Annotated in this window: 53 protein-coding genes, 1 pseudogene and 1 riboswitch (2 of these 55 running past the window's edge); of the genes and pseudogenes, 47 read left to right on the forward strand and 7 right to left on the reverse strand. The window is 38.1% G+C overall.

The window, feature by feature from the left end; all coding sequences use genetic code 11:
• The 11 genes from OLM56_RS05945 to OLM56_RS05995 form a co-directional block, all read left to right on the forward strand.
• A protein-coding gene (locus OLM56_RS05945; protein ID WP_264528662.1) for a T9SS-dependent choice-of-anchor J family protein crosses the window boundary here: on the forward strand, positions 1 to 601 show its 3' portion. Its footprint begins 299 nt before the window's first position; 601 of the gene's 900 nt are visible here — the last part of the coding sequence; its start codon lies off the left edge, out of view; its stop codon occupies positions 599 to 601.
• 261 nt (positions 602 to 862) lie between these two features.
• Positions 863 to 1,771: a T9SS-dependent choice-of-anchor J family protein gene (locus OLM56_RS05950; RefSeq protein WP_264528663.1), complete on the forward strand. Its 909-nt coding sequence runs from the start codon at positions 863 to 865 to the stop codon at positions 1,769 to 1,771.
• 470 nt (positions 1,772 to 2,241) lie between these two features.
• The gene (locus OLM56_RS05955; protein ID WP_264528664.1) at positions 2,242 to 3,198 is read left to right on the forward strand and encodes a T9SS-dependent choice-of-anchor J family protein; all 957 of its coding nucleotides are present in this window, start codon (positions 2,242 to 2,244) and stop codon (positions 3,196 to 3,198) included.
• A gap of 565 nt (positions 3,199 to 3,763) precedes the next feature.
• Positions 3,764 to 4,186: an OsmC family protein gene (locus tag OLM56_RS05960; protein WP_147406610.1), complete on the forward strand. Its 423-nt coding sequence runs from the start codon at positions 3,764 to 3,766 to the stop codon at positions 4,184 to 4,186.
• A 105-nt stretch (positions 4,187 to 4,291) separates the two neighbouring features.
• Complete coding sequence (locus OLM56_RS05965) at positions 4,292 to 4,819, forward strand: hypothetical protein (RefSeq protein ID WP_264528665.1); 528 nt, start codon at positions 4,292 to 4,294, stop codon at positions 4,817 to 4,819.
• Positions 4,820 to 4,885: 66 nt separating this feature from the next.
• Positions 4,886 to 4,989: riboswitch (SAM riboswitch) on the forward strand.
• A gap of 165 nt (positions 4,990 to 5,154) precedes the next feature.
• Positions 5,155 to 6,153: a homocysteine S-methyltransferase family protein gene (locus tag OLM56_RS05970; protein ID WP_264528666.1), complete on the forward strand. Its 999-nt coding sequence runs from the start codon at positions 5,155 to 5,157 to the stop codon at positions 6,151 to 6,153.
• A 27-nt stretch (positions 6,154 to 6,180) separates the two neighbouring features.
• On the forward strand, positions 6,181 to 8,865 hold the full coding sequence (gene metH / locus OLM56_RS05975) for a methionine synthase (protein WP_264528667.1): 2,685 nt from the start codon (positions 6,181 to 6,183) through the stop codon (positions 8,863 to 8,865).
• Between the two features lie 80 nt (positions 8,866 to 8,945).
• Positions 8,946 to 9,902, forward strand: coding sequence for a methylenetetrahydrofolate reductase [NAD(P)H] (gene metF, locus OLM56_RS05980; RefSeq protein WP_121376120.1), 957 nt, complete (start codon positions 8,946 to 8,948; stop codon positions 9,900 to 9,902).
• 60 nt (positions 9,903 to 9,962) lie between these two features.
• On the forward strand, positions 9,963 to 11,066 hold the full coding sequence (locus OLM56_RS05985) for an acyloxyacyl hydrolase (protein ID WP_319800579.1): 1,104 nt from the start codon (positions 9,963 to 9,965) through the stop codon (positions 11,064 to 11,066).
• A 15-nt stretch (positions 11,067 to 11,081) separates the two neighbouring features.
• Positions 11,082 to 12,170, forward strand: a complete 1,089-nt coding sequence (locus OLM56_RS05990; RefSeq protein ID WP_264528669.1) for an acyloxyacyl hydrolase — start codon at positions 11,082 to 11,084, stop codon at positions 12,168 to 12,170.
• Positions 12,171 to 12,180: 10 nt separating this feature from the next.
• Positions 12,181 to 12,930: a head GIN domain-containing protein gene (locus OLM56_RS05995; RefSeq protein ID WP_264528670.1), complete on the forward strand. Its 750-nt coding sequence runs from the start codon at positions 12,181 to 12,183 to the stop codon at positions 12,928 to 12,930.
• A gap of 1 nt (position 12,931) precedes the next feature.
• On the opposite strand, the gene gldA is transcribed toward OLM56_RS05995, so the two are convergent.
• On the reverse strand, positions 12,932 to 13,828 hold the full coding sequence (gene gldA, locus OLM56_RS06000) for a gliding motility-associated ABC transporter ATP-binding subunit GldA (protein WP_182493448.1): 897 nt from the start codon (positions 13,826 to 13,828) through the stop codon (positions 12,932 to 12,934).
• A gap of 331 nt (positions 13,829 to 14,159) precedes the next feature.
• On the opposite strand from gldA, the gene OLM56_RS06005 reads away from it, so the two are divergent.
• The 13 genes and pseudogenes from OLM56_RS06005 (at position 14,160) to OLM56_RS06065 (ending at position 30,313) form a co-directional block, all read left to right on the forward strand.
• The gene (locus OLM56_RS06005) at positions 14,160 to 14,990 is read left to right on the forward strand and encodes a prephenate dehydratase (RefSeq protein ID WP_264528671.1); all 831 of its coding nucleotides are present in this window, start codon (positions 14,160 to 14,162) and stop codon (positions 14,988 to 14,990) included.
• Between the two features lie 10 nt (positions 14,991 to 15,000).
• Positions 15,001 to 16,170: a pyridoxal phosphate-dependent aminotransferase gene (locus OLM56_RS06010; protein ID WP_264528672.1), complete on the forward strand. Its 1,170-nt coding sequence runs from the start codon at positions 15,001 to 15,003 to the stop codon at positions 16,168 to 16,170.
• A 56-nt stretch (positions 16,171 to 16,226) separates the two neighbouring features.
• A pseudogene (locus OLM56_RS06015) lies at positions 16,227 to 17,308 on the forward strand (chorismate mutase).
• A 139-nt stretch (positions 17,309 to 17,447) separates the two neighbouring features.
• The gene (gene rsgA / locus OLM56_RS06020; RefSeq protein WP_121376127.1) at positions 17,448 to 18,431 is read left to right on the forward strand and encodes a ribosome small subunit-dependent GTPase A; all 984 of its coding nucleotides are present in this window, start codon (positions 17,448 to 17,450) and stop codon (positions 18,429 to 18,431) included.
• A gap of 87 nt (positions 18,432 to 18,518) precedes the next feature.
• Entirely contained in the window at positions 18,519 to 18,971 is a 453-nt protein-coding gene (gene dtd, locus OLM56_RS06025) for a D-aminoacyl-tRNA deacylase (protein WP_264528673.1), read from the forward strand.
• A gap of 50 nt (positions 18,972 to 19,021) precedes the next feature.
• Positions 19,022 to 20,932, forward strand: a complete 1,911-nt coding sequence (locus tag OLM56_RS06030; RefSeq protein WP_264528674.1) for a DUF3857 domain-containing transglutaminase family protein — start codon at positions 19,022 to 19,024, stop codon at positions 20,930 to 20,932.
• 12 nt (positions 20,933 to 20,944) lie between these two features.
• Positions 20,945 to 22,894, forward strand: coding sequence for a DUF3857 domain-containing protein (locus OLM56_RS06035; RefSeq protein ID WP_264528675.1), 1,950 nt, complete (start codon positions 20,945 to 20,947; stop codon positions 22,892 to 22,894).
• Positions 22,895 to 22,896: 2 nt separating this feature from the next.
• Complete coding sequence (locus tag OLM56_RS06040) at positions 22,897 to 23,223, forward strand: nucleotide pyrophosphohydrolase (protein ID WP_121376131.1); 327 nt, start codon at positions 22,897 to 22,899, stop codon at positions 23,221 to 23,223.
• A 56-nt stretch (positions 23,224 to 23,279) separates the two neighbouring features.
• Positions 23,280 to 25,226 carry a DUF3857 and transglutaminase domain-containing protein gene (locus OLM56_RS06045; protein WP_264528676.1) on the forward strand — a complete coding sequence of 649 codons (1,947 nt, stop codon included), beginning with the start codon at positions 23,280 to 23,282 and terminating at the stop codon, positions 25,224 to 25,226.
• A 42-nt stretch (positions 25,227 to 25,268) separates the two neighbouring features.
• Positions 25,269 to 26,498, forward strand: coding sequence for a 3-phosphoshikimate 1-carboxyvinyltransferase (aroA, locus tag OLM56_RS06050; RefSeq protein ID WP_264528677.1), 1,230 nt, complete (start codon positions 25,269 to 25,271; stop codon positions 26,496 to 26,498).
• Positions 26,499 to 26,675: 177 nt separating this feature from the next.
• Positions 26,676 to 27,725 carry a tRNA preQ1(34) S-adenosylmethionine ribosyltransferase-isomerase QueA gene (gene queA / locus OLM56_RS06055; RefSeq protein ID WP_121376134.1) on the forward strand — a complete coding sequence of 350 codons (1,050 nt, stop codon included), beginning with the start codon at positions 26,676 to 26,678 and terminating at the stop codon, positions 27,723 to 27,725.
• Between the two features lie 154 nt (positions 27,726 to 27,879).
• Positions 27,880 to 29,160, forward strand: coding sequence for a kynureninase (kynU, locus tag OLM56_RS06060; RefSeq protein WP_264528678.1), 1,281 nt, complete (start codon positions 27,880 to 27,882; stop codon positions 29,158 to 29,160).
• 61 nt (positions 29,161 to 29,221) lie between these two features.
• A complete protein-coding gene (locus OLM56_RS06065) occupies positions 29,222 to 30,313 on the forward strand; it encodes an agmatinase family protein (protein WP_264528679.1) in 1,092 nt (363 codons plus the stop codon).
• A gap of 48 nt (positions 30,314 to 30,361) precedes the next feature.
• On the opposite strand, the gene OLM56_RS06070 is transcribed toward OLM56_RS06065, so the two are convergent.
• Positions 30,362 to 31,009, reverse strand: coding sequence for an NAD(P)-dependent oxidoreductase (locus OLM56_RS06070; protein ID WP_264528680.1), 648 nt, complete (start codon positions 31,007 to 31,009; stop codon positions 30,362 to 30,364).
• 244 nt (positions 31,010 to 31,253) lie between these two features.
• On the opposite strand from OLM56_RS06070, the gene OLM56_RS06075 reads away from it, so the two are divergent.
• The 12 genes from OLM56_RS06075 (at position 31,254) to OLM56_RS06130 (ending at position 43,386) form a co-directional block, all read left to right on the forward strand.
• Positions 31,254 to 31,754, forward strand: a complete 501-nt coding sequence (locus tag OLM56_RS06075; RefSeq protein ID WP_413614435.1) for a Crp/Fnr family transcriptional regulator — start codon at positions 31,254 to 31,256, stop codon at positions 31,752 to 31,754.
• A 51-nt stretch (positions 31,755 to 31,805) separates the two neighbouring features.
• The gene (locus tag OLM56_RS06080; protein WP_264528681.1) at positions 31,806 to 32,360 is read left to right on the forward strand and encodes a DinB family protein; all 555 of its coding nucleotides are present in this window, start codon (positions 31,806 to 31,808) and stop codon (positions 32,358 to 32,360) included.
• A gap of 161 nt (positions 32,361 to 32,521) precedes the next feature.
• Positions 32,522 to 33,241, forward strand: coding sequence for a DUF4377 domain-containing protein (locus OLM56_RS06085; RefSeq protein ID WP_264528682.1), 720 nt, complete (start codon positions 32,522 to 32,524; stop codon positions 33,239 to 33,241).
• 240 nt (positions 33,242 to 33,481) lie between these two features.
• Entirely contained in the window at positions 33,482 to 34,720 is a 1,239-nt protein-coding gene (locus tag OLM56_RS06090) for a hypothetical protein (RefSeq protein WP_264528683.1), read from the forward strand.
• Between the two features lie 166 nt (positions 34,721 to 34,886).
• The gene (locus OLM56_RS06095) at positions 34,887 to 35,456 is read left to right on the forward strand and encodes a helix-turn-helix domain-containing protein (protein WP_121376142.1); all 570 of its coding nucleotides are present in this window, start codon (positions 34,887 to 34,889) and stop codon (positions 35,454 to 35,456) included.
• An 87-nt stretch (positions 35,457 to 35,543) separates the two neighbouring features.
• A complete protein-coding gene (locus OLM56_RS06100) occupies positions 35,544 to 37,043 on the forward strand; it encodes a class A beta-lactamase-related serine hydrolase (protein ID WP_264528684.1) in 1,500 nt (499 codons plus the stop codon).
• 240 nt (positions 37,044 to 37,283) lie between these two features.
• A complete protein-coding gene (lepB, locus tag OLM56_RS06105; RefSeq protein WP_264528685.1) occupies positions 37,284 to 37,964 on the forward strand; it encodes a signal peptidase I in 681 nt (226 codons plus the stop codon).
• 206 nt (positions 37,965 to 38,170) lie between these two features.
• On the forward strand, positions 38,171 to 38,443 hold the full coding sequence (locus OLM56_RS06110; RefSeq protein WP_264528686.1) for a hypothetical protein: 273 nt from the start codon (positions 38,171 to 38,173) through the stop codon (positions 38,441 to 38,443).
• Positions 38,444 to 39,114: 671 nt separating this feature from the next.
• On the forward strand, positions 39,115 to 42,168 hold the full coding sequence (locus tag OLM56_RS06115; RefSeq protein ID WP_264528687.1) for a S8 family peptidase: 3,054 nt from the start codon (positions 39,115 to 39,117) through the stop codon (positions 42,166 to 42,168).
• A gap of 72 nt (positions 42,169 to 42,240) precedes the next feature.
• Positions 42,241 to 42,687, forward strand: a complete 447-nt coding sequence (locus OLM56_RS06120; RefSeq protein WP_264528688.1) for a protease complex subunit PrcB family protein — start codon at positions 42,241 to 42,243, stop codon at positions 42,685 to 42,687.
• A 31-nt stretch (positions 42,688 to 42,718) separates the two neighbouring features.
• Positions 42,719 to 43,099: a hypothetical protein gene (locus tag OLM56_RS06125; protein WP_264528689.1), complete on the forward strand. Its 381-nt coding sequence runs from the start codon at positions 42,719 to 42,721 to the stop codon at positions 43,097 to 43,099.
• Positions 43,100 to 43,191: 92 nt separating this feature from the next.
• A complete protein-coding gene (locus OLM56_RS06130; protein ID WP_182493469.1) occupies positions 43,192 to 43,386 on the forward strand; it encodes a hypothetical protein in 195 nt (64 codons plus the stop codon).
• A 52-nt stretch (positions 43,387 to 43,438) separates the two neighbouring features.
• On the opposite strand, the gene OLM56_RS06135 is transcribed toward OLM56_RS06130, so the two are convergent.
• Positions 43,439 to 44,317 (reverse strand): T9SS type A sorting domain-containing protein, encoded by an 879-nt coding sequence (locus tag OLM56_RS06135; RefSeq protein ID WP_182493470.1) that lies wholly within the window; start codon positions 44,315 to 44,317, stop codon positions 43,439 to 43,441.
• A 300-nt stretch (positions 44,318 to 44,617) separates the two neighbouring features.
• Here OLM56_RS06135 and OLM56_RS06140 point away from each other — a divergent pair, with 300 nt between their 5' ends.
• On the forward strand, positions 44,618 to 45,961 hold the full coding sequence (locus OLM56_RS06140; protein ID WP_264528690.1) for an FAD-dependent oxidoreductase: 1,344 nt from the start codon (positions 44,618 to 44,620) through the stop codon (positions 45,959 to 45,961).
• Between the two features lie 75 nt (positions 45,962 to 46,036).
• Here OLM56_RS06140 and OLM56_RS06145 read toward each other — a convergent pair whose 3' ends face one another.
• Genes OLM56_RS06145 through OLM56_RS06160 form a run of 4 tightly spaced genes read right to left on the reverse strand, consistent with a single transcriptional unit; the run spans position 46,037 to position 49,602 of the window.
• Positions 46,037 to 47,305: an NAD(P)/FAD-dependent oxidoreductase gene (locus OLM56_RS06145; RefSeq protein ID WP_264528691.1), complete on the reverse strand. Its 1,269-nt coding sequence runs from the start codon at positions 47,303 to 47,305 to the stop codon at positions 46,037 to 46,039.
• A 41-nt stretch (positions 47,306 to 47,346) separates the two neighbouring features.
• Positions 47,347 to 47,709 carry a cupin domain-containing protein gene (locus OLM56_RS06150; protein ID WP_264528692.1) on the reverse strand — a complete coding sequence of 121 codons (363 nt, stop codon included), beginning with the start codon at positions 47,707 to 47,709 and terminating at the stop codon, positions 47,347 to 47,349.
• Entirely contained in the window at positions 47,709 to 48,077 is a 369-nt protein-coding gene (locus tag OLM56_RS06155) for a DMT family protein (protein ID WP_121376152.1), read from the reverse strand. The genes OLM56_RS06150 and OLM56_RS06155 overlap by 1 nt, the downstream gene beginning before the upstream one ends.
• Before the next feature lies 1 nt (position 48,078).
• Positions 48,079 to 49,602 carry a DUF853 domain-containing protein gene (locus tag OLM56_RS06160; RefSeq protein ID WP_264528693.1) on the reverse strand — a complete coding sequence of 508 codons (1,524 nt, stop codon included), beginning with the start codon at positions 49,600 to 49,602 and terminating at the stop codon, positions 48,079 to 48,081.
• A 449-nt stretch (positions 49,603 to 50,051) separates the two neighbouring features.
• Here OLM56_RS06160 and OLM56_RS06165 point away from each other — a divergent pair, with 449 nt between their 5' ends.
• The 10 genes from OLM56_RS06165 to OLM56_RS06215 form a co-directional block, all read left to right on the forward strand.
• Entirely contained in the window at positions 50,052 to 50,882 is an 831-nt protein-coding gene (locus OLM56_RS06165; RefSeq protein WP_121376154.1) for a MotA/TolQ/ExbB proton channel family protein, read from the forward strand.
• 79 nt (positions 50,883 to 50,961) lie between these two features.
• Positions 50,962 to 51,576: an ExbD/TolR family protein gene (locus tag OLM56_RS06170; protein WP_121376155.1), complete on the forward strand. Its 615-nt coding sequence runs from the start codon at positions 50,962 to 50,964 to the stop codon at positions 51,574 to 51,576.
• 22 nt (positions 51,577 to 51,598) lie between these two features.
• Positions 51,599 to 52,171 (forward strand): ExbD/TolR family protein, encoded by a 573-nt coding sequence (locus OLM56_RS06175; RefSeq protein ID WP_121376156.1) that lies wholly within the window; start codon positions 51,599 to 51,601, stop codon positions 52,169 to 52,171.
• 32 nt (positions 52,172 to 52,203) lie between these two features.
• Positions 52,204 to 53,022 (forward strand): energy transducer TonB, encoded by an 819-nt coding sequence (locus OLM56_RS06180; protein ID WP_121376157.1) that lies wholly within the window; start codon positions 52,204 to 52,206, stop codon positions 53,020 to 53,022.
• Between the two features lie 258 nt (positions 53,023 to 53,280).
• Positions 53,281 to 54,198, forward strand: coding sequence for a PstS family phosphate ABC transporter substrate-binding protein (locus tag OLM56_RS06190; RefSeq protein WP_264528694.1), 918 nt, complete (start codon positions 53,281 to 53,283; stop codon positions 54,196 to 54,198).
• A gap of 20 nt (positions 54,199 to 54,218) precedes the next feature.
• Complete coding sequence (locus OLM56_RS06195; RefSeq protein ID WP_264528695.1) at positions 54,219 to 55,922, forward strand: tetratricopeptide repeat protein; 1,704 nt, start codon at positions 54,219 to 54,221, stop codon at positions 55,920 to 55,922.
• 157 nt (positions 55,923 to 56,079) lie between these two features.
• Positions 56,080 to 56,712: a 7-carboxy-7-deazaguanine synthase QueE gene (locus OLM56_RS06200; protein WP_121376161.1), complete on the forward strand. Its 633-nt coding sequence runs from the start codon at positions 56,080 to 56,082 to the stop codon at positions 56,710 to 56,712.
• Positions 56,713 to 56,715: 3 nt separating this feature from the next.
• A complete protein-coding gene (locus tag OLM56_RS06205; protein WP_264528696.1) occupies positions 56,716 to 57,117 on the forward strand; it encodes an energy transducer TonB in 402 nt (133 codons plus the stop codon).
• 27 nt (positions 57,118 to 57,144) lie between these two features.
• The gene (locus OLM56_RS06210; RefSeq protein ID WP_121376163.1) at positions 57,145 to 57,549 is read left to right on the forward strand and encodes a DUF2059 domain-containing protein; all 405 of its coding nucleotides are present in this window, start codon (positions 57,145 to 57,147) and stop codon (positions 57,547 to 57,549) included.
• A gap of 66 nt (positions 57,550 to 57,615) precedes the next feature.
• On the forward strand, positions 57,616 to 57,671 hold the 5' portion of the coding sequence (locus tag OLM56_RS06215; RefSeq protein ID WP_264528697.1) for an aminotransferase class V-fold PLP-dependent enzyme. The gene runs 1,102 nt beyond the window's last position; 56 of the gene's 1,158 nt are visible here — the first part of the coding sequence; it begins with the start codon at positions 57,616 to 57,618; its stop codon lies off the right edge, out of view.

Consider the following 57,671-nt stretch of genomic DNA (forward strand, 5'->3'; position numbering starts at 1 on the left):
TGATATAGTGACATTTTACAGTAGAGCAGGCGGAACAGGTGTTGGTACAGTTTACGCTGACCGTTTGGAATTAAGACTTAGTACAAATGGTGCAGCTACAGTAAATCCAACAGGCGGATCTGCAGGTCTTGGCGACTTTACTACCTTGGCGTTAACAATTAACCCTACTCTAACACCGACAGGTTACCCTTTCACTTGGACACAATATTCTTATACTGTATCTGGCTTAACAGGAGTTGTACCATGTAAATTGGCGTTTAGATATTTTGTTACAAATGGTGGCCCAGATGGTGCAAATTCGAATATCATTGGAGTGGATGCTTTATCTATTGACAGAGCTTTGAGTACAGATGATTTCTTTTCGAACAATTTCTCAATGTATCCAAATCCGTCAACCGGTTTGGTAAATTTGGCTAGCAAAAATAATGTTGCCATTAATACTATACAAATTACAGATTTGAACGGACGCGTTGTTAGAAATATTAATGCAAACAGTGTTTCAGAAACTCAAATCAATATTTCTGATTTGACTACCGGGCTGTACTTCTTAAATATTCAAACTGATTTAGGTTCAGGTACTTCAAAGATTGTGAAAAACTAGATTGTTATAAAACTGTATAAAAAGAAGCCGACTAATCAAAGTCGGCTTCTTTTGTTTAATAAATATCTCTTTTGTTGTAGAATTTGTTATTTTTTTATATATTGGTCGAGTATTAACTAAATAGTAATGAGGATGGGCTTATTGGAAGCGAAGAAAATGTGAATTTTTTACTTGTGAAAACCTGCTTTTTCCAAGTGGGTTTTTTTATGCTTCGAATTATCAAAACGTACTTTATTACTAACTTGTTAATGCTTTAATTTTATGAAAAAAACGTTACTTTGTTTTTTGTTTTTATCTTCAATGGGTCTGAGCGCCCAAATTACACTTTTTGAAGATGGCTTTGAAACCTACCCTAATTTTGTTATCGAAAATATTGGCTCATGGACGCTTACCGATGTTGATGGAGGCGAAACTTGGGGTATTGATGTCGGTGACGAGGAAGATCCAATCCCGGTAGAATTTGAAAATTCTGGATATACAGGTGCATTTATAGTTTTTAATAGTCTGGCAACTGACCCTCTAGTCGGTACAGCTTGGGCTGCCCATACTGGAGATAAAGTGATTGCGTGCTTTAACTCGATGCCTCCTATAGCTCCAAATAATGATTGGTTAATATCTCCTAGAATTCAATTAGGAGCGACTGGAAATTCATTGACATTCTGGGCAAAATCTGCAGCATCAGCCTATCCAAATGAGCGTTTTAAGATCGGGATTTCTACAACTGGTACAGCAGTAGCTAATTTCACAGTGATTTCAACCGGCGCATATATCCAGACAACTGCTACATGGACACAATACACCTACAATCTAGATGCATATGCAGGACAAAATGTATACATCTCTCTCAATTGTATCTCTAACGATCAATTTGCTTTATTGATTGACGATTATAAAGTGACGGCTGCTACATTGTCTACAAATGATTTCTTTGCTACTAATTTTTCTGTATATCCAAACCCATCAACTGGTTTGGTAAACTTGGCTAGCAAAAACAATACGGCAATCAATACGATCCAAATCACAGATTTAAACGGACGTGTTGTGAGAAATATCAATACTAAGGGCGTTTCAGAAACTCAAATCAATATATCAGACCTGACTGCTGGAATGTACTTTTTAAATGTCCAAACCGATTCGGGTTCAGGGACTACAAAAATTATAAGAAGCTAAATTATAGCAGTTTTATAGTTTTATAAAAATCAAACCCACTTCCTTTAGGAGTGGGTTTTTAGTTGAAGCAAGAGCCTGTTTTTCGTGATGCTTTATAGAAATTATTTTTTTCAGTTTGAATTTATAAATTCTATATAGAACTCTAGTAATTCGAAACTAAAAGAACTTTTCCATACAGAACTTCCGCATGCCTTTGTAAATTGCGAGCTACGATGAAACGCTCTTGCTTCGTATAGTGAATCGTTTTCAGGTTGTTTTATAAAAAGTAAGCTTAATCAGTTGTTTTCGGATGTTATAAAAATCCAACCAAGTGATGGTTTGAATAAGTGGTTTATTCCATTTGTGATTTAAAGTTAAATCTACCTGTATATAGGTATTTTTTATTTGTAAAATTGTTAAATGGAGTATTTTATTACAAAACAAATTAAAAAGCATTTATATTTGCCGGCGTATTAACTTTTTAATTTATTATGAAAAAAACTTTACTTTCTCTTTTTATGCTGACAGCTTTGTCTGCAGCAAATGCACAAAATGTTTTCTCTTATGGTTTTGATGGTACTACAGAATCATTAGATGCAGCAGGTTGGATAAGAACGAATCAGAGTACTCCAGCTACGACAACTTTATGGACAAATGCTGATTATGAAGGACCACTTGAAAACCCAATCTTTGGAAGTGATTCTCCTGTTGGACATGCAGGAGGTACAAATTCATTTGCACTTGTTAACTATACAAGTACAGGAACTATAAATCCAGTAACTGGAGCTGCTTCTGGATCTGGAAACATCAGCAACTGGTTAATAACTCCGGTTATAACAGTACAAAATGGTGATATAGTAAGTTTCTACACAAGAAAAGGAACAGATGGAACGGAAGATTATCCGGATAGATTAGAGCTTAGAATGAGTTCTGCAACTACACATACAACACCTACTGGAGGAGCTACAAATGTAGGTTCATTTACAACTGTTGGTGTTACAGTTAACCCAACTTTAGTATCTGGATTTGTTTATCCAAAAACATGGACACAGTATACTTTCACAGTAAGTGGTTTGGCAGCTCCGACTGCAGTTAAATTTGCATTCAGATATTTCGTAAATAATGGAGGCGCTGCAGGGGCGAATTCTGATATTATCGGAATTGATACTTTCTCTGTTGACAGAACATTAAGTACAAACGATTTCTTTGCTTCTAATTTTGCTGTTTATCCAAATCCATCAAACGGCTTGGTAAACTTGGCTAGCAAAAATAATATGGCAATCAATGCTATTCAAATTACAGATTTGAACGGACGTGTAGTTAGAAATATCAATACAAATGGTGTTTCTGAAACTCAAATCAACATTTCTGATTTGACTACAGGATTGTATTTCTTAAATGTTCAAACTGATTCTGGATCAGGAACAACAAAAATCGTAAAAAACTAATTACTAGTAGTTTATATTTGAAAAACCCGCTTTGTGAAAAGCGGGTTTTTTTATGTAGAAAAATAAAATAAATGTTAAAGTTTATTTTTTTGTATTGCTAATTGAAAAATAGTTCTCAAGTTTGCATCATCAAAAAGAAATAAAAATGAAAACTATTATTTGTCATATGTACTGTAAGATGTGGAAAAATTCCGCAGAGCGTACTATTGCCAAATTTTAAGTTTCTTAAAATATAAAGCAAAAAAACCTCTGCATTTCGCAGAGGTTTTTTTTTGGAACAAAACAAGATTTATAAAAGATACGATTGAAATTCTTATTAACTAACTCAAATAAATTTCAATCCTCCTCCTCGAATTTTTGAGGAGGAACAAAAAATTAAAAAGATGAACACGACAATGATGATTTGCTGTAAAAAACATATGTGGATTTATTGCCACCTCAAACTCCATTGCCAAAAGCGAACGACTTAATCTCTGTTTATATTCAAGTGTAAAGTCCTTTTGGTAAGCCAGCCAAAAGGACTTTTTGTTTTTTATCAAATATTATCAATCTCAATAAAAAAATTATGAAAGCAATAAATGTTTTAGGATACTCCAGAAATAACGAACAATTCGTTGTAAAGACACAGAATTCTGATGTAAGAATCAGCAACAATAAAAAATTTCCAGAACTCGAAGGACCTAGTCCGTTTGAATATATTCTTGCCGGTTTTGCAGGATGCGTCAATGCGGTTAGTCAAAAAGTAGCCGAAGAATTAGGCATAAACCTAAAATCGCTACAGGTAGAAATCACGGGAACCATAAGCCAAGAAGAAAGAGTCGGTTTCAGCAAAATTGAAATCGTACTGAAACCAACGACTGATGCTTCGCTGCAAGTGCTCCAAAAATGGTTAAAATTAGTACAGCAGAAAAGTCCGGTTTATGACAACTTGGTCAATACAACTCCGGTCGAATTGATTTTGTACAAAGAATATAATTATGCCGCATAAAGCATAAATCACAAAATTGTTTAGTTTGTTTTATTTGTTTGTTGAAAAGGCTGCTTTTGATTGCCAGTCAAAAGCAGCTCTTTTTAAACCTAAAGCCTCAAAATCATGTCAGTTAAAAAAATAAATATTATTCTTTTCGGAATAGAAACCGTCGGAAGTTCTTTGATAAACCAAATACTTGCCAGCCAAAAAGCACCTTTGGAAAACAGAAAATTTGAATTAAGATTGCCGATAATAACCAATTCTACAGTAGCTTTTTTTGAAAAACCAACTGTAAAAAATTCTTGGGAAGCCAATTTTATTCAGTTTGCAATTCCCTTTAAGGTAGAAGATATCATCAGTTTTGTTCAAGAAAATGCACTTGAAAATCTTATCGCTGTCGATACCACCGAAACCGACGATTTGCTTCCTGAATATTTCGAATTATTGCAAAACGACTTCGATGTTATCAGTACGAATCCAGTCATAGAAAAGCTTCCTGCGGATTTTAATGCATCTATAAATGCTAGCCTGAAGAAATTCGGAAAAGAATTTTTCTTCATAAATCCAATAAAAAAAGAAGCTGTTTCTGAAACCCTACTTAAGAAAATCATCCAAATTGCAGAAAAACAGGATTTGAAGTTAGCAGTATAATTTCCTTTCGGCTATTGCAAAAACCAAACATATTGCATTACTTTGCAGTGTTCATACAAATATTGACAGTTATCACGAAAGGCAGAGGGATTAGACCCGGTGAAGCCTTAGCAACCCTTTAAGCTTTAAAGAAGGTGCTACATTCTACCACGAAAGTGGATAGATAACACACAGAAAAACCTCGGTTTTCTCTCCCTTTTCCTGACAACATATTGATATTTAATTTTTAAGAAGCAAATGGCTTTGGTTTTTTCAATACTCCATTTCCTGCTTTCTGAAAAATAATGAACTTTTGGATTCAACAGAATCGTTGCATAACCATTAGTATCGAAAAAATGTCAGACATACACAAAGCTATTAAAGAAAGAATCCTCGTTCTCGACGGAGCAATGGGAACCATGCTTCAGCGCTACAATTTCTCTGAAGAAGATTTCCGTGGCGAAAGATTTAAAAATTTTCCACATCCCCTGAAAGGCAATAATGATTTACTGTCATTGACCCAACCCCAAGCCATTCGCGATGTACACCGTCAGTATTTTGAAGCAGGCGCGGATATTGTCGAAACCAATACGTTTTCAGGAACTACAATTGGCATGGCCGATTATCATCTCGAAGATCTCGTCTATGAATTAAACTACGAATCGGCAAAACTAGCTCGCGAAGTAGCCGATGAGTTTACTAAAAAAGACCCAAGCAAGCCTCGTTTTGTTGCAGGCTCTATTGGTCCGACCAACAGGACAGCCAGTATGTCACCCGATGTAAACGACCCAGGGTATAGAGCCGTTACTTTCGACGATTTGAGAATTGCCTACAAACAACAAGTCGAAGCATTGATTGACGGAGGCTCAGACATCTTGTTGGTAGAAACGATCTTCGATACTCTAAATGCCAAAGCGGCCTTATTTGCTATCGAAGAAGTCAAAGAAGAAAGAAATCTTGATATTCCGATTATGGTTTCTGGAACAATTACAGATGCTTCTGGAAGAACGCTTTCGGGCCAAACAGTCGAAGCCTTTCTGATTTCAATCTCACATATTCCTTTATTAAGCGTCGGATTTAACTGTGCTTTGGGTGCGGATCAATTGAAGCCTTACTTGCAGAGATTGTCGCACAATACGTCGTTTAATATTTCAGCCCATCCCAATGCAGGATTGCCGAATGCTTTTGGACAATACGACCAAACTCCAGAAGAAATGCAGGTTTTGATTCGGGAATATCTCCAAGATAATCTCATCAATATAATAGGAGGATGCTGTGGTACCAATCCAGAGCACATCCGCCTGATTGCAGAAGCCGCAAAAGAATATGCACCAAGAATTGTAGAACCAGTTTAAAAAGCTACAGCTAAAGAAAAACAGAAAATGGCAGATGTTGATTGTAAGAAACACCTAAAATTATCAGGCCTTGAGCCTTTAATTATAACTCCCGAAAGTATTTTCGTGAACGTGGGCGAACGGACAAACGTTACCGGTTCTCGAAAATTCTTGCGTCTCATAAAAGAAGAAAAGTACGAAGAAGCTTTAGATATTGCCAGAGCCCAAGTAGAAGGCGGTGCCCAAATCATCGATATCAATATGGATGAAGGAATGCTTGATGGTGTTCATGCCATGACGACTTTCCTGAACCTGATTGCTGCAGAACCCGATATTTCTCGAGTTCCTGTGATGATTGATAGCTCTAAATGGGAAATCATCGAAGCAGGCTTGAAAGTCGCACAAGGAAAAAGCGTCGTCAATTCGATCAGTCTAAAAGAAGGCGAAGACAATTTTATCCGTCAGGCAAAATTGATAAAAAAGTATGGCGCTGCGGTAATCGTAATGGCCTTTGATGAAGTCGGTCAAGCCGATACTTACGAGAGAAGGATTGAAATCTGCAAGCGTTCCTACGATGTTTTAGTAGACCAAGTTGGTTTTCCAGCAGAAGATATCATTTTCGATCCTAATATTTTTCCCGTGGCGACAGGCATGGAAGAACACCGCCAAAACGCTGTGGATTTTTTCCGAGCTACAAAATGGATCAAAGAGAATCTTCAGTATGCAAGTGTCAGTGGAGGCGTGAGTAATGTTTCTTTTTCTTTCCGAGGAAATGACCGTGTTCGCGAAGCCATGCATTCTGCCTTTTTATATCATGCCGTAAATAACGGAATGACGATGGGAATCGTAAACCCAGAAATGCTGGAAATTTACGACCAGATACCAAAAGATTTATTAGAGCATGTCGAAGATGTCTTGCTTGACAGAAGAGATGATGCAACGGAAAGACTTTTATCTTTTGCCGAAAACATAAAAGGAGATACCAAAGAAGTAACAGAAAAACAAGCCCAAGAATGGCGCTCGCTCCCAATTCAGGAGAGGCTTACGCATGCTTTAGTAAGAGGAATAGATGAATTTATTGAGGCCGATATCGAAGAAGCAAGACAGCTTGCGGCAAAACCGATAGAAGTCATTGAAATCAATTTGATGGCCGGAATGAATGTCGTTGGAGATTTATTCGGAAGCGGAAAAATGTTCCTGCCCCAAGTAGTCAAATCAGCAAGAGTTATGAAAAAAGCAGTTGCGTATCTGCTACCTTATATAGAAGCTGAAAAAGATGGGACTTCAAGTTCTGCTGGAAAAGTACTGATGGCAACAGTTAAGGGCGACGTTCATGATATAGGAAAAAATATCGTAGCGGTGGTTCTGGGATGTAATAATTATGAAATTATCGACCTTGGAGTCATGGTGTCGCCAGAAAAAATCATCCAGACTGCCATTGAAGAAAAAGTAGATATTATTGGCCTAAGCGGCTTGATTACGCCTTCCTTGGATGAAATGGTCTATTTGGCAAAACAGATGGACAAATTAAATATCAATATTCCAATCATGATTGGCGGAGCGACAACTTCGCGCGCGCATACGGCCGTGAAAATTGCTCCTGAATACAGAGAAACCGTTGTCCATGTAAACGATGCATCGCGAGCGGTTACAGTTGCTGGGAATCTAATCAATAAAAATACCAACCAAGAATATTTCAAAAGCCTTCGTTCAGAATATGACGAATTGCGTGAAGGCTATCTGAACAGAAGCCGCGACAAAAACTTCCTTGATATTGAAGAAGCCAGAAAAAATAAATTGAAACTGGATTGGGACAATTTCTCTCCAACTAAACCTAATTTTATTGGGGCAAAGACCATCGAAATAAAGCTGGACGAATTAGTTGATTATATCGACTGGACGCCTTTTTTCAGAACTTGGGATTTGCATGGGAAATATCCAAATATTTTGACCGATGAGATAGTTGGGGAACAAGCTACTATTTTATTTTCTGATGCTCAAAAAATGCTAAAGCAGATGTTGTCAGAAAGCTGGCTCGAAGCAAAAGGAATCTATGGGATTTTTCCAGCGAACCAAATTAATGACGACGATATCGAATTATTTGATGAAAATGGAAAACACTTGCAGACTTTCTTGACCCTAAGACAGCAATCGGCAAAAACAAAAGGAGCTCCAAACATTGCATTAGCCGATTTTATTGTGCCGAAGGATTCTGGAAAGACTGATTATATGGGCGCTTTTTGCGTAACGACAGGTTTTGGGGTAGATGAAAAAGCAGCTGAATTTGAGAAAAATCTCGACGATTATAATTCGATCATGGTTAAAGCTTTAGGAGATCGTTTTGCTGAGGCTTTTGCGGAATATTTGCACGAGAAAATCAGAAAAGAAATATGGGGCTACGCTTCGGATGAGGTTTTAAGCAATGAAGAATTGATCAAGGAAAGCTACAAAGGAATACGCCCTGCACCCGGATATCCGGCTTGCCCTGACCATTTAGAAAAACCTACGATTTGGAAATTACTAAATGTAGAAGAAAAGATAGGCGTGACCTTGACCGAAAGTATGGCCATGTGGCCGGCTTCTTCGGTTTCTGGATATTATTTCGGAAATCCGGAGAGCAAGTATTTCGGTCTTGGAAAAATCAAGAAAGACCAAGTCGAAGATTATGCCAAACGCCGAAACGTTTCGTATGAATATGCCGAAAAATGGCTTAACCCAAATATTGCAGATTAGAGAAATTTTGGATGTCTGATTTAGGATTTTAGATTTCAGCTCACCTAAATCAAAAATCCTAAATCCTAAATTATAAATTGATGAAAGTAACCGAACATATAGAAAAAGCGAACGGAAAATCTTTATTTTCCTTTGAAATATTGCCTCCATTAAAAGGCCAAAATATCCAATCCATTTTTGACAGTATTGATCCTTTGATGGAATTCAATCCGCCGTTTATTGATGTGACCTACCATCGTGAAGAATACGAATACAAAGAACTGCCTAGCGGTTTGTTAGAGAAAAAGATTGTCAAAAAACGCCCTGGAACGGTCGGTATTTGTTCGGCAATTCAAAACAAATACCAAGTTGATGCGATTCCGCATATTCTTTGTGGTGGTTTTACGAAAGAAGACACCGAAAACTTCTTGATTGATTTGGATTTTCTCGGAATCCAGAACGTAGTGGCTTTGCGTGGTGATGCCGTTAAAAATGAGACCTATTTCAAGCCAGAAAAAGAAGGAAACCATTATGCTACAGAATTGGTAACACAGATTTCGAACCTGAATAACGGAATTTACTTAGATGACGAATTGCAGAATTCTTCTGCGACCAACTTCTGCATCGGAGTGGCTGGCTATCCAGAAAAACACATGGAAGCACCCAGCTTGGACAGCGATATTTATTTCTTGAAACAAAAAATAAAGAATGGAGCTTCCTATATTATTACGCAGATGTTTTTTGACAATAAAAAGTTTTTCGATTTTGTCGCGAAATGCAGAAAAGAAGGCATTACGGTTCCAATTATTCCGGGACTAAAGCCAATTTCTACAAAAAAGCAATTGAACTTGGTACCGCACCGTTTTAAGGTTGATATTCCTGATGAACTGATCATGTCTATCGTTCGTGCCAGCGATTCAGAAGCTGTAAAACAAATAGGAATTGAATGGTGCATCAACCAAAGCAAGGAACTAATCAAAGAAGGAATTCCTGTTCTCCATTATTATTCTATGGGAAAAGCGGAGAATATCAAGGCAATAGCAAGAGAGGTTTTTTAACATAAGCTTGTAAGCTTACTTTTATTAGTTATTTTTGGCAATGCTAATCCGAAACAAATAGTGTTGCCAAAAAAACTTAATTTTCTAATTCTCCTCATTTCAACCCTCGCTTTCTCACAAGAGCAGAACGGAAAATTTACGATTGATGCTAATTATTTCTACGGTAATATTTTGCCTCACAACAATACGATCAGGCATTTGATTACAGAACATCCCGAGGGAATCTTAATCAGTTTCAATAAAAAAACGTTTGGAGAAAAAGAATGGCAGTCGGCATATAACTTCCCGGATTACGGTGCTTCCTTTCACTATGAGAATACCAAAAATAAAACTTTAGGAGACTTATACGGATTGTATGGTCATTATAGCTTCTATTTTTTTAACCGAAATCTGATGTTCCGAATAGGGCAGGGAGTTGCTTATAACACAAATCCTTATGACAGAGATACCAACTTCCGCAATCTGGCATATGGTTCAAATTGGATGCCTTCAACCTATTTATTGCTGAATTATAAAAAAGAAAATCTATTCAAGAATATCGGCATTCAAGCCGGGATTAGCTTTTTTCATCATTCAAATGCAAACCTAGCATCGCCAAATACAAGTACGAATACCTTGGCTATGAATCTGGGAGTTAATTATTCTTTTGAAAAAAGCGAACAAAATCAGCGATATACAAGAGTTTATGATACGATTATAAATTATAGACAGCCAATCAAATTCAATATTGCCTTCCGAACCGGATTTAATGAAAGTGATATTATCGGAAGCGGAACATTCCCTTTTTATGTGCTATCTGCTTATGCAGACAAGCGTCTTTCCAGAAAAAGCGCTGTACAATTCGGAACCGATTTTTTCATAATGAAATATCTGGAAGAATATATCAAATTTAAATCAGTCGCGTATCCAAACGAACACGTAGATTCCAATACAGATTATAGAAGAATAGGACTTTACATCGGACATGAGCTTTTTATAAATGATTTATCCGTTGAAGCTCAGGTTGGCTATTACGTTTATTCCCCATTTCATTACTTAGGCCCATTTTACCAGAGAATTGGCTTGAAATATTATATTAGCAATACCATTTTCACATCAATGACATTAAAAACACATGCTGCAAAAGCCGAAGCAGTAGAATTTGGTGTCGGTGTAAGATTATAAATAAATTATAACAGAATGAACAAATTTCTTTTTCTGATTTGTCTTTTGCCCGTGTTGAGCTTTTCACAGGAAAATAACAGCAGATATACTTTTGATATTAATAATTTCTACGGAAAAATTTTAAATCATACCGAAGAAATATCGCAATTTACAGACCATAGTCCCGAAGGATTTCTTATTAGCATCAACAGAAAAACATACGGCGAAAAAGCATGGCAGTCTCGTTATAATTACCCAGATTATGGCCTTTCGTTCGAATATCAAAATATGAAAAATGAGGAGTTAGGTTACTTTTATGGATTGTACGGGCATTATAATTTTTATTTTTTCAAAAGGAATTTGATGCTGAGAATTGCACAAGGAGTTGCGTACAATACCAATCCATACGATGTAAATACCAATCCGGAAAACTTGGCCTATGGAACGCATTGGATGCCGGCGACTTATTTTATGCTGAATTATAAGAAAGAAAGAATTTGGAATGGATTAGGACTTCAAGCGGGAGTTACATTCTTTCATCATTCGAATGCGAATTTGAGATCTCCTAACAAAGGGACAAATACAGTAGCTCTAAATATTGGAGCTGTTTATAATTTTGATAGCAAAGAATCCTTAAATTATATACCAAATAAAGATTCTATTAAATTTACGGAACCGATACGATATAATCTTGCTTTTAGAACAGGATTTAATGAAAGCGATTTGGTAGGAAGTGGACAATATCCGTTTTATGTATTTTCTGCCTATGCAGATAAAAGACTGAATCGAAAAAGCGCCATCCATATTGGAGTTGATTTTTTTGTGATGAAATATTTAAAAGAAACAGTAAAGAGGATTGCGGCAGATCCAACTCTTTCTGTGAGTCCAGATACAGATTATCGAAAAGCAGGAATTTTTGTAGGACATGAATTGTTTCTCAATAAACTATCTTTAGAAACACAATTTGGCTATTATGCTTATGCACCATTAGATTATCTTGATCCTATTTATCAAAGATTGGGACTTAAGTATTATCTTATGGACGAGATTTTTATGGGAGTTGCCTTAAAGACTCATGCAGCAAAAGCTGAAGCTCTTGAATTTGGAATAGGAGTCCGTTTATAAATTAATCGCAATGAAAACAAAAATGCTTAAAACAATATTCTTCCTATTTATAATGGCATTTTTCTCATGCGATTCAGAGAACGCAAGCGACTGTTTCCAGACATCTGGCTCACCGATTGAAAAAGAATTTAGCATTGAAGATTTTAAGAAAATTAATATTTCTGAAGGAATCGAATTGATCATAAAACAAGGAACGGAAACGAAAGTAGTTGTAAGAACAGGTGAAAACCTAATAAGTGGCATTACGGCCGAAGTTTCGAATAATGAACTTTTTCTCCGAAATTCAAACGGTTGCAATTGGGTCAGAGATTACAATACGACAAAAGTGTATGTCACGACTCCTACATTGGTAAATGTATATTCTTCTTCCCAATTTGGAGTAAAATCAGATGGCGTGTTAAGTTTTCCGAACCTGTCATTACAATCTGGAATGTTTGGAAACACAGCTTCGGGAACCTTTGAACTTGAGGTCAACTGTGTCAATCTGAATATAGAAGACAATAAATCGTCCTATTTTGCTATTTCAGGATTCACTGATGCTTTGAATGTAGCCTTTTATGATGGCGATGCAAGATTTGACGGTTCAGACTTAAGAGCTAAAGAAGTTTCTTTTTTTCACAGAAGCTCAAATAATATGATCATAAATCCGATAAATAAAATTTCAGGAACCATTTACAGTACAGGAAATGTTGTCTTGAAAAATGTGCCTCCGATTATCGAAGTTACGCAATTATACCAAGGTCATTTGGTTTATCCTTGATCTATTCTTTGGTAACGTCTCTAAAAATAGCTTCTAGATTTTTGTTCTTCAGGTTCAGCTGTAGCGTTTTTAATCCATTATCATGAGCAAAATCAAAGATAGCAGGACGCATGTCTTTAGAGGTGGAGAAAGTCAGTTCCCAAATCTTATCATTTGTATTGGTCAGAGCAATTAGATTTGGAATTGTTCTCAACAACTGTTCTTCTACTTTGTGATCAAATTCAACCTCGATAACCTGTTCTTTTTCATCTTTCAGGTTGTTTAGTTTTTTATCGGTGACGATCTTTCCGTGGTTGATAATGATTACACGGTCGCAAATCGCTTCCACTTCCTGCATGATATGTGTAGATAGAAAAACCGTTTTGTCTTTCCCTATATTTTTGATCAATTCTCGGATTTCTACCAACTGATTCGGATCAAGACCTGTCGTCGGTTCGTCCAAAATCAACACATCTGGATTGTGAAGCAAGGCAGTTGCCAAGCCCACACGCTGGCGGTATCCTTTAGACAATTGTCCTATTTTTTTGTGGCTTTCAGGAGTCAGTCCCGTCATTGCAATTACTTCTTCAATTCTGGATTTTGCCACTTTATAAACATCTGCATTAAAAGCTAAATATTCACGTACATATAAATCAAGATATAACGGATTGTGCTCTGGTAAATAACCAACCGATTTCTGTACTTCTTTCTGAGCACTTGAAACATCATTTCCGTTTACCGAAGCCTTTCCTTCATCAGCAGTGATAAAAGTGGTCAGAATTTTCATCAACGTAGATTTTCCAGCACCATTCGGGCCTAAAAAACCGACAATTTCGCCTTTTTGGATAGAAAAGGAAATATTATCCAAGGCTTTTTGGTTTCCGTAATTTTTTGAGATGGAAGTAACTTCGATTGACATGATTCTTGATTTTGAACAAAAGTAATAAAATGAATAATTAAAACGTATATATGTTATCCGAATTGCATAGCAAGTAAATTAATCGACAATTCAAACGTTGTAGTTAAAAATATTCCTAAAAAACGACTGTTTTATGTAAAGCGTAAAATAAATTTTTCTACTTTAGCCGAATAACAAAACAAAAAATGCAAAACAACCGTTTTTATTTTAGCAATTCTTTTTATTTCTGGAAACAGAAACGGGATTGTCGTGTTGTTATGTAAATAGAATTATATTTAAAAATCAATATAGAAATCCCGATGCAAATCGGGATTTTTTTTTGCCTAAACTTATGGAAACAAAAATTGCAATTCAAGGAATCAGAGGCTCGTTCCATCACCAAGTCGCTAAAGAATATTTCAATGAAGCATTGGAATTGGACGAATGTATGTCGTTCGATGCTTTGGTGACAAGCTTGGTAGGAAACAAAACCCAGAAAGCGATTATGGCTCTAGAAAATTCGATAGCAGGCTCGATTATACCTAACTATGCCTTGATTGACAGGAACAATCTTCACATTATTGGAGAACATTATCTGGACATTCACATGAACCTGATGGTGCTGAAAGGCCAAAAAATAGAAGACATCAAAGAAGTTCATTCGCATCCAATAGCCTTATTGCAGTGTGGCGAGTTTTTTAAAAAATATCCGCATATAAAATTAGTAGAAAGCGGCGATACGGCAGAAACAGCCCAAAGAATTCAAGAAAAACAACTAAAGGAAATTGCTGCAGTAGCAAGCCCTATTGCGGCAGAAATGTTCGGGCTAGACATTTTGGCTTCTGGAATCCATACGATAAAAAGCAACAAGACGCGGTTTGTAATCTTGAAAACGCAAAACAAAGTCCTGCCTAAAGAAGAAATCAACAAAGCTTCTATAAAATTTGAATTGGATGATACGCCTGGAAGCCTAGCGACAATTTTAAACGTGATGAACAATTGCAAGCTGAACCTGACGAAAATCCAGTCGATGCCGATTATAGAAACGCCTTTCAAGTATTCTTTTTTTGTGGATGTGACTTTTGAAAAATACAAACATTATGAAAAAGCAAAATCAATTCTAGAACTAATGACAACACATTTTAAGGTTTTAGGAGAATACAAAAGAGGAAATAGAAGCTAAAAAAAGAAACATGGAAAATGATATTATAATAAAAAGCAAAGGATTCGCCAATCGATTAAATACTGTCGAAGAGTATTACTTTTCAAGAAAACTGAGAGAAGTACGCCAGATGATTTCGGAAGGAAAGCCGATAATCAACATGGGAATCGGAAGTCCTGATTTGGCGCCACCCAAAAGTGCTATCGAGGCTATCAAAAAAGCAATAGATGATGAAAAAGCACATGAATATCAAAGCTATCAAGGATTGCCAGAATTGAGAAAAGGAATTGCTGATTTCTATAATGCCCAGTTTGGCGTTTCACTCGATGCCAATTCCGAGATTTTGCCCTTGATGGGATCAAAAGAAGGCATCATGCATATTTCTTTAGCGTTTTTGAATGAAGGTAATGAGGTACTGATTCCAAATCCGGGCTATCCGACCTATGCCTCGGTGACTAATTTAGTAGGAGCAAAGCCAATTTTCTACGATTTAAAAGAAAAAAACAATTGGGAACCCGATTTAGAATTATTAGAAAAGCAAGACCTGTCAAAAGTCAAACTGATGTGGATTAATTACCCGCACATGCCGACAGGAGCTAGCGGAAGCTTATCGATGTTTAAAAAATTGGTCAGTTTTGCAAAAAAGCATCAGATTGTTCTGGTCAATGATAATCCGTACAGTTTTGTGCTGAATGATAATCCGATTTCTATTTTTCAAGTCGAAGATGCTAAGGATATTGCTTTGGAATTAAATTCGCTGAGCAAAACCTTCAATATGGCAGGCTGGCGTATCGGAATGGTATCTGGAAAATCAGAATTCATCGACGCTATCTTACAAGTGAAAAGCAATATGGACAGCGGCATGTTCTATGGAATTCAAAAAGGAGCCATCGAAGCGTTGAAATGTGGAAAAGAATGGTTCGATGTCCAAAACACGATTTATACAAAAAGAAGAGCACTGATTTTTCAATTGGCTGAAAAACTGGGCTGTACATTTGATAAAAAAGCAACAGGAATGTTCGTCTGGGCAAAGTTGCCATCACTTATAACGTCTTCAGAAGCATTTATTGATACAATTTTAATCGAGAAGAACATGTTTATTACGCCAGGAACTATTTTCGGAAGCAATGGCGAAGGCTATATCCGATTTTCATTGTGTATCAAAGAAGAAAAAATTCAAGAAGCGATCGCTAGGCTTTAGACAATAGATTTAAAAAATAACTAACTTTGGCCTAGGCCGAAGAAATACAAAAAAAAATGAAAAATTCAAAAGAATTGAGAAGATGGTTGGACGATTTCAATTTAGCGCATCCGTTAGTAATCGCCGGACCTTGTAGTGCCGAAACAGAAGAACAAGTATTGAAAATTGCACATGAATTAAAAGACTCAGACGTCAGTATTTATAGAGCAGGAATCTGGAAACCGAGAACACGTCCGGGGGGTTTGAAGGTGTTGGGGCCATCGGTTTGAAATGGTTGCAGAAAGCAAAAGCTGAAACGGGACTGCTCATGGCTACCGAAGTAGCAAATGCAGCCCATGTGCAACTGGCTTTAGAACACGATATTGATGTTTTGTGGATTGGAGCGAGGACAACAGTAAATCCTTTTGCCGTTCAAGAAATTGCCGATGCTTTAAAAAATACTGATAAAATTGTGTTGGTAAAAAATCCTGTAAATCCAGATTTAGCCTTATGGCTGGGAGGTGTTGAACGTTTATACAATGCAGGAATCAAAAAACTAGGAGTCATCCACAGAGGATTTTCGACTTACGAAAAAACAAAATACAGAAATATACCCGAATGGCAATTGGCTATCGAATTGCAGAATCGTTTCCCAGATTTGCCCTTGATTTGCGATCCTTCGCACATTACAGGAAAACGCGAGATGATTCAAGAAGTTTCCCAACAAGCCTTGGATTTGAACTATGACGGATTGATTATCGAAACGCACACAGATCCTGATAATGCTTGGAGCGATGCCGCACAGCAAGTCACGCCTACCAGACTAAAACAAATTTTCGAAGATTTAAGAGTCAGGAAAGAAACCGAAGAAGCTTCCGATTACAACCAAAAATTAAATCGTCTTCGTGTAGATATTGATGAATATGACGCCAAGATTATTGAGATTTTAGGAAAAAGGATGGTTGTCGCCGATAAAATCGGTGCACTAAAAAAAGAAAAAAATGTAGCGGTGCTGCAAAACAAAAGGTGGAATGAGATATTAGGCAAGATGATTTTAGAAGGAGAAGAAAAAGGCCTGAGCGAAGAATTCATCTTAAGAATTTTTAAAGCAATACACCAAGAAAGCATCAGCCACCAAGAAAAAATCATTAACGGATAAACAGCAACCTTAAATTTAAATGACGAAATTATATTGTTCGATTGTAAAACAGTAATTTTGTCGTTTAAATTTAACAATACGCTTTCTTGTTTCGGAAAAATCTGAAATCTGAAATCTGAAATCTGAAATCTGAAAATGAATGACTGGAACTGTTTATAAATCTACCGGAAGCTGGTATACCGTGAAATCCGAAGACGGAGACTTTATGGAATGCAGGATTAAGGGCAAATTCCGCATGAAAGGAATCAAAAGCACAAATCCCATTGCAGTAGGCGACATCGTGGATTATGAACTCGACAAAACGTCAGACAAAGTCACAGGCACAATTCACAAGATTCATGATCGAAAAAACTATATCGTTCGCAAATCTGTGAATTTGTCAAAACAGGTTCATATCATTGCGTCGAATATAGACCAGGTCTTTCTTCTCATCACGATTAACAATCCACCGACAACAACTAGCTTTATCGATCGATTTTTGGTGACGGCAGAAGCTTATGGAATTGAAGCCGTTTTGGTTTTCAATAAAATAGATACCTATGATGATGCAATGCTAGACGAGCAATTGTACCTTCAATATGTTTACTCCAATATAGGCTACCAATGCCTCCGCGTTTCGTCAACAGAAGGAAAAGGAATCGACAAGCTAAAAGAAATGATGATTGGCAAAGTATCGATGTTTTCCGGACATTCAGGTGTCGGAAAATCAACATTAGCCAATGCGCTCGAACCGACATTGCATTTAAAGACTACTGTTATTTCCGAACAAAGCAAGCAAGGCCAGCACACGACGACTTTTGCCGAAATGTACGATTTGTCTTTTGGTGCTAGGATTATCGACACGCCAGGAATCAAAGGCTTTGGGATTGTTGATATGGAGAAATCAGAAATCAGCGGTTATTTCCCAGAATTTTTTGCCTTACAAGACCAATGCAAGTTCAACAATTGCCTACATAAAGAAGAACCGCATTGCGCCGTTAAGGAAGCTTTAGAAAAAGATGAGATTGCTTGGTCGCGCTATAGAAGCTATCTTCAGATTTTAGAGGGCGATGATGAACATTATCGCACTGATGATTATGCTGATGAAAGAGCCGAAAGCGATGAAAATAGAAATCAGAAATAGTCAAAAGTTGTAAAGTCAAAAGTCAGAAAGTCGTAAAGACTGACATAATTGACTTAACTTTATGACCTTCGACTTTAAGACTATAAAATGAAAGCCGTCATTCAAAGAGTTTCCCACGCCTCAGTTACTATTGAAGGAAAAAAAGTAAGCGAAATCCAAAATGGATTGCTCATTTTGCTCGGCATTGAAGATGCTGATGCAAAAGAAGATATCGAGTGGCTCTCTAGCAAGATTGCCAATCTTCGGATTTTTGGCGATGCAGAAGGCGTCATGAATTTATCCGTAAAAGATGTCGGAGGAGACATTATTGTCGTCAGCCAATTTACGCTTCATGCTTCTATCAAAAAAGGAAACCGCCCATCTTATATAAAAGCTTCAAAACCAGATATAGCAATTCCTTTATATGAGAGTTTTGTGAGACAAATGGAAGCTGATTTAGGCAAAAAAATCCAGACCGGAGAATTTGGAGCCGACATGAAAGTCGCTTTGCTAAATGACGGTCCGGTGACCATAATTTTTGACACAAAAAACAAAGAATAAGACTTGTAGATTAGTTTTATTATTTTATTTTTGGAAAAATTTAACATTTAATGAAAAAATTGTTACTCCCCCTGGTTATCTTCCTATTATTCGCCGAAGTAACTATTGCACAGGATATTGAATATACTGTCGCAAACATTCCTACAGAACTTAAAGAAAACGCGAATGCCGTGGTACGCTTGGATCAAAAAGACATTGTCATTGCTTCAAGAAAATCGATGGTAATAACTACAAAAAGCATTGTAACGGTACTTAATGAAAACGGATTGCAGCATATGGATCTTTCGGAATATTTTTCTGCAAGAAACCGTATTAAGTCTATCGAAGTGCTGATTTATAATTCTTTTGGTAAGGAAATTAAAAAAATCAAAAGAAAAGATTTTAAAGAAAATTCAGTTTCCGAAGGTTCAATCATAACCGATAATAAATTGCTTTATTGCGACTATACGCCTACAGAATATCCTTTTACGGTTGTTTTTCAAAGCGAGATAGAAACTTCGAATACGGCATTTATTCCGTCGTGGTATCCGATTCATGGTTTTTCTGTTAGTGTGGAAAAAGCGATAATGAACGTACAAGCTCCAGCTGATTTAGGCTTTAAGTATAAGGAATTCAATATGGTCAATAATCCTGCTATTTCCAAACAAGAAAAAACAGGTGGTGTGTCCTTTACAGCAACTAATTTAGTCGCTTACAAACAAGAAGATTATTCGCCTTCATTCAATTCTTATGCACCTAATGTAATTATGGGATTAGACGCTTTCAATTATGAAGGTTTAGATGGTAAGGCAACCAATTGGAAAGAATTTGGAGGCTGGGTCTATTCAAACCTTTTAAAAGGTACCGATGAAATTCCTCAAGAGACCCAAGCTAAAATTAAGGCTTTAGTAGGCGATGAAAAAGACCCGCTGAAAAAAGCAAGAATCATATATAAGTATGTACAAGATAAAACGAGATATGTCAGTATCCAATTAGGAATTGGCGGCTGGAAGCCCATGCTGGCAAAGGATGTTGATCGTTTAGGCTATGGAGATTGCAAAGCGTTGACAAATTATACAAGAGCATTACTAGAAGTCGTAAATGTGCCATCTTATTACACCGTTATTTATGGCAATCCTCAAAAACGTGATTTTAACCAGGATTTTGTTTCCATGGAAGGTAATCACGCGATTCTCGCAGTGCCTGTTGACAATAAAATGTATTGGCTTGAATGCACTAGCCAAAAAATGCCTTTTGGTTTCCAAGGTGACTTTACAGACAATCGCTTTGCCCTTGTTATAAAGCCTGAGGGTGGAGAAATAATCAAAACACAAGAATATCAGCCTCAGGATAATACGCAAATATCCAAAGGGAAGTATGTTATCGACGAGCAAGGCAATATTGCAGGAAGTATCTTGATAAAGTCAAAAGGTACCCAATACGACAGCAAGTTTGATTACGAAGACAAGTCCAGCGACAACCTTACTAAAATTTATAAAAGCTACTTTAATAATATAAACAACCTGAAGCTGAAGAAAATCAACTTGCAGAATAATAAAGAAGAAGTTGAATTTTCGGAAGACATCACTATAGAAGCATCAGAATATGCGAAGCCAACAGGGGGCAGAATGATATTTGCGATAAATGCTTACAATCAGATTTCGGGAGTACCGCAAAGATACCGTCAGCGCAATAATCCGTTTGAAATAATAAGAGGATTCTATGATTATGACGAAATTATAATTGACCTTCCAAAAGGCGTAACCATTGAAGCAAAACCTGAAAACGTGGAACTAAAAGGGGCTTTCGGAGAATATAAAACAGAATTAGCTGTGATTAATGAAAATCAGCTGCTGTATAAGAGAACTTATAAAACAAACCCAGGCTATTACGACAAAAAGGAATATGAAAACTTCAGGAAATTCCGCGAACAGATTGCCAAAAATGATAATGCAAAAATAGTATTAGTTAAAAACCAATAGAACTTAACAACCATGAAAAAAAACCTCCTAACAATCTGTCTATTCTTATTTGTATTGTGTGCGTTTGGCCAAGCAAAATATGAATTAGGGAAAGTTACCATTGAAGAACTAAAAGAAAAGAAACATCCAAAAGATACGGCTGCCGTTGCTGCAATTCTGTTTAAGAATGGTAAAACCTATTTTGATGTAGATTCCGAAAGAAACTGGATTCTGGTTACGGAAGTAGAAACAAGAATTAAGATTTATAAAAAAGACGGCTATTCGTTAGCAAATCAACAAGTAGGTTATTATACAGGTGGAAAGCAAGTCAGGCTGTTTTTTGATGATGCAGTAACTTACAATCTGGTTGGCGACAAAATTGAAAAAACCAAACTGAAAAGCGACGGAGAATTTACTGAGAAGGTTACCGAAGATTACAGCTATAAAAAAATAGCATTGCCTAATGTAAAAGAAGGTAGTATCATCGAGTACAAATACACACTTAAAACGCCGTATTTTGCTTTGATGAATGATTGGTATTTTCAATATCCTATTCCAGCAAACCATGTCCAATACAAAACGACCATACCAGAATACTTTTTTTACAATGTTTTCATGAAAGGCTATTTACCTGTTAATAGCACAGCTCCAATCAAATCTAGGAACAACCAATTAGGTTTTGACGAGGTAATCACTTCATATTCCATAGACGATGTAAAAGCAATCAAACAAGAGCCTTATGTGAATAACATGGACAATTATACTTCCATGATCCAGATGGAGCTTGCTTCGACTTATTATCCTCAAAGAGGATCTGAATCGTATGCTACCGATTGGGAAACTGTGGCCAAAAAAATCTATGAGTACAAAGACTTTGGAGATGAGCTGAAAGCTACTTCCTATTTTGAGAAAGATTTAGATGCTGTATTAAAGGACATTCCTTCAAGAGAAGATAGGGTTAATGCCATCTTTAATTATGTGAAATCTAGGATGAACTGGAACGAGCGATTTGGTTATTATTGCAATGTTGGAGTCAAAAAAGCATATGCCGAAAAGGTAGGAAATGTAGCAGAAATCAATCTGATGCTTGTCGCTATGCTACGCTATGCTGAAATTAAAGCAAATCCTGTTTTGGTAAGCACACGTTCTAATGGAATTGCCTTGTTTCCAAATAGAGGAGCATACAATTACGTGGTTGCGGCTATTGAGCTTGAAAACAAAGAAGTATTATTGCTGGATGCGACTACAAAAAATGCCTTGCCAGACATTTTGCCTGTTAGAGCCTTGAATTGGACAGGAAGAATGATAAGAAGAGACAAGACCTCTGTAGAAATTGGCCTTATGCCTAAAATGAAATCTAAGGAAGTCATTAATGTTATAGCTTCTATCGGTACTGATGGAAAAGTTACGGGAAAAGTAAGAGAACAGTATTTCGATTACAATGCCTATAGCTTTAGAGAGCACTACTTGACCATGCCAAAAGATAAATATCTTGAGCAGATGGAAAAACGCTATAACGGAATAGAAGTCGAAGATTATTCTACGGCAAATGATAAAGATTTATCAAAACCAATGATGGAAAGTTACAGCTTTGCACATTCAAATGTTGTCGAACATATCGGAAACAAAGCCTATTTCTCGCCAATGCTTCATTATACACAAACTGAAAATCCGTTTAAAGATGAAACAAGAGAATTTCCTATAGATTTTGTTTACCCATCTCAAGACAAATATTCTTTTGCTATTACCATTCCAGAAGGTTATGAAATTGAATCGCTTCCTACGCCTCTTGCTATTGCAATGGAAGAAAATATTGGCTCTTTCAAATACAATATTTCGCAAGCCGGAAGACAGATTCAAGTATCGGCTGCAATAGAAATTAACTATGCGAATATCCCGGCAGATTTTTATGTTACGCTAAGAGATTTCTACAAAAAGATGCTAGAAAAACAAAACGAAAAAGTAGTGCTTAAAAAAGTATAATTATGGACATAAAAAATGCACAGCTCGAAGTTGACAATTGGATTAAAGAGCATGGAGTCCGTTATTTTAATGAACTTACCAATATGGCGCAGCTCACCGAAGAAGTCGGTGAAGTGGCCCGTATCATAGCACGTCGATATGGCGAGCAGTCTGAAAAGGAATCCGATAAAAATAAAGACTTAGGAGAAGAACTTGCCGATGTCGTTTTTGTTGTGCTATGCCTTGCCAACCAGACGGGAATCAATCTCCAAGAAGCTTTTGATAAAAAAATGGACTTGAAATCAAATAGAGACAAAGACCGACACAAGAACAACGAGAAACTTAAGTAACAATACTAAATCATAATATAAAATAGTATAGTTAATCATCAATAGGACGCAACAGAATGAAAAAGAGCTTTCTGATAATCAGTATCTTCTTATTTACCGTATGTGCATTTGGGCAAAAGAAATACGAATTAGGGAACGTTACAATTGATGAGCTTAAAGAAAAAGCACATCCTAATGATACAACAGCAGTAGCAGCTATCCTATTTAAAAAAGGGAAAACTTATTTTGATCTTGACTTTTTAAATTGGACTATCACTACCGAAGTTGAGCTGAAAATTAAAATTTACAAAAAAGAAGGCTATGTTTTTGCTGATCAGCAGATACAATACTATAGTGGAGGAAACCAAGTTGAGGTTGATTATGATAATGTAGCGACCTATAATCTGGTTGGCGACAAGATTGAAAAAACCAAATTGAAAAAAGACGGAAAATTCACCGAAGAAGTCAATGGAAGCTATAGCAATAAAAAAATTACATTACCAAAAGTAAAAGAGGGCAGCATAATTGAATATAAGTATACGATCAAAACGCCTAATTTTATCACTTTTGATGATTGGTATTTTCAATATCCAATTCCTGCCAATCATGTTGAATATTTAGTAGCGATGCCTGATTTCTTTTCTTATAATACCTATATAAAAGGAAATTTAACCATTGATAAGACTATTCCAGACATTCCAGCAAGAAAAGGAAAAAGTTTTAGTGAAAAGAGACGCTTGTATTCTGTAGATAATGTAAAGGCGTTTAAGGCAGAAGCGTATGTGAATAATATTGAAAATTATATTCCGACGTTACAAATGGTGCTGGCTTCGGCAAATATATCAGAAGGAGTGGTTAAGTCCTATTCTACTGATTGGGCTTCTGTTGCCAAGAATATATATGATGCTGAAAGTTTTGGAGGAGAAATAAAATCCACATCTTATTTTCAAAAAGATCTTGATTTATTATTACAAAATGTCACTTCAAATGACATGAAAGTAAACATGATTTTTAATTACGTTCAGGCCAAAATGAATTGGGACAGGACAAATGGCTATTTTAGTCATGTTGGCGTTAGCAAAGCTTATGCTGAAAAAGTTGGGAATGTGGCAGAAATCAACCTGATGTTGATAGCAATGCTACGATATGCTGGGATAGAAACGAATCCTGTTCTAGTCAGTACGCGATCTAACGGCATTGCTTTGTTTCCAAATCCGTCAGCGTATAATTATGTTATTGCTGCCGTTGAACTTGTTAATGATCAATTACTTTTGCTAGATGCGACCACAAAAAGTGCAGTGCCAAATATCTTGCCTGTTGAAGCGCTCAATTGGAAAGGAAGAATGATACGGAAAGATGGAACGTCTATTGAAGTCGACCTTATGCCTAAGATGAGTTCCAAGGAGATTACTAACGTCATGGCTTCTATTGAGGCAGATGGAAAAATAATTGGGAAAACGAGACAGCAATATTATGATTATAATGGGTATGTTTTTCGAGAGCATTTTTTAACCCTGCCGAAAGATAAATATCTTGAAGAAATCGAAAAAATGTACAAAGGAATAGAAATTGAAGAATATTCGACTGCTAATGACATTGATTTGTCTAAACCATTAATAGAAAATTATAACTTTACACATAATAATATTGTTGAGAACATAGGCAGCAAAGCCTATTTCTCACCCATGCTTTATTATGCAAGGACTGAAAACCCATTTAAGGATGAAGAGCGTGAATTTCCTATCGATTTTAATTATCCTCATCAAGACAAACATTTCTTTACGATCAGTATACCTGATGGCTATGAAATAGAATCGCTTCCTGCACCTATTGCTCTTTCGATGGAAGAAAACATAGGGTCTTTCAAATACAATATTTCGCAAGCAGGACGGCAGATTCAGTTAACAACCGTGTTTGAAATTAATTATTCAAATGTCTCGCCCGAGTTTTATGACACGATAAGAGATTTCTACAAAAAAATGATAGAAAAGCAGAACGAAAAAGTAGTGCTTAAAAAAGTATAAGACTCACAAAAACAACAAAAAGCTCAAGTAGCATAGTAACAAATGAATCTAGTTTTAAACCCTGCCATCTGCAATCCGAAATCTGAAATTTCCATAACAGGATCAAAGTCAGAAACCAACAGGCTGTTGCTGTTGCAGGCGTTATTTCCAAATATTGTTCTAGAGAATACGTCAAATTCTGATGATTCTGATGTAATGGCGGAAGCGCTTAAGACAAAAGATTCAGTCATCGACATACATCATGCAGGTACTGCCATGCGTTTCCTGACAGCTTATTTTGCAACCCAAGAAAACCGCGAAGTGGTCCTTACAGGTTCTTCGAGAATGAAAGAACGTCCGATCAAAATTCTGGCGGAAGCGTTGCGACAATTAGGGGCCTCGATTTCGTATGAAGAAAAAGAAGGCTTTCCACCAATTCGAATCAAAGGAAGAAAACTCTCCAAAAGCAGAGTCTCACTTCCCGCAGATATCAGCAGCCAATATATTTCTGCACTGCTATTAATCGCACCAAAACTTGAAAATGGACTGGAACTTCTATTGGAAGGAAAAATAACATCGGTGCCTTACATCAAGATGACGCTGGCTCTGTTAGAAGAAATCGGAGTCAAAACTAAATTCCAAGAAAACACAATTACAATACTGCCAAAGTCACCAAATGGCGAACCACATACCTTGACAGTAGAATCCGATTGGAGCTCGGCATCGTATTACTATTCGATAGTAGCTCTCGCCGCAGTTGGTACAGAAATAAAACTTTCCAGCTATAAGAAAAACAGTCTTCAAGGCGATTCGGCTCTGGCAGAAATTTATAAAAGTTTCGGGGTAAAGACTAGTTTTGAAATGAACTCGGTTACTCTTCAAAAAATTGAAAGCCATAACACGAATACGCTGGAATTAAACCTGAACGATTCTCCCGATATTGCACAGACGATTGCTGTAACCTGCTTCGGACTAGGAATGCCGTGCTATTTGACAGGGCTGCATACTCTTAAGATTAAGGAAACCGACCGACTGGAAGCATTAAAAGCAGAATTAGAAAAGCTCGGAGCCAAGATAAAAGTAACAGACGATTCCTTGCAATTAGAAGCTTCAACTGAAATAAATCCAAATGTTTCAATAGCAACGTATAACGATCATAGAATGGCAATGGCCTTTGCGCCTTTATCGCTAAAAGTTCCTATAATTATAAAAGAAGCAGAAGTCGTATCAAAATCGTACCCAGACTTTTGGGATGACCTAAAAAGTATCGGTTTTCAAATAAAAGAGTTATAACAATCCCAATGTTTATAGGCCTCAGCACTTTGCAAGCTGGGCGCTTTGAAACTTTCTGATTAAATAAAAGCCAAAACACTTGACAAGGCCTATCGCGCAATCGTATATTTGCACCCGGTCTGAAATTTAGCCTTCAGTAAGAACCTAAGTTTTCATACCTCAAATCTAAATTCTATTATGAAATTATCACACTTCAATTTCAATTTGCCAAAAGAGCTTTTAGCAGAATACCCAGCAGAAAACAGAGACGAGTCTCGCCTGATGGTCGTAAACAGAAAAACTAAAACCATCGAGCACAAGATGTTCAAAGACGTAATCGATTATTTCGAGGAAGGTGACGTGATGGTATTGAACAATACTAAAGTTTTTCCTGCCAGATTGTACGGAAATAAAGAAAAAACAGGAGCCAGAATTGAAGTTTTCTTGTTGAGAGAACTAAATGCAGAACAAAGATTATGGGACGTTTTGGTTGACCCAGCACGTAAAATCAGAATCGGAAATAAATTATATTTCGGAGATGACGATTCATTAGTAGCTGAGGTAATTGATAATACCACATCAAGAGGAAGAACATTGCGTTTCCTTTATGACGGTTCTTATGAAGAATTCAGAAATAAACTGACAGAGCTTGGAGAAACTCCAATCCCAAAATACATCAACCGCGAAGTAACTCCAGAAGATGCGGAGCGTTACCAAACTATCTACGCAAAAGAAGAAGGAGCCGTGGCAGCACCTACAGCAGGACTGCATTTCTCAAAACACCTTTTGAAGAGATTAGAAATCAAAGGGATTGACTTTGCAGAAGTAACACTTCACGTAGGATTGGGAACCTTCAACCCAGTTGAAGTAGAAGATTTGTCAAAACACAAGATGGATTCTGAAGAGTTGAAAATCACTCAAGAAGCTTGCGATATCGTTAACGAAGCCAAAGCGAAAAAGAAAAAGATATGTGCCGTAGGAACAACATCGATGCGTGCTATCGAAAGCTCGGTTTCTTCTGCAAAAACATTAAATCCGTATGATGGATGGACAAACAAATTTATTTTCCCTCCGCATGATTTTAGTATTGCAGACTGCATGATTACCAATTTCCATACGCCAAAATCAACACTTTTGATGATGATTTCAGCATTTACTGGACATGACCTGATGAAGAAAGCATACGAAGAAGCGATCAAAGAAGGATACAAATTCTATTCGTATGGTGATGCGATGCTGATCCTATAATCAGTACTTCCTTATACAAATCAAGATCTCGTCAGCAATGGCGAGATTTTTTGTTTTACAGAATTGTAATATCAGTTCCAATCTGCGACCTATCCCAAAATTTTTCCACACTCAATCTTTTTTCCTATTTTTACGGCCATTAAAAAAACAACCAATGACCTTTCAAAATACCCGTGAATTCGCACAAGAACTAGATTCGCAAGACAAACTGCACCACTACAGGAACGAATTTCTTTTCCCACAAGTAAATGGAAGAAAAGTGATTTACTTCACAGGAAACTCCTTAGGACTGCAACCAAAACGAACAAAAGCGTATGTAGACGAAGTGATGGATGACTGGGCAAAGCTGGCTGTCGAAGGCCATTTTTATGCTGAAAAACCTTGGTGGGATTACCACGAAAGATTTGCGGCACCTTTAAGCAAATTAGTAGGCGCGCTTCCTTCCGAAGTAACCGTAATGAACACCTTGACCGTAAACCTTCATCTTTTGATGGTTTCGTTCTACAGGCCTACAGAGAAAAAATATAAGATACTCTGCGAATCAAAAGCCTTTCCGAGCGACCAATACATGTTCCAGAGCCAAGTGCGCTTTCACGGATTAGATCCAGAAGATGCCATCGTAGAATTGCATAGAAGAGAAGGAGAACACAACATCCGATTAGAAGATGTGCTGGCGAAGATTGAAGAGATCGGAGACGAATTGGCCTTGGTATTGATCGGAGGCGTAAATTATTATACCGGACAAGTTTTTGACATCAAGACCATCACCGAAGCAGGACACAAAGTCGGCGCTTATGTAGGCTGGGATTTGGCGCATGCTGCCGGAAACATAAAACTTGAATTGCACGATTGGGATGTAGATTTTGCAGCTTGGTGCAGTTATAAGTACATGAACTCCGGACCTGGAAACGCGTCAGGATGTTTTATACACGAAGACCACCACGATAATTATGAGCTGAATCGTTTTGCAGGATGGTGGGGCCACAATAAAGAAAGACGCTTCTTGATGGAACCGAAATTCTCGCCAGAAGCAGGAGCGAACGGTTGGCAGATCAGTAACCTTCCGGTATTGACATTGGCGCCCTATCTCGCATCGGTAGAAATGTTTGCCGAAATCGGAATGGATGCCCTGATTGAAAAAAGAGACAAGATTACCTCGTATCTCGAATTTATCCTGAAAGAAATAGACAAAGAAGTCAGCAGCACTTTTGAGATCATCACGCCTGAAAACCCTGCAGAGAGAGCCTCGCAGCTATCCGTATTCTTGCATGGAGAAGGCCGTTCGTTGTTTGACTACCTTATGAAAAACGGAGTCATAACAGACTGGAGAGAGCCGAATGTAATCCGATTGGCGCCTGTACCATTATACTGTTCTTTTGAAGATATGTATGAATTCGGACAGATTTTAAAAGAAGGAATCCAGTCACACAAGTAATAGATAGAAAATTCGTTGCAGTTAGCGCTACTTCGCCAATTGCACGCCCAAAATATACATCATGACAAAAGAACAAATAATTAAAAACTTTGACCCGAGCCAGCCAGGCTTGGCAGACGCAAGCATCTTCGGCCTTCCTTTTTCGGCAGAAGACAGCGAAATCATTATCATTCCGGTGCCTTGGGAAGTAACCGTGAGTTATGGAGCAGGCGCATCAGAAGGGCCAGAAGCGATTCTTGATGCCTCTTTCCAAGTAGATTTGCACCATCAAGAATTTCCAGAATTATGGAAGCTCGGCATCTATCTTGACCAGAACGAACAGACAGAGAAATGGGCCGCAGATAGCGCCAAATACAAAGGATTGGCACAGCCGATTATCGAAGCTTTAGAAAACGGAGAAGTTATCGAGAGCCTGCCGGCACTGCAGTCGGATTTAGACAAGATAAACAAAGTCTGCAAAGACCTTAAGGACGAAGTAAAAGAACGCGTGCTTTATTGGACAAAAAAAGGCAAAAAAGTAGCACTTTTAGGCGGCGACCACTCTACACCATTAGGCTATTATGAAGCTTTGGCTACACAGCACAGTGAATTTGGACTGCTGCACCTTGATGCCCACATGGACTTACGAATTGCCTACGAAGGATTTAAATATTCTCACGCTTCCATCATGTATAATGCCTTGCAGTTGCCGCAGATTGCCAAAATCGTACAAGTTGGTATCCGCGATTTCTGCCAGCAAGAAGTAGAAACGGCTTTCGAGCAAGGAAACAGAGTTTTGGTGCATACTGATATGGATTTGAAAGCAGAAGCCTATGTCGGAAAGACATGGGAACAGCAATGCGACGCTATCATTGCCACGCTGCCACAAAAAGTAGCCATCAGCTTTGATATCGACGGAATGTATCCTTGGTACTGTCCAAATACGGGTACTCCTGTACCGGGCGGATTCTCTTTTGAACAAGCGGCTTATCTTTTGAGCAAGCTAGGCGAAAGTGGTAAAGAAATCATAGGTTTCGATTTGGTAGAAGTAGCGCCAGGCGATGATGATTGGGACGGAAACGTAGGCGCACGCATGCTTTTCCACATGTGTGGTGTTTTAGCCAAGAACAACGGCTTGAACGTTGGGCAAAAAATTAAATTCAATAGGCAGTAATCTTCCTAAAATAAAAAAAACAATGGGCCTCAAAGGGCCCATTGCTGTTTAATAAGCATTAGCAATAAAAGGTGCTTTCCTGATAAAAGTGCTATCCGATAGCTGGTCTATAAGAAAATGGGCCAGATTGATAGCGCTGATCTTGTCACCCGGACAATCCTCTAAGCTTACGTTTATCGGACTCCTTTCTTCAGTCTGATCGATCTGTGGTAGCCGTACCAAAGTCCAGTCAATTTCGCTGGCTGCCAACATTTCATACTCCAGCTGCTTGTTGGCTGTCGAGACCGGAAAGTTTTGGTACATCCAGTCGGTTGCAAAAGCTGTCTTTTCTCCTTTTTTATCCAAAGGAGTATTCACGTTCAGTCCCGTCGTTACGATATAACGATGGACGCCTTTTTCCTTCATGGCTCGAATGATGTTATCCGTAGCTTTGCTGAAAAGCGTCGGTTCGCTTGGCGGAATTCCGAGTCCTAATGTACTTAGTACCGCTTCGCATCCTTCTAGCAGCTGGCAGACAGCATTATAGTTTGTTACGTCTCCCTCGATAATTTCTACAAGAGGATTGCTGGTCTTAAAATGAGCAAGGTTTCTTAGGAGAAGCTTAAACGGAATGCCTTGATGGAGTAATGTGCTGACGAGGTATTTGCCAGATTTTCCAGTGCCGCCGATCACGGCAATTTTTATATCGTGTTTCATTTTGTTCTTTATAAAATTATTGAAAATAGTATCTTAGTCCTGATGTATCTGATACAGACAAACAAGACAAGCAGCAGCCTATGGCTTTTGCAGAAACGATTTATTATTTTATAAAGAGATTTTGATGCGGTAAATGTAGGAACTTATACCAACAATTCAAAAAACTTTTTGGCAACAGAAAATACAAGTCATGGAAAATCAAGAAGATGCCATCAAGTCGATGGCTATAGTCAATAAGATAGCAATGGGAAGCTTGTTTGAAAAAACGATAACGGTCGAAAGAAACCAATTGGTGAAGACAGGCGGCAGTACCGATACTAACATCTATTTTGTTCAAGACGGCAGCCTTCGAATTTTTGTCACAGACGGAGAGGAGGAACGCGTTATCCGTTTCGGCTACCAAAACAACATCATCGTTGCGCTCGATTCTTTTCTCACCGAAAAACCTTCAGATTTCTATATACAAGCCATCAAAAAGACAACCTTAAAGATCATCTCTAAAAAAACATTCATGGACTTCATCAGCAAAGAACCTGAAAATCTTACGCTTTGGGCCGAAATCCTTGAAGACCTTGTCCTGCAGCAGATCGAAAGAGAAAAAGACCTGCTGACGCATTCGCCAAAAGAACGTTACGAAAGAGTACTAAAACGCAGTCCGCAGCTCTTTCAAGAAATACCCAACAAGCACATTGCAAATTACCTTCGCATGACGCCAGAGACATTATCGAGGCTTAAAAAATCTTGAGTTCGATCAAGAATTCCTAAACCAAGGCTGCGGAACTTTGCAGAAAAAAATATGAAAATAAAAACACAGCAGCTCCTGCAAGAACTTACGACCCAAGTACAAGAGCATCTAGCGTATGCAACGTCGCTTCTCGCGCAAACAGACGAAGAACTCAACAATAGGATAGCGCCAGATAGCTGGAGCGCCCTAGAATGTATCGAACATCTCAATCGTTATGGCAATTTCTACTTGCCCGAAATCGAAAGGCGAATCCATCAATCGCAATCGAAACCCGAGTCTGAATTCAAGAGCGGATGGCTGGGCAATTATTTTGCAGAGAGCATGCGTCCGAAAGCAAAGCTCAATAAAATGAAGACTTTTGCCAAAATGGATCCTATTTATAGCAAGCTCGATAAGTCGGTTTTAGACACTTTTATCAAGCAGCAGCAACAGCTTTTAGGATTGTTGGAGAAGTCGGGGAGTATCAGCCTGAACAAGACAAAAACCAGCATCAGCATCACAAAACTCATCCGGCTAAAATTAGGAGATACCTTTAGATTCCTCATTTACCACAACGAAAGGCACATCCAGCAGGCAAAAAGAGCCGTCGAAAATACTCGTGCTTAAAAAGTGTATAGCTGTTTGGAATTCAGACTCTTAAATAGGTTACGGCAGACGTTCAAAACAAAAAATACTTTCCGTATCTTTATAATAAGAATCAATGGCACAGAGTTTGCAAACCCTTGCCGATCTTGTGATTTCACGCAAGTCAGTAAAATAACAGCTATATGAATACTTTTAAAAGCACAGAAAAGATGAAAACAATCTTCAACCTAAAAACAGCCGTTTTGCTAATTGGCCTTGTTTTTTTTGCAACCCATGCGAATGCAAAAACTATCCGAATGACAATCAAAGAAGAATTGGCCAGCTGCACAGGAGTAGCACCGCAAAGCTGCTTTCAGGTCAAATATAAAAAAAGCAAAGACTGGGAACTGTTCTACAGCCAGATTGAAGGATTCGATTATACGCCAGGTTACAGGTATGTGATAGATGTCATCCAAACCAAAAGAAAAAATGTTCCTGCCGATGCCAGCAGCTATACCTACAAGCTTAAAAGAGTCGTAGAAAAAAAACAGATTGGGGAAAAAGGAGCAGATGCGTGGACCTTTATCACCAAACACAAATGGAAAGTCATTCAGATCAATGGTGCAGAACCGTCAGACACTTCAGCCTATGTTACTTTTCCGGCTGATATGAAAACGATGAACGGCTTTGGAGGCTGCAACAGGATTTTCGGTGGCTATGAACTCAAAGAAAATACCATAAAGTTTAAAGGAATTGCAAGTACGTTGATGGCTTGTGCAGACGAGAACAAAAACAAGCTCGAAGGCACTCTGTTAAAGATGCTAACGGACAATACGTTTACATATGATGTGGCCGACCAGACGTTGAACTTCTATCAAGATAACAAGTTGGTATTGATGTTTGGAAAAGCACCTTTAGACTAATAGTTTATAAAAAAATAAAAAAGTATCTCCTTTAGCTCATGGTAGTTATAGGAGATTTTTTTTATGGCGTAGTATTAGTTGGAATCATTATGATATATTGTGAAATCTCTTTTCAAATCACGCGGATTTTCATTTCATGTCCACAAAGTGTACAAACTCAACATTTTAAAAACTTTGTATAGTTTTATCATAAATACATAAATAAACACGTTATGTATAAGTTTTTAATAAGATATGGCAATGAAAAATATCACTACACTAATAGCTGGGCTGCTCTGTACCATTTCAACCTACTGTCAAGACGGAGAATTTCAAGTTTACCCTAACGGCTTAATTTATAACGAACAAACAATGACCAAGTTGAGCCATATTGTGGACTCGTTAAACTTGAAATACAAGACCTGCAATTTCAATACGGTTTTTTATTCCAAAAGCCAGACTATCGGACATCTTGTAAAAGTTGATGGAGGGAACCTTAAGGAAGCAAAGAAAGATATGGAAAAGCAAATTTCCTTAGACGACTTTCTTAAAAAATATCCAAAAGCGACTGTTGAAAGAAATGTGTTAGTCATAAAAAGAAAATACAAAGACTACAGAAATCAGGATAGAGTAGAGTTTGAACATTTTAATGTAAAAAACGACTATGGATTTAGCATTGAATCTGATGATATTTCGCTTTACCAAAAAGACTTTACAAATAAATGGTTATTTGAATACGAAAAGAAAACGAGCTATTCTGACGAATCCTTATCCGCCTTTTATTTCCCTAAAAACTTTAGTTCAGATCCTATTCCTCAAAAATATTCCCAAATGATAGGATATTCCGATTGTTTAATAGACACGAAAACGAGAAAGTTTAAAGACAATTTAAAAGATGGTTGGGTTGAGCTGCCCGAAAACTGGACTTCATTGTCAAGAAAAGAAAAAGCAAAGCTTCTTGACGAGATGAGGGGCACAAGAGTAGTTGGAGGCTGCAGTATGGACAGCAGGCCAAGAGAACACGCTATACATATTGCCTTGCTATCTGCTGAGACCTATAATTGGGAAGTTTTTCTAAAAGCACATTTAGACATAATGAATGACCGCTTTGATAGAGTGTCTGACGGTAGCTACGCTTGGGGAGAAAGAAATACCTATATCAAAGAACTTGAAGAACTAAACATAAATGTTTCCGACCTTATATTAGGCATATCTTATCGTATTGAAAACCCTGTGGATAATCATTATTTTGGAAGCATTGGACGAGTGGGACGTGCATTATCAGAAATCAAAAACAGAAATGAAATTGAACAATCTATGCTGTCGATAATTTCTGATAATGGATTAGATACTTATAACAGACTATTGTTTTATTTTCTATTCCGTAACTATAACCACCACATAAAAGACGAAACAGTAAAAAAAGAAAACAATGATAAGCTAGCAATAGCAGTAAAGACATTGCCTAACTTTATTAACGAAAGGTTGGCAGAAAAATAAAAAACCAAACCACAAACAATAACAAAACCCTTTCCTCAACAAAGGGTTTTTATTTGCATCTTTCCCAAATCCAAAATCTACCCTCCTAAATCCAAAATCTGCCCTCACAAATTTTATGCTCATTTACCTAAAGTTAATTATATTTAGTGGCGCAATTACACAACAGATGCCAACACTAAAACGTATAAGAGAACAGCAAAACCTGACCCAAGAAGAACTTTCCGAAAAGTCCGGAATTTCCGTTAGGACCATACAGCGAATCGAAGCCGGAACATTACCTAAAGGCTATACGCTCAAAACCTTAGCAAAAGTTCTAGAAATCCCAGAAAGCGAATTGCTGGACAAAAAGACAAAAACAGAAACAATTGGCGGCGAAAAAGCAGAAATCAAACAAGAATCGGTTGCAATCGACTATTCAAAAATCAAGCTGGTCAATCTTTCCTCCCTGCTGTTTGTCGTGCTGCCGCCCTTAAATATTTTGGTGCCGCTTCTTTTGGCCAGTATCCTAAAGCAGAAAAATCCGCTGGTAAAACAGATTGTTTCCGTCCAGATTCTTTGGACGATTTTAGCGCCTATTGTTTTTATGCTCGGTATCTTTCTAAAACTCGGAGGCAAGTTTACTTTAGGGCTGATAATCTGCATCGTACTGTCAAACCTGTTTATCATCCTGCGTAATGCGGCCGAAATCGACAGGCACCAAAAACTCTATTTTAAGTTGAAATTCAATATGTTGTAAGCCTTTCGGGTCTTTGTCGGGTTTTTGACGGGTTGATTTTTAGGCGCCTATAGCAGTAAAAACTAATCTTTGCCAAAAACTTTAGCAATGATACGATTCCTTTATTTTTTATTCCTTTTCCTATTCGCTTTGCCGCAAAAGAGCCAAGCCCAGGTCGAAAAAACAAGCGAGCTCTATAAGACGATTATGTCCAAAGACAGCCTGCTGTTTAATATTGGCTTCAATACCTGCGACATCTCCCAGTTTGAAAACTTGATGAGCGAAAACTTAGAATTCTATCATGACATAGGGGGCAGGTCTGACAAAAAGAAATTCCTAAAAGACTTTGAGTCCGGACTATGCAACGATCCCAAAAACTTTCAGGCCCGAAGAGAATTGGTGCCCCAAAGCACAGAAATCTATGCCCTTTATGACAGAGAGAATCAAGGCAAGATATACGGAGCGCTCCAGATAGGCGTGCATCAGTTTTTTGAAAAACAACCCTCACAGCCCGAAAAGTTTGGCAGTTCGGCAAAATTCAGCCATCTCTGGCTTTTAGAGAATGGCGAATGGAAACTGTCCAGATCCTACAGCTACGAACATGTCAACAAGCAATTGCAGACGTCGGAAGTACCTGCCTTCGACAACGATGCCGCCATCGAAAAGTGGCTCAAGGAAAACAAGGTACCCGCTCTTGGCCTCGGAATAATCGAAAACGGAAAGCTCAAGCAGGTAAAAGCCTTTGGCGAAATCAAGGCAGGCGTTGCCGCTCCCTACAATACGATTTTTAATGTGGCTTCCGTAACCAAGCCCGTAACGGCCATGGTCGCATTGAGATTGGCCAGCCTAGGGAAATGGGACTTAGACAAGCCAGTCTACCACTACTGGACCGATCCTGATATTGCCAAAGACCCAAGACACAAACAAATCACCACCCGAGTCCTCTTGAGCCATCAAGCCGGCTTCCCGAATTGGCGCTTGGCCAATGCCGACAAAAAATTAAGTTTTCTGTCCGACCCCGGAACCCAATACCAATATTCAGGGGAAGGATACGAATACCTGCGCAAAGCCTTAGAAAACAAGTTTCATAAAACCTTGCAGCAATTAGCATCCGAATTGATTTTCCAGCCCCTAAAAATAAGCGAAACCAGCTACGTCTGGACTAAAAATACCGACGCGTCACGATACGCCACCGGCTATGACAAAGAGCTAAAGCCGTATGAGATAGAAAAGAATACAACACCCAACGCGGCCGATAACCTGTTGACGACTATCGAGGAATATGGCCAATTGCTTACCGCTCTAATGGACGGAACGTTGTTGCCTGAAAATATTTTTAAAGAAATGGTTGCTCCGCAGGTTGCAAGCGAAAAAGGCAAGCACTTTGGTCTAGGGTTCGAAATCTACAATCTGGGCCATGGCGACTATGCTCTTGCGCATGGAGGAGCCGATCTAGGCGTCAGGGCCATCGTATTTATCTTGCCGAAAACAAAACAAGGCCTGCTGATTTTTACGAACTCCGATATAGGAGGCAGCTTATACGAAGCTTTGGTAAAACACTATCTTGGCAAATTTGGAGAAACGATTGTGAATATTGAGACGAAGTGAAATCATCATTAAACAAGTTTATTCTTTTTACAAATACGCCCATTCACAAAACCTTTCCAAAAGAAAGGTTTTTTTCTGCTTGAAAAGAAATGCAATTATATTTTTCATAACTTCGTTTTGGGTTGAGAACAGTAATATCTTAAAATTTCAAACAAAATACTAAGTACCTTCGATATAGTAGCTAAAGCATTAAGGGACGATTTTTTAAAACAAGAGTTCTCTGTAAACTAAAACTAAAAAATGAGTAGAAACTTTAAAGTAATTATAATAGCAGTTTTGGCGCTATTAGTCTTGTATTTTGCTATAGTGCAAATAGGAGCCTTCAGGATGTTTAGGAATTCGACCACCTCAAATGAGCCCAATTTAAAGCTCAACACAATAATGTTTACTTCTAGCCTCATCACTCCAGAAATAGGTGACTTTGTTGCTTATGATTATGAGAATGATATTGTTGGAAAACAGACTAGGATTCACAGATTGTGCGCAAAAGCTAAAGATACCCTACAGATTATTGAAGGTATAGTGTATGTCAATAAAATTAATATCGATAAAGGAATTGACCACGTACATCTGTATCAAACAACGCAGACAGAATATGCCAAGATTAAATCAGAAGAAAATATTTCTGACGAATACTATGCTTTTGTAATTTCAGAAGATGATGTGAAAGCAATGCTCCCTGATTCAGTTGCAAAAAAATATGGTTTGGCTTCTAAAATAATCATCGAAGAAGAGAGTACTATTGATAGCGTGATTCGGGAAGTATATAAGGCAGACTGGAATAAAGATAATTTTGGGCCAGTTGTTGTTCCAGAAGGCAAAATATTTGTCCTTGGAGATAATAGAGATAATTCTGAAGATTCAAGATATTTAGGATTTATAGATGAAACTGCAATTATAGGTGTCGCGTTAAAAAACTAAAAACTAAATCAGGGTTCTACAAACAATTAAGCCAATAATAAAATTGCTTTCCGACTTTAAAACTCCACTGACATTGGAGTTTTTTGTTTCATAGCTTTTTTATTGACGCCTTTTTTAACATATCGACATCCATTTTTAAGTTATCAGGACTTCTCATTAACTTATCAGCACATCTTTTTAACTTATTGCGGCATATCAAGTTCTTATTGGCACATCTTATCTTCTTATTGGCGCTGCTCAAGTTCTTATTGGCACATCTCATGTTCTTATTGGCATTGCTCAAGTTCTTATTGGCACATCTTAAGTTCTTATTGGCACTGCTCAAGTTCTTATTGGCACATCTTAAGTTCTTATTGGCATTGCTCAAGTTCTTATTGGCACATCTTATCTTCTTATTGGCACTGCTAAAGTTCTTATTGCTACATCTTAAGTTCTTATTGGTATCCCTCTTTAACTTTTCAGCGCTCCCAATTTCCTGATTTTGCTTTCTTGTTCTCTGCTTTAGGGATGCTTTTTTATAAACAGCAAGCCTTATTGGGATTTCGTCGCTGTTTTTGTAGAAAGTCCCTGTTTGATTTTAATAGGAGAGTTTCGAAAACAGCTGCAAACTACACTTGGGGCAGCATCGTCGTTATTTTAAAACTAAAAAAGCAGCAATTGGTTGTGTCATTTTTGTATTATAACCTATTGTAAAGTAATGGGTTGTGTGTTTTTTTCTTTGAGGAAAAACGTAATTCACTCCTTTTTTTGGAGCCGATGCGAAAAAAAATAAAAAAAAATTAGCCCCAAGAAAAAAAACGACAGAAAAGATAAAAATCTAAAGAAAGACGGGCGTTGCTGCCGGTCTTTTTTTGCTTTTAAAGCCTAAAAAAAGAACACCAATAGCCCCTATTTTTAGAAAAAAACAGCACGATGGGGAAAATCGTAAGGATACGGTTTTTAGCTATTGTAAATTCGGTAAACCTATTGAAGTTTAAATAGTTGCATGTTTTAAACGGTTATATACGGAGCTACCACCTCCACATAACAGTATGGCACACTTATTAAACATACCCACTTTTCTACAGATGAATTTAAAGTCTATTCATCCGCCATGAACTATGGCCCGATTTAGCATGCCTAAACAATTATTAATCTAAACTATGAAATCATGAATAATAAAATTTACATACTACTACTCGCATTTTTCTTGGGCGCTGTTGGAATGAATGCCCAAAACGGCTATTTTTATTATTATAAAGATCAAAAAATTGCCCTCAACCTAGACCGAAAATTCCTGAACATAAACACTTCAGAAGATTTTCAGAAATCCTCCCTCGACGGATTAAAATTTAAAGACGTTACGCTGCAAGACGACAGTTCTACCGGAGAGCGCCAAAAGTTTGGAAAGCTAGAATTCCAGTCGGAACCATCAAGCGCCGACTTTGACAAGGCCATAAGCGATCTAAGAAAGATCAAAGGCATCAAAAGCGTTTCCCTCTTTTTTAAAAGACCGCAGGCAGCGTCTATCGGAACATCCAGCCTTTTCTATGTCAAGCTGAAAGACGATAGAGGTTTTGAACTGCTCAAAAAGACTGCTTCCGAAAACAAAGTGAAGATCGTAGAGCAGATTCAAGGAATGCCTTTATGGTATATCTTGGCAGTAGAACCAGACAACCAAAGCACTTCGCTGCAGATGTCCAACCTGTTTTATGAAACTGGACAGTTTGCCGACATCGATCCTGCCTTTATGTTTAATTTCAGGTCGGTTTGTACCAATGACACCAACTTTGGAAGCCTTTGGGGACTTAGCAACAGCGCCAATCCGAATATCGATATCAATGCCTGCCAGGCTTGGACGATTACACAAGGAAGCGGCGTGAATGTAGCCATCCTCGACCAAGGAATCTACAAGACACACAACGACTTGGCTGCCAATATTTCGCCTTTGAGCTTTGATGCACAAAGTGGTACCAGCCCTAGTGTTTTTATTTCAGGCAATAATCACGGTACTCACGTAGCAGGAACTGTTGGAGCCGTAAAAGACAACAACCTTCAGGTAGTTGGAGTAGCGCCACAATCCAAATTGATGTCGGTGAGCCATTCGTTAGGATTGGTTCCTAATGTCTCTGCACAGCTTGCTTCCGGAATCAACTGGGCCGTAGCGAATGGAGCTGATGTTATCAATAACTCTTGGGGAGACCAAGGAGGGGCTTATTATGCACAGCTGTATAGCGCGGCTCTAGAAAGTGCGATCCTTAATGCCCTGGCAAACGGAAGAGGAGGCAAAGGAACTGTAGTTGTTTTTGCGGCAGGAAACTTTGGAAGCGGCGGTCCGGTAATGGACTACCCAGGTACTTTTACAGACAATATCTTGACCGTAGGATCGATTACCTCTACAGGAGCGCGTTCTAGCTTTTCGGGCTACGGAACCAAGCTTGACGTAGTAGCGCCTGGAAGCAATATTCTTTCTACCATCCCAACCAACAGTACAGGATCTATGAACGGTACGTCTATGGCAAGTCCGCACGTAACGGGACTGGTAGCCTTGATTCTTTCTGTGAATCCATGTCTTACTGGGCAACAAGTACGAGATATCATTGAAGGCACTTCTCAAAAAATTCCAGGCTTTAGCTATTCTACCACAGCAGGAAGAACCAACGGAACATGGAACAACCAAGCAGGCTATGGACTTATAGATGCTTATGCCGCTGTATTGCGTGCACAACAAATGTACTCGCCAACCGTAGACCTCTATGTGAAAGACACTCCTGCAGATCTAGGAATCGAGCCGAATACTATTTCGCCATACATGTGGGCCAGTGAAGACATCTGGGTACGAAACTATAATGACAGTGGTCTGGTGCACCAAAATCCAGATTACAGCCCTACGAATCCTAACTACGTACGCGTACGCGTAAGAAACAAAAGCTGCGTTGCCTCTTTAGGAAACGAAAAGCTGAAACTTTATTGGGCTAAAGCCGGTACTTCATTGAATTGGCCGATGAGCTGGAACGGAACCTACTATGTAGGCGGCGTGCTCATGGGCAAACAAATAGGAGCATTGGCAGGAATTACGATTCCGGTACTCCAGCCGGGACAAGAAGTTATCCTGACGTTTGCATGGAACGTTCCAAATCCTGCCGATTACGCGCCCATCAATCCAGAGCCGTGGCATTTCTGTCTGCTGACCCGAATTGAAGCCGCCAGCGATCCGATGACATTCCCAGAAACAGCAGATCTTAATCTCAATGTCAAGAACAACAACAATATTGCGTGGAAAAACGTTACGGTTGTCGATGTACTTGCTAACGGAAGTGTCGGAGGCGTTGTTGGAGTAGGAAACCCTGTGAAAGTTGCTAAGAAATACTTCCTAGAATTTGTAGCCGAAGACATCCCAGACGTAAGGCCGATTTTTGAACAAGCCCAAATAACAGTCAAAATGGACGAACGACTGTACCGAGCCTGGGAAAGAGGAGGAGCTGTAGGTCGAGGATTAGTGGAAGGAAGAGACAGGATGTCAAGAATTGTCAGGGCAAACAATGCTACCCTGAACAATATCGTCTTTGAACCTAACGAATTAGGAACGCTCAACCTGACGTTTGCTTTCTTAAATGATGATATGACTCCGCAGCAGTTTGTCTACAATATTGTGCAGCGAGATGCCGAAACAGGCGATGTTGTAGGAGGCGAAACCTATTTGGTGAACAAAGGTGAAACCCGCGGCAGAAGACTTGTTGCCGATGCTGGTAACGATAAAAAAGCCGATAGAGACGAAGTCATTACATTAAGCGCAGCGCAGCTAAACGAAGCCGTAGTCTATAACTGGTACGATACCGAAGGCAACATGATCTACCAAGGAAAAGACTTTACAGTATCTGTCGAGATGGCTAAAAAATACAAGCTAGAAGTTGTAGCATTGGCAGACGGGCTTAAAGATTATGCCGAAGTTCAGGTAACGATGAATCCAAGCTCTTTAGGAGGCATTGCACCTAACCCTGCTAAAAACAATGTTACGGTATCCTATAAGCTTAATGATGCCGGCTCAGCCTACTTGACCATTATTGGAAGCTATGGTGCTAACAGAGCCTCAAACAACTACATCCTGGATGTGAAAAATTCAGAAATTAATATCGATGTCACGAATTATCCAAGCGGCCTGTATACGGTAGCCTTGGTATGCAATGGCAAGATAGTCGATACTAAGAAACTGATTAAGAAATAAAGAATTTTAAAACCCGTGCCCAGCACGGGTTTTTTTATTAAATTTATACCTATCATTTTAAAAATCAGGACTATGAAAATGTTTGCACTACTACTAACCGTTCTGCTTCAAGGCTGCAGCAGTGATGGCAACCAAGAGTCGCGCGTTATTGACGCGGTGCTGATTGGAAAAGGCAATCTCTATGGCAATGGCGATGAAAATATCCCAAGACAGAATGTGGTCATCTACAGCCCAGCCGATTGGAACCTTCTGATGCAAAAGATGGATACTCGAAATCCTGTCTCGAATAGTTTTTCAGAAACCAATATCGATTTTAACGCTTTCCAAATCATCGCCGTCTTTGATGAAATTAAAGGCAACGGAGGGCACACTATAGACATTACACAAATTACAGAAAATGAAGCCACGATTGTGGTAACCCTACAGAATCTAAATACGGGCGGAGGAACATCGGTAATGACACAGCCTTTTCATATCGTCAAGATTCCAAAATCAAAAAAGCCCGTCGTTTTTAGATAATACGTTGCCATAAAAACATACCTTTGGCGGGATGAATAAATCACAATCAGCATATTGCAAAAGCCTGCTGCTAAAAACACTACTGGCACTAACCCTGTTGCTTGGCGTTTCCTATGGTTCCGGTTCTGTAAATCTCGAAAAGCAGCCGTTTCATTCCGAAACCTCTTTTTTAAAAAGCAACAGCTCTAAGAAAAAAGCCATTTCTTATAAAAGAGCTCTTGAGCTCGGTACTTTCGATCTTGCAAAAAGCAAGCCCCTTTATTCGTTCCATTTCATTACCGCTCACAATACGGTAGCTAAAGTAAAATGGGTCGAAAAACACAGACACTATTGCTCTTTCAAATCAAAGATGCAATTCTTTAGTCCGCAAGCCATTTCCAGAAATTCAGGAGAAGATACTCCTATTTCATAATTCGCTAGGCTTCTCTAGGCCCAATCTCTTTTAATTTTTTAATTGACAAAGCTGTTGCTGCTATTGCAATGGCTCAAAGACACGCGTAAATTATGAAAAGTTTCAAAAAAAAGCTGCGGCTTCTGGCCTATGCCATGCTGATTCTTTTGGCTTCGATGGCGGCAGGTATCGGCGGAGCTCCGCTTCCTAGGCAAGGCAGGAAAGAAGAACGTTATGATATAAAAATAGAAATGATAGATTCGAAAGAAGAAGAAACCGAATCCGAACAAATAGAAGTTAAAAAATAAAAAGCCTGCAGCACTTGTGCTGCAGGCTTTTAAGTTTGGGAGATCAGATTGCTTATTTTTTTGCCAGTTTGATAGCATTTAGCCTTCTTCCGTCAATTTCTGGAACCAGCATGTAGATACCTTGCTGCCATGCACCAGTTTCGATGCTGATCGTTTGTCCGGCATCATTTGAAGCATAGCTTTTGTTGAAGACTTCTCTTCCGTCTATAGAAAAGATGCGCAATACGGTGCTCGTATTTCCGGCTTCGTTTAGCTTTAAAGTCAATGCCTCATTGAAGGGATTTCCTAAGACCGAAATTCTCTTTGTAAAAAGAAAATCTTGAGTATTCAGGTCAAATCCTGTAGTGAAAATAATCTGCCAAGCATTAAGGCTTCCGGTATCTTCTTCACCGTTATCATACAAGGTCATCGTCCAGTCGCCATTGACAGCCACGCCATTCAAAAAGGTAGTCAGGTTGCACAGCGGAATATCTGTTGGATACGTTGAAGTTCCTCCAGTAGGAGCATAAGCGCCGGCTGGAATACTTTGTGCTGCGCCAGGCGTAACCACATTGATGGCTGTCGTATTGGCGGCGTTAAAGCTCAATACGTTTCCTGTAGCAAAATCAGAACTGTCACCGCAGCTGGTATCGGTAGCGGCTCCAAGTCTTTTGATTAAGGCACACGATCCTCCCGCGGGAGTTCCGAGCTCGGCCACGACATCGCCTAGCCAGGTATGAACTAGATCGAGATTAATTGTAACCTTTGTAGGATCTGTAATTGTTGCCGTAATAGGAACATTAAGAGAGACTGAGACGCTTCCTGCTGAATTTCCTGAGCCGCAGCTAGTTCCTGTTCCATCCGGAATCGGCGTTACCGTGTTAAACGTGTACGTCTGCGCATTTGCAATACCGCAGAATAATAAAAACAATAAAGGTAGTTTTGTTTTCATAAATAGAATATTTAAAATTAATAATAAAACTCATACCGTGATAGTTCTCTAATTGGGGTGATTTTATATTATACAGAATTGTGGCTCTTCTGCAGCTAAATATTTATTTTAAGAAATTACGATAAAGATAATCTAATTAATTTAAAATTAACAAATTACATGAATTAAATTCTGTTTATTTGTTATTTAGTGGTATTGTTTTCAATAAAGATGTCTAAAGATTAAATAAAAAATTATTTTTATAACAATTGTTATCATATTTCCCTAAATTTGATATCTTATAATTACATTCTACTCTTAATGCAAAATCCTTTAAATATTGCAATTGTAGGCTCCGGTCTGGTGGGTTCGCTGTTGGCAATATACCTTAAAAAAGCAGGCCATTCCGTTCACGTGTATGATAGAAGTCCTGATATCAGAAAAATCCAATTTTCCGGACGTTCCATAAATCTTGCAATGTCGCATCGAGGCTGGAAAGCATTAGACGGTGTCGGAGTTGGGGATGCGGTCAGGGCCATTTCAATCCCTATGGACAAAAGAGCAATCCACTTAAAGGATAAGCTGAATTTTCAGCCCTACGGCAAAGAAGGCGAGAGCATCTATTCTATTTCTAGAGGAACCCTGAATCGAAAAATGATTGACTTGGCCGAAGAAGCGGGAGCCGTATTTTTCTTCGAAAAGAAAATTTGGGACGTCACACTTGCAGATGCCACTTTGCATATTGGAGAGACAGAAAGAGGAGAGTGGGAGTCCGTAAAATATGATATGGTTTTTGGTTCCGACGGAGCTTTTTCTAGGGTTCGCCATAGAATGCAGCGCCAGAGCATGTTTGACTATTCGCAAGAATTTCTTCAGACAGGATATAAGGAACTTAATATTCCGTCAAATCCAGACGGAACGCACAGGCTTGATAAAAATTCCTTCCACATTTGGCCAAAAGGCGATTATATGCTTATTGCGCTTCCTAATCTTGACGGAAGTTTTACATGCACCCTGTTTATGCCTTTTGAAGGCGAAAATTCGTTTGCATCGCTCAAAGACAGAAAACAAGTGGAAGACTTTTTTGAAAAAAACCTTCCGGATACTATAGACGTAATTCCAAACCTGGCCGAAGATTTTTTTAAGAACCCGACCAGTACTTTAGTGACCATGAAATGCTTCCCGTGGACGTATAGTGATAAAGTAGCTTTAATCGGCGACGCTTGCCATGCTATCGTTCCGTTTTACGGACAAGGCATGAATGCTGGCTTTGAAGATATTACCGTATTGTATGAATTCATGGAAGAATTCGGAAACGATTGGGAGCGAATTTTCAAAGAATATGAAAAAAGCAGAAAGCCTAATACCGATGCCATAGCCGAGCTGTCTTACAGGAATTTTATGGAAATGAGTTCCAAGACCGCTGATGAAAAATTCCTATTGCAGAAAAAAATAGAAAAATGGTTTTCAGAAAAGCATCCCGATAAATGGCTGCCGATGTACAGCCGCGTGACCTTTAGCCTGGATCCGTATTCACAAGCGTTAGAAGTAGGAGATTTCCAGAACCGCTTGATGGAAGAAGTCCTGAAAATGGACCATATCGAAGAGAAGTGGAACAGTGCCGAAGTAGAAGAAAAGATATTAGAATTGCTGGAAAAGAAATAAATATCGCTATAAAATAAAATTGGGATTAAAAGTTATGATAACCTTTAATCCCAATTTTTTTATATCCTATTTCGATTAGTTTTCTACTTTCTTGGTCACAGGCTTTATCAAGACACGAAGCGTAGAATCGTTGCTGAAATAACTGAAAGCCCAGTTTACGAAAATGGTCAGCTTGTTCTTGACGCTCAAGATCAGCATCAGATGCACAAACATCCAAGTGAACCAAGCAAATCGCCCCTGGAAGCTGAAATTGGGCAGGTCAACTACCGCTTTTCGTTTCCCGATGGTTGCCATAGAACCTTTATCATGGTATTCGTATTCTTTTCGTGGTTTGTTTTTGGTCTGAAGCTTAAAGTTCTTCGCCAAAACCTTTGCCTGTTCGTTGGCAACTGCAGCCAGCTGAGGATGCCCGTTTACATATTTAGGAGTAGTCATGTAAGCAATGTCTCCAATCGCAAAGACATCCTTTAAATGCTCTACTTCGTTAAATCGGTTGACGATGAGTCGGTTTCCTCTCGTGATAGACGCTTCCGGAATGCCTTCAATCTGGTTTCCGGTAACTCCTGCCGCCCAGATAACGTTTTTTGCCTCAATGGTCTCGCCGTTTTTTAGGCTGACGGTTCTTCCGTTGTAATTTTCGACAACGGTGCCTGTTTTTACGATAACGCCAAGATCTTCAAGGTATTTTCGAGAAGCTTTTTTTGAATCATCGCTCATCGCATTCAAGACATTAGGAGAGCCTTCTAGAAGATAGACGGTAAGTTTGGAGAAATCTTTATCTGGATAATCTTTCGGAAGGATGTTCTTTTTCATTTCAGATAAAGCTCCGGCCAATTCTACTCCGGTAGGACCGCCGCCGACAATCACGAAGTTGAGAATATACTGAAGCTCTTCCGGATTTTTTGTTACAACGGCATCTTCAAAAGTCTGGAGTATGCGGTTTCGAAGCTGTATGGCTTCTGGTACAGACTTCATCGGGAAAGCGCAATTTTCGAGATTCTTATTCCCGAAATAATTGGTCTTGCAGCCATAAGCCAAGACAAGGTAGTCGTATGAAAAATCCCCGATGGAGGTTTTCAGGCACTTGTTTTTAGTCTCGACGCTCAAGACGTCTGCGATTCGTATTTTTACGTTTTTGGAACGCTGGAAAACTTTCCGAAGCGGAAAGGAAATGCTTGCGGGTTCTAGTCTTGCCGTAGCCACTTGATACATGAGTGGCTGGAATTGATGGTAATTATTTTTATCGATAAGGTATACTTCGTAGTCGGTATTTTCAAGGTCTTCGGCAAGGGTCAGTCCTGCAAATCCAGCGCCTACAATTATGATTCTTTTTTTGGTTTCCATACGGGTTTCATTTGCACGTAAAGTTACCAAATAATAAGGGCTTACGCTTCTCTATTAACTTTTTCTAAAGAAAAAGCGGGCAGGCAAACAGACAGATATTCGCAAGGCTCGTCAAAAGGATTTGAATATTGCACTCTTGCGTTCTTTTCTATTTTAATAGATTGTCCAGCTTCTAAGATTACGGTTTCGCCTTCAATGATAAATTGCTTTTTGCCTTTTATAATATAGGTGTATTCGTCAAATTCTGGAACTTGGAAAGGCTCGCTCCATTTTGGCGGTGCTATCATGTGCGCGATGGATACTTCGGAGTTTCCATTGGTGGCGTTTCCAAAATGTTCTTCGATTAATTTTCCATCGTCTGTCGGAACGATAAAAGGGGCTTTTTGTAGGGTATATTTCTTCATTATTTTTTAAATATAAAGTAGACGGCCAGTATCAGGAACATGAAACCAATAGCATGATTCCATCTGAAAGTTTCGTTTTTGAAAAAGAGCAGAGAGAAGATCACAAAAATAATAAGCGTGATGACTTCCTGGATGACTTTGAGCTGCATGAGCGAGAACGGACCGCCGTTTCCGTTAAATCCGATCTTGTTGGCCGGAACTTGGAAACAGTATTCAAAAAGAGCCAGTCCCCAGCTTATCAACACAATTGTTATCAGCCCTGCATTTTCGAACCATTTGAGTTCTTTAAACTTTAGATGTCCATACCATGCCAGTGTCATAAAGACATTCGATAAAATAAGCAGTCCAATCGTAATAAAGGCTTTCATCTTATTTTTTGAATATTTTTGTCAGTACTCCAAATACGCCTCGAATAAAAGTCGCGCTCGTAAACACCTTGATGATGCTTTTTGTAGTCTGGCTCATCGGCTCGCTCGCTTCCTTTTTTTCTTGTTTCTGTTCTTGCACTTTTTCTTCGGCTTCGGCAGCTTCTTTTTGGATGTCTTGAACTTTTTTGTTCAGCATTTCGTAAGCGCTCTCACGGTCGATTACTTCGTTATATTTTCTTACCATTTTAGAGCTGTTGTTGATTTCGCTGATTTCGTTGTCTGTCAACACGTCCATGCGGCTCATCGGTGCTCGCATCATGGTTGCGGCAAGAGGCGTTGGTATTCCCTTTTCGTTCAGGGCCGTAACCAAAGCTTCTCCAGTTCCGAGCGATGTCAGTACTTCGTCAGTTTTGTAGTATTCTGAAATTGGATAGTTTTCCGAAGTCATCTTGATGGCCTTTCTATCATTAGCAGTAAAAGCTCTTAGCGCATGCTGGATTTTTAGTCCTAATTGTGCTAAGACAGAACTTGGCACATCCATAGGATTTTGGGTCACGAAATAAAGTCCGATTCCTTTAGAACGGATTAATTTCACAATGCTTTCGATCTGATCTAAAAGTGCTTTGCTGGCTTGATTAAAAATCAAGTGAGCTTCATCAATAAAAATAACCAATTCAGGCTGTCCAGAGTCGCCTTGTTCAGGCATGGTATTGTATATTTCAGCCAAAAGACTCAGCATAAAGGTGGAGAAAAGCTTCGGCTTATCCTGTATGTCCGTCAAGCGGATGATGTTCACGTAGCCTTTTCCGTTTTCATCAATCCGCATCAAGTCATTGATGTCGAACGACATTTCGCCAAAGAAAAGATCGGCGCCTTGCTGTTCTAATTCGATAATTTTTCTGAGTATGGTTCCTGTGGTTGAGGTAGAAATTTTTCCGTAGTGTTCTTCGATTTCGGCTTTTCCTTCTTCAGTAATATAATTGATGACCTTTTTGATGTCTTTCAAGTCAAGCAAGGGCATCTGGTTATCGTCGCAATATTTAAAAATCACAGCCACGACACCTGCTTGCGTATCATTCAAATCTAAAATCCTAGAGAAAAGGACAGGGCCGAATTCAGAAACCGTAGCACGAAGGCGTACGCCATTCTGTTTGGATAATGTCAACAATTCTACTGGGAATCCAGAAACTTGGTAAGGTATGTTTATTTTTGCATGGCGTTCTGTTATGAAAGGCTGCTCGATACCTGGTTTGGAGATACCGCTGAAATCACCTTTGATGTCCATCATCAATACCGGTATGCCTAGAAGCGACAGTTGCTCTGAAAGCACCTGAATGGTTTTTGTCTTTCCGGTTCCCGTAGCACCGGCAATCAAGCCGTGACGGTTTAAGGTTTTTAAAGGGATTTTTATATGGGCATCTGGTAGCGCTTCTCCATTGAGCATTGCGCCTCCGAGTATAATGCTTTCGCCTTTTGTAGCATATCCTGTGTTAATATGACTGATGAAATCTTCTTTTGAAGCCATGAGCAAAAAATGTTTATGGTGAGTAGAAATGAACGAATGTTACAAATTTAGGATTGTTTTTAATTATTGCCACAAATTAAGCCTTAAATAATTAGGATATAGCTTTAATATCATTGAGTGTAATAAAATTATCATTATTGAGTTATAATTCAGCGCAATAAATCTAGGTTTGTTAAGTATAAAACTTAGGCGTTTTTGGTCATAAAAGCAGATAAGTAGTTTTAAACCAGAGCTCTATCCTTGTTTTTCAAACAAATTATTTTAAATTTCTTATTATTTATTCGTTAAGATTGTAATAATATATAGTTAAGACGGAATAAAAAACTGCATTTTATTTTTTTTTATCCACTAAAAATATAAATTTGTCGTTCTTATAAAATAATCAGGTAAATAATTTTATCTATTACCAAAATTAAATTCTAAAAATTAAAAAACTAAAATTAAAAAAAATGGCACAGGCATCAAACGCAAAGGTTCAAAACAACGCAGGCAGCAAAAGCTCTAACGTATTTGCAGGATTGACTATCGTAATTTGTATTCTTATCGGATATTTGGTATGGGAATTTGTAATGGGTTCTCCTTCAAACTTCCAAAATAGTAACCCAGATGGACAGCCTTTACAAGGTAACTACCTAGGGATGGTATACAAAGGAGGTTTTATCGTTCCTGTATTGATGGGATTACTATTGATGACAATCGTATTCTCATTCGAAAGATTTTTTGTTATCACTAAAGCGGCTGGAAAAGGAGATGTTGAAAAATTCGTAAAAAGCGTTCAAGGTCAAATCGCAGCTGGAGATATCCAAGGTGCATTAGATGCTTGTGACAAACAACAAGGTTCTGTTGCAAACGTTGTAAAAGCAGGTTTGATTAAATATCAAGAAGTAAAAAGAGAGAACTTTGATACTGAAAAAGCATCAGAAGTAATCCAAAAAGAAATAGAGCAGGCTACTTCATTAGAAATGCCAATGCTTGAGAAAAACTTGACTATCCTTTCTACATTGGTATCTTTGGGTACATTATTAGGATTGATGGGAACTGTATCGGGGATGATTAAAGCGTTCGCTGGATTGGCAACTTCTGGAACTCCAGACCAAGCTGAATTGGCAAACGGTATCTCTGAAGCACTTATCAACACATTGACAGGTATTACGACTTCAGCTCTTGCAGTTGTTGTTTACAACTACTTTACCTCTAAAATTGATACATTGACTTATTTTATCGATGAGGCTGGTTTTACAATCACTCAAGCTTACAGAAGAGCTACAAACCGTGACTAATTAAAATAAGTTTCATAATATATTAAAGCACGAGAAGGAAGTTTCTCCTTCTTGGCTTTGATTAAAAAATAAATAAACAATGGCTAAAATAAAATTGTCAAAGAAAAGTTCAAGAATTGACATGACTGCGATGTGTGACATGGCATTCCTTCTTCTGTCCTTTTTCATTATGACAGCTACAGCAAAAGTCCCAGAAGCTTTGCCAGTAGATACTCCAGCCTCAACGGTTCAGACTAAATTGCCAGAAGAAAACCTTGCTACCTTGACTATCGGTAAAGAGAAAGTTTTCTTCGGTGTGACAGGAAGAGAAGTGAGATCGGAGACTCTAGGAAGAATGGGAGAAAAATACGGTGTTAAATTTTCAGAAGCAGACAAAAAGAAATTTGCACTTCTTGATGGTTTTGGAGTTGATATCAGACAAATGAAGCAGTTGATTGATATGAAAAATGAGGATAGGATGAGAGAAGGAACTCAACCAGGAGTGCCTTATGATTCTATCAACAATCAGCTAGCTGACTGGGTAAAGATTTCAAGAGAAGTAACTAAAGATTTAGATGGTAAAGATTTAGATATCGCTATTAAAGGTGATGCTAAAGAAGAATATCCGACGGTAAAAAAAGTTTTAGACATTTTGCAAAAACAAAATAAGAATAACTTTTTCTTGGTTACTGGTCTAAGAAGTGATGATTTTTAATAAAATAATATATTCGTAAGAAATGGCAGAATTAAATACGGGCGACGGCGGTGGTAAAAAAGGCGGTGGCAAAGTAAGAAGTAAAAAATCAAATCCTTCGGTTGACTTAACGGCCATGGTGGATTTGGCATTCTTATTGATTACCTTCTTTATATTAACGACTACGTTGTCAAAGCCTCAATCGATGAATTTGGCTATGCCGGATGAACCTAAAATTGATGATCCAGTTCCACCAGAAACTCCAGCTTGGAGAACTTTAACTTTGGTGTTAGGATCTGGAGATAAATTGGTTTGGTATAGTGGAAGAACAGACGGACCACCTCTTGATGGACCTGTTGTATCTGGATACGGAAAAACAGGTGTTAGAGATTTGATCTTGAACAAAAAAGCTGGCGTTGATGCAAAAAATAAAGCAGATGGCGCAGATCTTGAAAAAAGTGGTATTACCATTATCATAAAACCAAGTAAAAAATCAAATTATAAAAATTTGGTTGATATTCTTGACGAGATGGCAATCACTAAGGTGAAAAAATATGCGATTGTTGACATAACAGATGCAGACATTAAGTTTTTGGAAGACAATAAAATTTATTAGTCTGATTCATTAATCTATTAAAAAATTAAAATATGTCAAATTCAAAATTAGACTTATTCGAACAAAGCTGGATTGAGAATGTCTTTGAAGGCAGAAATAAAAGCTATGGAGCGTATGAGTTACGTACAAATAGCGGAAAGAGAACCTTAAAAGCATTGCTTATTGGAGGTCTTATCTTCTTGTTTTTGGTATGCATTCCAATTATTTCTAAATTTATCTCTGACAATATTGCTAAAAAAGACGAAGTTTTAGACGAACAAGTAGTTTTAGTGAATATTCAAGAGCCTGTAAAAAAAGAAGAGATTATTGTTGAGCCGGTTGTTCAAAAACAGACTCAAAGTAACGTAGATATTCAAAAATATGTACCGCCAGTTGTTGTAGACAAGCAGGTCGTAAAAGAAGAAGTTGCTGTTGTTGATGAACTTAAAAAAACAGGTTCAGAAACAGTTAAAGCAAAAGAAGGTGGAGAAGTAGTTCTTGATGGTACAGCAAGCGAAATCAAAGTAGATGCTGAAGTTATAGAGGAAGATCCAAACAAAATTTATACATCTGTACAAGTTTTGCCAGAGTTTCCTGGAGGTATCGCAGGTTTCTATGCTTACGTAAAAAAGAACTATAGAGTTCCTGAAGTAGATGACGATGTTAGCGGTAACGTAATCGTAAACTTTGTTGTTGAAAAAGATGGAAGTCTTACCGATATTAAAGTTGTAAGAGACTTAGGCTATGGAACAGGTAAAGAAGCAATCAGAATGTTGAAATCAGCTCCAAAATGGAAGCCTGGTATCCAAAATGGTAAAGCAGTACGTGTTTCCTATAACCTTCCGATTAAGTTAGTGATTAAATCTAACTAATGAACGTCAGTAGGAATATGGCCAATAAAGATCAGAAATCGCTCATTGAGCGATTTCTTCTCATTTTAGGAATCCTGTTTTTTTTGATGTATTTCGTTTTAGGCGTCGCCATTATTTTTTGGCAAAACATGCCTATCGATATGCCTCAATCTTACAGAGTAGCCTTCGGACTGCTGCTTATCGTATACTCTTTTTTTAGATTCGTACGCTTCTTCAGGAAGAACCAATAATAAAAATGAATTTCTAATTAATTCTGATATGCCAAAATATCTAAGATTCCTATTCTTTTCTTTCGCATTTATAATCGCGATTTTTTTTATTGATTCTTGTGCAGATAAGAAAGCAAAAGGAAACGATACAGTAACTTTCTATGTCGATGAAACAGTCATGCCAATAATGGAAGACCAAGTTTCGGTTTTTCATAGCCAAAGACCTGAAAAGGTAAATTTGGTATCGACTACAGAAGGAGCCATTTTAGATCTTTTGAAGAAAGATTCCACACAATTGGTGGTCATGTCTAGAACATTGACAAAAGGCGAAGAAAGAATTTTTGCTGATAAAGGCATAACACCTAGAATAACACAAATTGCAATTGATGGCATTGCCCTGATTGCAAACAAAAAAGCAAAAGACTCAGTAATTGATTTACAAGACGTAATCGATTTTATGAATGGCAAGCCCGTCGCTTCCATCAAAGGATTGGTATTTGACAATGCAAATTCTAGTACTATTGATGTCTTGAGCAAAAAAGCATCCGTAGCAAAAGTAGATAACAAAAATATTTTTGCTTTAAAATCAAACAATGACGTTATCAAATACATAAGCGAGAATGACGGATATATTGGCGTGATTGGGGTCAATTGGATGACACAGCCCATGCCAGATATGTTGAATTCTACAACCAACGTCAAGGTTTTGGCAGTCAAAAATGTTAAAAGTGAGCCCAACTCTTCGGAGTATTATAAGCCTAGCCAGTCCAATCTGGCAGAGGGATTATATCCCTTATCGCGCAAGATTTATATGTTAAATTATGAAGGTGCCGTAGGTTTGGGTATGGGTTTTGCAACTTTTGTTGCAGGAGACGTAGGACAGAGGATAGTTTTGAAATCTGGACTAGCTCCGGTTAGACTAGCTTTACGAGAAGTTAAAGTTAGAAAAGATGTGGAAAATAAATAAAAATTATAAAGAACAGAGAAATGAAAAAAATTAAGTTTATCAGTTTGTCGCTATTCTTTTTTGGAACTGCAGCTTTTGCTCAGGATTTAGACCAAGCCAAAAAAGCAATTGATGCTGAACAATATCAAAAAGCCAAAACAATCCTGAAATCATTAATCGCTTCTAGCCCTGATAAAGGAAAGAATTATTTTCATTTAGGAGAAGTATATCTTGCATTAGATAATGCTGACTCTGCGAAAATTTATTTTGACAAGGGTATTGTTGCTAAAGATAATGGCAATTTTAATTATATAGGACTTGGAGAAATCAGTCTTGATAAAGGCAATGCTGCTGAAGCTGATGCCAATTTCAATAAAGCGACTGCAAACCTAAAAAAGAAAGACGCTGAAGAGTTTTTATATATTGGTAAAGCCTATATCAACTCTGAAAATCACGATTATAAAAAAGCAATAACTTCATTGAAAAAAGCGATTGCTGTGGATCCAAAATATGCTCAAGCTTTCTTGAGTTTAGGAGATGCTCAGTTTGGTGATGCTGACGTAAACAGTGCTTACAGCTCTTACAGAACTGCTTATGATTTAGACAATTCATTAGTACGTGCAAAAATGCAATTGGGTGTTATTACTAAAAATGCAAAAGCATTTCCAGAGGCGATTACTGCTTTTAATGAAGTAATAAAATTAAATGCAAATTACGGCCCTGTGTATCGTGAATTAGCTGAGACGTATTATTTCTGGAGTACTAGTGATACATCTAAGCGTGAAGAATACATCAAAAAAGCATTAGAGTATTATGAAAAATACATGAGCTTGACAGATTATTCTCTTGACTCAAGAATGCGTCATGCAGATTTCTTGATTTTGGCAAAAGATTATCAAGCATTGCAAAAAGAAGCACAAGCGATGCAACAATTGGATAAAGTAAATCCTAGAATCTACAGATATTTAGGATATGCTGCATATGAAAACAAAAATTATGATGAAAGTATCAAAGCTTTAAACGATTTCATTGCAAAAGCGGATCCGAAAAGAGTAAGCGGTAGAGATTATCTTTTCTTGGCAAAAGCTAAATTAGGAAAAGCAATTACTGCCGAAGGAACTATAGCTGACAAAGCAAAATTCGATAGCGCAATGGTAGATTTGGCTAAAGCTACAGAAATTGATCCTGCGATTGGAGCTGAATTCAGTGACTTAGGAGTATCATTATACAAGCAAAAATTATATCTAGAATCTGTTAAAGTATTTGAGCCTGCTACAAAAGCACCAAATTCTAAAAATGCACTTCTTGATAATTTCTACCTTGGAAATGCCGTATTGTTCTATGTTGCAAATGACTTGAAAACCGATGCTGAAAGAAATAAGCCTGAAGTACAAGAATTGCTTAAAAAAGCAGACACAGCCTACGGAAATGTAGTAGCTGGTTCTCCAACAACACAAGATGCTCACTTGAACAGAGCTAAAATCAACAGATTCATTGTTGGACAAGAAGCGAAAGACAGCGCCGTTGCTCACTACCAAAAATACATTGAAGTTGTGCATGCAAAAGGTGAAGCTGAATTAGCAAAAGAAAGCGTAAAAGCAGGATTGATCGGGGCTTACTCTTACATCGGTTCTCACTATGCTATCTCTGACAAAGCAAAAGCAAAAGAATATTTTGAAAAAGCTTTGGTTTTAGATCCAAACAGCCAATACATCAAAGAATCTCTTGATGTCTTGAAAAAATAATAGAATGATTTTTATAAACCGGCAGATTAATCTGCCGGTTTTTTTTATGTCTTCTTTTGGCTTATGGTAGCTGAATCTTAAACTTTGCCTAAACCCTTGTTTCAAAAATCGGCAATCCAAAATCAAATCCCTATCTTTGCAGACTATTTTAAAGATGATGTTGAAGAAAGAATTACAGACCGCCGTTGAAAAAGGAGAAATGCTTCCCTTGATGGAAGAATTTTATACTATTCAAGGCGAAGGATATCATACAGGAACTGCCGCTTACTTTGTCCGTATTGGAGGCTGTGATGTTGGATGTCATTGGTGCGATGTCAAAGAAAGCTGGAATGCCGAAGTACATCCGCCAACAGCAATAGATGCAATTGTAGAGAATGCAAAGAAATATGCCGATACCGTCGTTGTGACAGGAGGAGAGCCATTGACATGGGATATGGGGCCGCTGACGCAAAAACTTAAAGAGAAAAATCTTAGAATCCATATAGAGACTTCCGGTGCTTATCCGCTATCCGGAGACTGGGACTGGATTACGCTTTCTCCAAAGAAAAACAAGCTTCCTACCCAGACTGTCTATGACAATGCAAGTGAGCTCAAAGTAATTATCTACAATAAGCATGACTTTATTTTTGCTGAAGAACAAGCAGAAAAAGTAAATAAAAATGCGATTCTTTTCCTGCAACCAGAATGGAGCAAAAAAGAAGCGATGACGCCACTGATTGTGGATTATGTGATGAACAATCCGAAATGGAGAGTTTCGTTGCAGACTCATAAATATTTAAATATTCCTTAAGCCATGAGCACTATCATAAAAAAGGCATGTCTTCTTTTAGTTTTGGTATTTTTATCATTCGATGCTCAGTCTCAAGAATTATTAATGGATACAGAAGATGTATATGGAGCCGAGATTTCAGCATATCCTGAGTTTCCGGGAGGAATGAAAGAGTTCTTTGATTTTTTCAATACCGAATTTAAAGCCCAGAATTCAAAAACAGAAAGTAAAAACCTAGTATCATTCAATGTAGAACCAGATGGAAGCATAAAAAAGATTAAGCTTTTACAGTTTTCAGATGCTGAAACTGCCGTAGAAATCATAAGGGTTATGAAAATGTCGCCCAAATGGAAACCAGCAATGAAGAATGGCAAAGCAGTTAGCGTTGAAATGAAAATCCCGATTGTATTTACATCCCGTCAATAAATCAAACCAACATAAAAACAATAAACCATGAAAAAATTAGTAGTAACATTCGCTTTTGTTTTAGCAACTCAAATTGGATTTGCACAAGATGCAGCTTTTAAAAGCGATGTAAAAAAAGTAATCGAGATGACTGGCGCTACAGCTCAAATTGATGTAGCAAAAAAGCAAATTCTCGGAATGATTCCTGAAGCAAAACAAGCAGCATTCCTAAAAGACTTTGAAGCAACGATGCCAGCTTATTTTGATAAGATCGCAGACGCTTACATGAAAGAATACACACATGCAGATGTCAAAGAGATGATAAAATTCTATGAGTCTCCAGTAGGTAAAAAAATTACGGCAAAAGCTGGAGTCTTGACAGAAAAAACAATGGAAGCAGCTCAGGCATGGGGTGTGGAATTGCAAGCTATCATGATGAAATACATGCAGTAATAATTTCTTCTTAAAAAAAATCAAAACCCAAATCGTAAATTTGGGTTTTTTTATACCCTAAAAATTATGAAACAGCATTTTCTATTAGATTCCTCCATAACTTTTCTAAATCATGGTTCTTT

This window comes from Flavobacterium sp. N2550, assembly GCF_025947265.1.
Classification (GTDB): domain Bacteria; phylum Bacteroidota; class Bacteroidia; order Flavobacteriales; family Flavobacteriaceae; genus Flavobacterium; species Flavobacterium endophyticum.

Coding starts and splice junctions, on each gene's coding strand:
- OLM56_RS06135 (WP_182493470.1), bottom strand. CDS start 44,317: ATGAAAACAAAACTACCTTTATTGTTTTTATTATTCTGCGGTATTGCA.
- OLM56_RS06160 (WP_264528693.1), bottom strand. CDS start 49,602: ATGGCTTCAAAAGAAGATTTCATCAGTCATATTAACACAGGATATGCT.
- OLM56_RS06090 (WP_264528683.1), top strand. CDS start 33,482: ATGAAAAATATCACTACACTAATAGCTGGGCTGCTCTGTACCATTTCA.
- OLM56_RS06080 (WP_264528681.1), top strand. CDS start 31,806: ATGAAAATAAAAACACAGCAGCTCCTGCAAGAACTTACGACCCAAGTA.
- OLM56_RS06155 (WP_121376152.1), bottom strand. CDS start 48,077: ATGAAAGCCTTTATTACGATTGGACTGCTTATTTTATCGAATGTCTTT.
- OLM56_RS06120 (WP_264528688.1), top strand. CDS start 42,241: ATGAAAATGTTTGCACTACTACTAACCGTTCTGCTTCAAGGCTGCAGC.
- OLM56_RS05970 (WP_264528666.1), top strand. CDS start 5,155: ATGTCAGACATACACAAAGCTATTAAAGAAAGAATCCTCGTTCTCGAC.
- OLM56_RS05990 (WP_264528669.1), top strand. CDS start 11,082: ATGAACAAATTTCTTTTTCTGATTTGTCTTTTGCCCGTGTTGAGCTTT.
- OLM56_RS06190 (WP_264528694.1), top strand. CDS start 53,281: ATGCCAAAATATCTAAGATTCCTATTCTTTTCTTTCGCATTTATAATC.
- OLM56_RS06125 (WP_264528689.1), top strand. CDS start 42,719: ATGAATAAATCACAATCAGCATATTGCAAAAGCCTGCTGCTAAAAACA.
- OLM56_RS06045 (WP_264528676.1), top strand. CDS start 23,280: ATGAAAAAGAGCTTTCTGATAATCAGTATCTTCTTATTTACCGTATGT.
- OLM56_RS06075 (WP_413614435.1), top strand. CDS start 31,254: ATGGGAAGCTTGTTTGAAAAAACGATAACGGTCGAAAGAAACCAATTG.
- OLM56_RS06200 (WP_121376161.1), top strand. CDS start 56,080: ATGTTGAAGAAAGAATTACAGACCGCCGTTGAAAAAGGAGAAATGCTT.
- OLM56_RS05950 (WP_264528663.1), top strand. CDS start 863: ATGAAAAAAACGTTACTTTGTTTTTTGTTTTTATCTTCAATGGGTCTG.
- OLM56_RS06065 (WP_264528679.1), top strand. CDS start 29,222: ATGACAAAAGAACAAATAATTAAAAACTTTGACCCGAGCCAGCCAGGC.
- OLM56_RS06195 (WP_264528695.1), top strand. CDS start 54,219: ATGAAAAAAATTAAGTTTATCAGTTTGTCGCTATTCTTTTTTGGAACT.
- OLM56_RS06085 (WP_264528682.1), top strand. CDS start 32,522: ATGAATACTTTTAAAAGCACAGAAAAGATGAAAACAATCTTCAACCTA.
- OLM56_RS05965 (WP_264528665.1), top strand. CDS start 4,292: ATGTCAGTTAAAAAAATAAATATTATTCTTTTCGGAATAGAAACCGTC.
- metF (WP_121376120.1), top strand. CDS start 8,946: ATGAAAGTAACCGAACATATAGAAAAAGCGAACGGAAAATCTTTATTT.
- OLM56_RS06210 (WP_121376163.1), top strand. CDS start 57,145: ATGAAAAAATTAGTAGTAACATTCGCTTTTGTTTTAGCAACTCAAATT.
- OLM56_RS06165 (WP_121376154.1), top strand. CDS start 50,052: ATGGCACAGGCATCAAACGCAAAGGTTCAAAACAACGCAGGCAGCAAA.
- OLM56_RS06030 (WP_264528674.1), top strand. CDS start 19,022: ATGAAAAAATTGTTACTCCCCCTGGTTATCTTCCTATTATTCGCCGAA.
- OLM56_RS05995 (WP_264528670.1), top strand. CDS start 12,181: ATGAAAACAAAAATGCTTAAAACAATATTCTTCCTATTTATAATGGCA.
- OLM56_RS05960 (WP_147406610.1), top strand. CDS start 3,764: ATGAAAGCAATAAATGTTTTAGGATACTCCAGAAATAACGAACAATTC.
- OLM56_RS06140 (WP_264528690.1), top strand. CDS start 44,618: ATGCAAAATCCTTTAAATATTGCAATTGTAGGCTCCGGTCTGGTGGGT.
- OLM56_RS06145 (WP_264528691.1), bottom strand. CDS start 47,305: ATGGAAACCAAAAAAAGAATCATAATTGTAGGCGCTGGATTTGCAGGA.
- OLM56_RS06040 (WP_121376131.1), top strand. CDS start 22,897: ATGGACATAAAAAATGCACAGCTCGAAGTTGACAATTGGATTAAAGAG.
- OLM56_RS06180 (WP_121376157.1), top strand. CDS start 52,204: ATGTCAAATTCAAAATTAGACTTATTCGAACAAAGCTGGATTGAGAAT.
- OLM56_RS06005 (WP_264528671.1), top strand. CDS start 14,160: ATGGAAACAAAAATTGCAATTCAAGGAATCAGAGGCTCGTTCCATCAC.
- OLM56_RS06100 (WP_264528684.1), top strand. CDS start 35,544: ATGATACGATTCCTTTATTTTTTATTCCTTTTCCTATTCGCTTTGCCG.
- OLM56_RS06130 (WP_182493469.1), top strand. CDS start 43,192: ATGAAAAGTTTCAAAAAAAAGCTGCGGCTTCTGGCCTATGCCATGCTG.
- OLM56_RS06175 (WP_121376156.1), top strand. CDS start 51,599: ATGGCAGAATTAAATACGGGCGACGGCGGTGGTAAAAAAGGCGGTGGC.
- OLM56_RS06035 (WP_264528675.1), top strand. CDS start 20,945: ATGAAAAAAAACCTCCTAACAATCTGTCTATTCTTATTTGTATTGTGT.
- queA (WP_121376134.1), top strand. CDS start 26,676: ATGAAATTATCACACTTCAATTTCAATTTGCCAAAAGAGCTTTTAGCA.
- aroA (WP_264528677.1), top strand. CDS start 25,269: ATGAATCTAGTTTTAAACCCTGCCATCTGCAATCCGAAATCTGAAATT.
- OLM56_RS06205 (WP_264528696.1), top strand. CDS start 56,716: ATGAGCACTATCATAAAAAAGGCATGTCTTCTTTTAGTTTTGGTATTT.
- gldA (WP_182493448.1), bottom strand. CDS start 13,828: ATGTCAATCGAAGTTACTTCCATCTCAAAAAATTACGGAAACCAAAAA.
- kynU (WP_264528678.1), top strand. CDS start 27,880: ATGACCTTTCAAAATACCCGTGAATTCGCACAAGAACTAGATTCGCAA.
- OLM56_RS06070 (WP_264528680.1), bottom strand. CDS start 31,009: ATGAAACACGATATAAAAATTGCCGTGATCGGCGGCACTGGAAAATCT.
- OLM56_RS05955 (WP_264528664.1), top strand. CDS start 2,242: ATGAAAAAAACTTTACTTTCTCTTTTTATGCTGACAGCTTTGTCTGCA.
- rsgA (WP_121376127.1), top strand. CDS start 17,448: ATGACTGGAACTGTTTATAAATCTACCGGAAGCTGGTATACCGTGAAA.
- OLM56_RS06150 (WP_264528692.1), bottom strand. CDS start 47,709: ATGAAGAAATATACCCTACAAAAAGCCCCTTTTATCGTTCCGACAGAC.
- lepB (WP_264528685.1), top strand. CDS start 37,284: ATGAGTAGAAACTTTAAAGTAATTATAATAGCAGTTTTGGCGCTATTA.
- OLM56_RS06095 (WP_121376142.1), top strand. CDS start 34,887: ATGCCAACACTAAAACGTATAAGAGAACAGCAAAACCTGACCCAAGAA.
- metH (WP_264528667.1), top strand. CDS start 6,181: ATGGCAGATGTTGATTGTAAGAAACACCTAAAATTATCAGGCCTTGAG.
- OLM56_RS06170 (WP_121376155.1), top strand. CDS start 50,962: ATGGCTAAAATAAAATTGTCAAAGAAAAGTTCAAGAATTGACATGACT.
- OLM56_RS06115 (WP_264528687.1), top strand. CDS start 39,115: ATGAATAATAAAATTTACATACTACTACTCGCATTTTTCTTGGGCGCT.
- OLM56_RS06010 (WP_264528672.1), top strand. CDS start 15,001: ATGGAAAATGATATTATAATAAAAAGCAAAGGATTCGCCAATCGATTA.
- dtd (WP_264528673.1), top strand. CDS start 18,519: ATGAAAGCCGTCATTCAAAGAGTTTCCCACGCCTCAGTTACTATTGAA.